The organism is Falsiroseomonas stagni DSM 19981 (assembly GCF_900114315.1).
In the GTDB taxonomy this organism is placed as follows: Bacteria; Pseudomonadota; Alphaproteobacteria; order Acetobacterales; family Acetobacteraceae; genus Falsiroseomonas; species Falsiroseomonas stagni.
The window spans coordinates 641,375-697,756 of sequence record NZ_FOSQ01000001.1 but is presented as its reverse complement, the minus strand read 5'-3'; the positions used below and the strand labels follow the sequence as shown (position 1 = coordinate 697,756).

The window sequence follows — 56,382 nt, the reverse complement described above, 5'->3', positions numbered from 1 at the left end:
GTGCGCGACGCGATGCCCGATGCCGGGCAGGCCGCGATCGCCACCGCCGAGGCCGCCGCGCCGGGATGGGAAGCAAAGCCTGCCGCCACGCGCGCGGCCATGCTGGAACGCGCCGCAGACCTGATGGAGGCGCGCATGCCCGCGCTGCTCGGCCCCATTGTGCGGGAGGCCGGCAAGTCCCTGCCCAACGCCATCGCGGAGGTGCGGGAGGCCGTGGATTTCCTGCGCTACTACGCCGCGGAAGCGCGCGGGCTGGCAGGCAGGCCGCTCGGCCCCGTCGCCTGCATCGCGCCGTGGAATTTTCCGCTCGCCATCTTCACCGGGCAGGTCGCGGCGGCGCTGGCGGCTGGCAACGCGGTGCTGGCGAAGCCGGCGGAGGAGGTGCCGCTGATCGGCGGAACCGCGGTGGCGATCCTGCATGAGGCCGGCGTGCCGCGGGAGGTGCTGCATCTGGTCGTGGGCGACGGCACGGTCGGCGCGGCGCTGGTCGCGGACGCCCGCGTGCAGGGCGTGATGTTCACGGGATCGACGGCGGTCGCGCGCCTCATCAACCGCGAACTCGCGAAACGCCTCGGGCGGGACGGGCTGCCGGTGCCGCTGGTGGCGGAGACGGGGGGCCAGAACGCGCTGGTCGTGGACAGCTCCGCCCAGCCGGAACAGGTGGTGGCGGATGTGCTGGCCTCGGCCTTCGACAGCGCCGGCCAGCGCTGCTCCGCGCTTCGGCTGCTGTGCCTGCAGGATGACGTGGCGGACGGCATCATCGCGATGCTGAAGGGCGCGATGGCGGAGCTGCGCGTCGGGCGGCCGGACCGGCTGGACACCGATGTGGGACCGGTGATCTCCGCGGAAGCGCGCCAGGGGTTGCTGGCGCATGTCGCCGCGATGCGCGACGCGGGCCACGCGGTGCATGCGCTGCCGCTGCCGCCGGAGTGCGACCAGGGGCATTTCGTCGCGCCGACGCTGATCGAGATCGATCGCGTGGCGTCGCTGACGCAGGAGGTCTTCGGCCCCATCCTGCATGTGCTGCGCTTCCGGCGCGACGGCATGGACCAGCTGCTCCGCGACATCGCCGCCACCGGCTATGCGCTGACCTTCGGCGTCCATTCCCGCATCGACGAGACCATCGACCGCCTGGTGGAGGCCGCGCCGGCGGGCAATGTCTATGTCAACCGCAGCATCATCGGCGCGGTGGTGGGCGTGCAGCCCTTCGGCGGGCATGGGCTGTCCGGCACCGGACCGAAGGCGGGCGGGCCGCTCTATCTGCCGCGGCTGGTGCGCGCCGCGCCGCCGCCGCATGGCGGGGCACCGACGCTGGCGGCGGCGCGTTTTCTGGCCTGGCTGCGGGCCGAGGGCCATCATGCGGCGGCCCGCTTCTGCGCTGGCGCCATGGCCGCCTCGCCGCTCGGCATCGACCATCTGCTGCCCGGGCCCGTCGGGGAGAGCAACCGCTACCGCACGGAGCCGCGCGGCCGCATCCTGGCCGTGCCCGTCACGGAGGAAGGCGCCTGGCGCCAGGTCGCGGCGGCGCTCGCCACCGGCAATGCCGTGCGCGTGGTGGCGCCCGCATCCTTCCGCCTGCCGTCCGGCCTGGTCGAGCGGATGGAGACGCTGGACGCAGCGGATTGCGCCGCCGTGGCGGCGAAGGATTGCGCCGCCGTGCTGGCGGAAGCGGAAGGCGCAGCACTGGTCGCGTTGGCGACAGCGGTCGCCGCGCTGGACGGCCCCATCCGCCCCGTCCTGGTGCTGCGCCCTGGCAGCGATGCCGCGGCGTTGGGGATGCTGGTGGCGGAGCGCGCCATCAGCACCAACACCGCCGCGGCCGGCGGCAATGCGAGCCTGATGAGCCTCGGCTAGGGACCCACCTTGCTGATCTGCTCCATGCCGGGCTGATAGGGGAAGGTCGCGCGCCAATGCTCCGCGATCTCGATCCGGCGCGCGACCCAGACACCCTCGAACTTCCCGATATGGTCGAGGAAGCGCATGAGCCCCGCCGCGCGGGCGGGATGACCGATGGAGCGGAGATGCAGGCCGCAGGACATCATCCGTGGCATCGTCCTGCCCTCCGCATACAGCATGTCGAACTGGTCGCGGAGGAACTGGAAGTAGTCCTCCGACGTGCCGAAGACGCCGCGGCCGAACTTGCTGTCGTTGGTCACCAGCGAATAGGGCACGATCAGCTGCGGCTTGCCGTCCTGCAGCACCCAGTAGGGGATCTCGTCATTGTAGCAGTCGCTGTCGTAGCGGAAGCCGCCTTCCTCCACGAGCAGCCCGCGCGTGTGGATGCTGGGTCCATAGCGGCAGTACCAGCCGAGGGGGCGGGAGCCGAGCGTCTTCTGCAGGCTCTCCACCGCCAGGCGGATATGCTCCCGCTCCTGCTCCTTCGTCAGCTTGTAGTGTTCGATCCAGCGCCAGCCATGGCAGCAGATGTCGTGCCCGGCCTCCCGGATCGCGGCCGCCGCGGGCGGGTGGCGTTCCAGCGCCAGCGCGCAGGCGAAGATCGTCATGGGCAGGTTGCGTTCGGCGAAGAGCCGCATGATGCGCCAGAAGCCGACGCGGACGCCGTATTCGAACATGCCCTCCGCCGCCAGGTCCCGGCCGCCGGCGGGCACGACATTGGCCGCGCTTTCCGTCAGCGTGGCCTCGGAGAATCCGTCGCCATCCAGCAGCGAGTATTCGGACCCTTCCTCGTAGTTCATGACGAAGTTGATGGCGATGCGCGCGCCGCCCGGCCATTGCGGGTGGGGCGGGTTGCGGCCGTAGCCGATGAGATCCCGGGCATAGGGACCGGTGAGGGCCGAGGACATGGGCGTGGCTCCGTGGTCGTGGCGCCATCATGCCGTAAGCCGCGCGTGGCGCCAGCCACTGGACGCGCTGCGCCATTCCGCCATGCTGCCCGCCCCCCAAGGAAGGATCCCCGCATGACCCGCCGCCTGCTGCTGGAACCGCTGACGCCGGAGGCCTTCGCGCCCTTCGGCGACGTGATCGACCCGCCCGCGCGGGGCGAACGGCCTTCGCTGGCGGCGACCATCGGCGGCATCGACGGCGCGACGCAGCCGAAGCTGTCCTTCAGCCATGTGGAGCCCTGGGCCCTGCCGATCCAGGCCACGCAGATGGAGCGGCACAACCGCTCCTCCCAATGCTTCGCGCCGATGGATGTGGCGCGCTGGGTGGTGATGGTGGCGCCGGATGCCGGCGGGCGGCCGGATGAGGCCGGGCTGCGTGCCTTCCTCGTCCGCGGCGACCAGGCGGTGAACTACCACATCGGCAGCTGGCACCACCCCGTGCGGGTGCTGGACCGGCCCGGCCGCTTCGCCGTGCTGATGTGGACCACCGGCACCACCACCGATGACGAGGAATGGGCGACGCTGTCAGCACCGGTCTCGATCGAGGCCGGCTGAGGCGCCGTCAGCGCAGCGCCGCGACCAGATTCGTCGAATCGGTGACGGTGCCGAAGACGCCGCCCTGCATCTTCACCATCTTGATCGCAGCCTGGTGGTTGCCGGCATCGGTGGCACCGCAGCAATCCTCCAGCAGCAGGCATTCGAAGCCGCGGTCATTGGCTTCGCGCATCGTGGTGTGGACGCAGACATCGGTGGTGATGCCGGTCAGCACCAGGTTGCGGATGCCGCGCGTGCGCAGGATGAGTTCGAGGTCGGTGGCGCAGAAGCTGCCCTTACCGGGCTTGTCGATGATCGTCTCCCCGGGCAGGGGCGCCAGTTCGGGGATGATCTCCCACCCCGGCTCGCCGCGAACCAGGATCTTCCCGCAGGGGCCGGGATCGCCGATGCCGGCCCCGATCTGCTGCGACCGCCAGCGCTTGTTGGCGGGCAGGTCCGACAGATCGGGGCGATGCCCCTCCCGCGTGTGCAGGATGTGGAAGCCGCCTTCGCGCATGGCGTGGAGGACGGTGCGGATCGGCTCGATCGGCGCGCGGGTGAGGGTGATGTCGTAGCCCATGGCATCGACATAGCCGCCGCGGCCGCAGAAATCCGTCTGCATGTCGATGACGATCAGCGCCGTGTTGTCGGGCCGGAGATCGCCATCGAAGGGCCAGGGATAGGGATCGGCAGGAACGGTTCGCATGGGTTTGCTGGCTACTCCGCCACCATAGCGGGCACAAGCCTCGGGAAGAACTGGCTCTCCGGCCGCTTGAGGCCGACGACATCGCGCAGCGTCGTGCCGGGATAGCTGGTGCGATAGAGGCCGCGGCGCTGCAGTTCCGGCACCACGTAGTCCACGAAATTCGTGAGCCCGTCGGGCTGGTAGCCGACATGGACGTTGAAGCCATCGCAGATGCCGGCGCGGTACCAATCCTCCATCATGTCCGCCACCTGCTTCCCATCGCCCTTCATCACGGGATGGCCGAAGGAAGGGAGGAAGCGTTCATAGGTCTGGCGGATGGTCAGGGATTCGCGCCGTGCGACCTCGCTGATCGCGTAGCGGCGGGAGGAACCGCCGATGCCATCGGGGGTGAGTTCGGGGAAGGGCTCGTCCAGGCCAAAGCCCGTGAGGTCCATGTTGACGTAGTGCGAGAGGTGGCGGACGCCGACGACGGGATCGATCAGCGCCTGCTGTTCCTGGAACATCGCCTCCGCCTCCGCTTCCGTGCGGCCGACATAGACGACGCAGCCCGGCATGATCTTCATCTCATCGGGCGCGCGGCCGTACTTCGGCAGGCGGGACTTCATGTCCTTGTAGAAGGCTTCGGCCTGCTTCTTGGTGGGCGTGGCGCAGAACATGCAATCCGACAGCGCGGCGGCCAATTCGCGCCCGGGCTCCGACTGGCCGGCGCTGAACAGCACGGGATAGCCCTGCGGCGGGCGCGCGGCGTTCAGCGGGCCGCGCACCCGAAAGTGCTTGCCCTTGTGGTTGAGCGTGTGCACGCGGTTGAGGTCGATGTACTTCCCCCGCGCCTTGTCCTGCGGGAAGGCATCCTCCGCCCAGGAATCCCAGAGGCCCTTGCACACCTCCACGAATTCCTTCGCGCGCTCGTAGCGGTCATAGCGCGCCAAATGTTCGTCCTTGCCGAAATTCAGGCTGTCGGAGGCGTTTGAACTGGTGACGACGTTCCAGCAGGCGCGGCCCTTGCTGATATGGTCGAGCGAGGCGAATTTCCGCGCGAGGGTGAAGGGTTCCTCATAGGTCGTCGTCGCTGTCGCCAGCAGGCCGATGCGCTTCGTATGCATGGCGATGGCGGAGAGCACCGTGACGGGTTCGAAGACCGCGGGCTTGCCGGTCAGGGCATTGGCCTCGAACAGTTCGGGCCATTCCATGCCGGCCACGCCATTGCCATCGGAGATGAAGAGCATGTCGAACAGCCCGCGCTCCGCGGTCTGCGCGATCTCGATCATCTGCTCCAGATTCATCATGGTGTTGTCATAGGCTCGGGGATGGCGCCAGCCGGCGGGATGGTTGCCCGCGGGATGCAGGCCGGTGATGAGGCTGAGCATCGCTGTCTCCTTGCGTTAGGCCGGGACGGCCATCGCCTCGCGCTGGCTCAGCAGCCCGCGGGGGATGGGTTCGGCGAAGGGGGAATGGCGCAGCGCGGCCAGGTCCGGCGCCGGCATGGGAAGGGCCTGTTCGATGGCCAGGCAGGCGCGCAGCACCAGCGCATCGGCGTAGAGAGGGCCCACCACCTGCATGCCGACCGGCAGGCCGGAGGCGGTGACACCCACGGGGACGGACGCCGCGGGCTGCTTCGTCAGATTGAAGGCCGCGCCGAAGGGCAATGGATTGGCATAGGCGGCGTAGCGCGGATCGCGCGGCGCATCGGCATCGGCATCGCAGCCGGGAATGGCGCCGACGGGCGTCACCAGCAGGTCGTACTTCTCATGGAAGGCGCGCATGCGGGCGCCGAGTTTCTCCCGCGCCTCCCGCGCCGCGAGATAGGCCATCATCGGCACGGCGGCGCCGCGCGCGGCGGTTTCCACCAGGCGCGGCAGCATCAGCGCCTGCTGTGCCTCCGTGAAGCCGAACACGCGAAACGCATTGGCGAGGCCCGGCGCCATCAAGGTGCCGAGCATGGCGCCGGGATCGTCCATGACATGGTCGACGACCTCGACGATCGCGCCCATCGCCTCCAGCGCCTTGACGCCGGCGGCGACGATGGCGGCGACCTCGGGATCGACCTTGGCGAAGCCGAGGGTCGGGCTGTAGGCGATGCGCAGCCCCTTCACGCCGCCCTCGATGCCATCGAGGAAACTACGGCCGGGTGGCGGCAGCGCGTAGCTGTCCCGCGCATCGGGCTGGCTGATCACGTCCATGCACAGCGCAGCCTCCCGCACCGTGCGGGTGATGGGGCCGATGACGGCCAGCGTACCGAGGTAGGAGGAGGGATAGTCGGGCACGCGGCCGAATGTCGTCTTGAGGCCGAAGACGCCGCTCATGCTGGCCGGCGCGCGGATCGATCCCGCGGCGTCGGAAGCGAGCGCGATGGTGCCCATGCCCGCCGCGGCGGAGGCGGCGGAACCGCCGCTCGACCCGCCTGGTGTCATGGCGGGGTTCCAGGGGTTGCGGGAGATGCCGCAGAGGTCGGATTTCGTGATATAGGCGGCGCCGAATTCCGGCACCGTGGTCTTGCCGATCAGCACGGCGCCGGCCTCCCGCATCCGGGCGACGGAGGGGCTGTCCTCCAGCCACGGGCCCTCGGCCGGGATGGCGTGGCTCGCGCGGCGCGTGGGCCAGCCGCGCGTGACGGAGAGGTCCTTGACCGTCGCCGTCACGCCATCCAATGCGGAGGCCGGCGCGCCCGCCTTCCAGCGCGCCTCGCTGGCGCGGGCGTCGCGCAGCGCGCTTTCCTCATCCAGCCAGCAGAAGGCGTTCAGCACGGGGTTCAGCGCGGCCACCTGCGCCAGCACGGCGCGCAGGTGTTCGACCGGGGATGCCTGGCCGGTGCGATACAGCGCCACCAGGTCGACCGCCGGCATCAGCGCCAGATCCTGCGTCATGCCATCATCTCCCACGATAGGCCCAGCCGGTCAGCCGGCGTTCAAGGAACAGCGAGGCCGCGTAGAGCGTGACGCCCATGGCAGCGAGCACGCTGAGCGCCGCGAAGGCAAGCGCGCCATCCATGCTGTTGGTGGCGACCACCATCACGTAGCCGATGCCCGAATTGGCCGCGATCGTCTCCGCCACGATGGTGCCGATGAAGGCGCCGGTGATGGCGAGCTTGAGGGAGCCGAAGAATTGCGGCAGCGCCCGCGGCAGCGCGACCTTCAGCATCACGTCGCCGCGCGTGGCGCCGAGCGATCGCAGCACGTCGTCGAGTTCCGGCGCGGAGGTCGCGATGGCGGTCGCCATGATGACGGTGACGGGGAAGAAGCAGACGACGACGGCGGTGATGACGGCGATATGCGGCCCCGCGCCGAACCAGATGACGAACAGCGGGATCAACGCGACGGAGGGGATGGTGTGGAAGCCGATCAGCGCGGGATAGACCATCCGGTAGATGACGCGCGACGATCCGATGACGCAGCCCAGCACGACACCGACGCTCACCCCGATGGCGAAGCCCGTCAGCGTGGATCGCGCCGTCTGCGCCGCCATCATCAGGATGGGTTCGTGCCGCGCGATGAGAACAGCGAGGAAGTTGCTCGGCGCCGGCAGGATAAAGGGGGGCAGGGCGGCGATGCGCACCACCGCCTCCCACACCGCCAGGACGGACAGCGCGAAGCCCAGCGGCACCAGCACGGCCGCCAGGGCACGCCGGTGGCGCCCGCGTAGCCTGGCGGGGCGCGGCGCAGCCACGGCAGCCGGCGCGGTTTCCGCCGCGGCACTCATGCGAAGGCGGGCACCGGCGTGCGGGCCTCCGCGATATGCGCGCGCAGCTCCGCCAGCGCCTGGACGAAGCGCGTGTCATAGGTGCTGTCGAGGGTACGCGGGCGCGGCAGGTCGAAGTTCTTGCGCAGTAGGATACGGCCGGGACGCGCGCTCATCACATAGATCGTGTCGGCGAGGTAGAGCGCCTCCCGCAGATCATGCGTCACCAGGATCACGGTGAAGGGTTTCTGCATCCAGAGTGATTGCAGCACGGCCCAGAGTTCCTCCCGCGTGAAGGCATCCAGCGCGCCGAAGGGCTCGTCCAGCAGCAGCAGCGATGGTTCATGCATCAGCGCGCGGCAGAGGCTGGCGCGCTGCTGCATGCCGCCGGAGAGCTGCCAGGGAAGCTTCTGCTCGAATCCCTCCAGCCCGACCGTCCGCAGCAGCTGGCGCGCGCGCTCCACATAGGGCGCCTTGTCGCGGCGGTAGCGGGCGCGGTGGGGCTGCACGATCTCCGCCGGCAGCAGCACGTTGCGGAGCGTGCTGCGCCAGGGCAGCAGGTTCGGGTTCTGGAAGGCCATACCGACGATCTTGATCGGCGCTGTCACCTCCTGCGCCGCCACCACCACATTGCCGCTGCTGGCCTTCAGCAGGCCGGAGACGAGTTTCAGCAGCGACGATTTCCCGCAGCCGCTGGGGCCCACCACCGCGACGAACTCGCCCTCCGCGATGCCGAGGCTGGTAGGATCGAGGGCCGGCGTTGCCTCCTCCCCCTCGCCATAGGTCAGGGTGACGCGGTCGAGTTCGACGAAGGGGCGCGCCATGGATCAGACGCGCCCGACGGCCGGGATCACGCGGGCGGAAGCCGGGGGCAGGAAGGACATATCCATGAAGTCGGATACCGCGATGGCGGCGGGCAGGCCCTCCGCCGCGGTCACGATCTCGATGGAGCGGCGCACGCTCGCCTCGTTGTAGAAGCCGAGGCCGCCTTCGCGCGCATCCGGCTGCTCCACCATGCGGGCGATGCTGTACATCAGGCGCTCGCCTTCAATCGCGCGATTCAGCAGCGGGTCCTTGCGCATCAGCGCATCGAGGCTGGCGGCGGGGTTGGCGACGGAATCGACCAGGCCGCGATTGACCGCGCGGAGCACCCTTCGCACCGTCTCCGGCTTGTCGCGCAGGAAGCTCTCATTCGCCATCATGCCGGCATTGACGATGTTGATGCCGAAATCGGAGTAGCGCAGGAAGACCATGTCCTCCTCCCTCACCCCCGCGGCCTTCAGGTTGAACAGCGCCGTGCCTTCATTCGCCGTGATGGCGTCCACGCGGCCCTGGATCAGCATCGCCTCCCGGATGTTGGGGGCCATGTGTTCCCAGCGGATGGCGCTGGCGGGCACGCCGGTGGCGGCGGTGAAGGCGGGGAACATCTTGAAGGCGGCATCACCGACGGGCGCGCCGACCAGGCGGCCGCGCAAATCATCCGGCCTGCTGATGCCGCGGCCGCGCAGCGACAGCACCACAAGGTCCGCCGGCGTCTGGTTGTAGATCGCCTTCACGCGGCGTTCGGGGTTCTGCGCGTTGAAGCGTACCAGGGATGCGACGTCGCCGAGCCCGATCTGGAAGGCGCCGCCGGCCAGGCGGTTCACGACATTGGCTGAGCCATCGCCCGCGACGATGTCGGGGTTCAGCCCCTCCGCCCGGAAATAGCCGCGCTCCAGCGCCAGGAAGAAGGCGCCGTGCAGGCCCTGGATCTTCCAGTTCAGCGTCAGCGGCAGGCGTTCCAGCGGCTGGGCGATGGCGGGGCTTGCCAGGGCGGCTGCCATCGCGGCGGCGGTGCCGCGGAGCAGTGTCGAACGGGTCAGGCTCATGCGCGTCCGGTCCCTTGATGGAGGAAGGCGTTCAGCCACGGCGATCCGCCCATCCCACCAGGCGCCGTTCCAGCGCGAGGGAGGCGAGGTAGAGCGCGATGCCCATGGCGGCGAGGGTGAGGAGCCCGCTGTAGACAAGCTCCACGTCGAAATCGGAGGCGGCGCGGTTCATCATGAAGCCGAGCCCGCGATTGGCGGCGACGGATTCCGCCAGGATCGATCCGATGAAGGACAGCGTAATCGCGACCTTCAGCGCACCGAAGAAGGCCGGCATGGATTGCGGCACGCCGACCTTGGCGAGTGCGAGAAGCCGCCCTGCACCGAGCGAGCGCAGCACATCCGCGAGTTCCGCATCCATCGTCGCGATGGAGGCGGAGACGACGACGGCGATGGGGAAGATGACGATGACGGCGGAGGTGACGACGGCCGGCACGGTGCCGATCCCCGCCCACAGCACCAGCAGCGGCACGATCGCCACCTTCGGGATGCTGTTCACGCCGATCAGCGTCGGGAAGACCATGGCGTAGAAGCGGCGCGACGCGCCGAGCGCCACGCCCAGCGCGAAGCCCAGCGCCACGCCGACGACGAAGCCCGCCAGCGTGGTGGACAGCGTCTGGATCGCATGCGGCAGGATCTCCGCCCCGCGCTGCGCGAAGATGGGCAGGATCTCGGAGGGTTTGGGCGCGACGAATTTGGAGACATCGAGGGCGCGCGACGCGACCTCCCATGCCAGCAGCAGGGCGGCGACGAACAGCACGGGGCTCAGCCCCTCCCGCAGTCGCCGCCGGGCTGCCGCGCCCATCGCTCAGGCCCCCCGCGCGATGACGCAGACCAGATTCGACCCCGGCGCGCCCTGGTGCTCCGCCCCGGCATTGCCCAGCACCAGGGTTTCCTGCGCGATGCCGGCGATGGCGGCATGGGCCACGGCCTTGGCGACATGGCCGGAGAAGCCGGCAAGCATGTCGGACAGCATGGTGTGGCGCCGGCCCTGCCAGTCGCCCACGGAATCCGCGCCCGCATTGACGAAGGCCGCGGCCAGGCGGGGCCGGTCCTCCGCTGCCACCACGCCATCCTCCAGCCGCAGTCCGGCGGCGGTGAAGGCGGCGCGGGCGCCCGCCAGGTCCAGCTGATGCGCCATGACACCGCGCGCGGCCACATGCGTGCCCGGCGCGCCGGCGACATTGCCGATCACCACGACGCGCACCGCCATTTGTTCATTGCCGGAGGAGGCGGAGCCGCGCTGCGTGTACAGGTCCGGCCGCCCCGCGATGGCGGCCTGGGTGATCGCCTCCGCCGGCACCTCGCCGAGTGCCACGGCGCAGCCCAACGCGGAGGCACCACGGCTCATCGACGATGCGGCGGCGGCGCTGGGATGGACGGTGGCGGCGCCGCGGCTGGCGGCGTCCTGCGCGCGGGCGGCGGTCATCTGCGGGCATTTCATCTCGACGCAGGCGACATCATCGGGCGATGCGATGCCGGCCTGCGCCATGGCGGCGCGCACGGCCTCCGCCACCAGCGCGACATGCACCGGCGTGCCGTATTCCTCCGGCAGCAGGGCGCGGGTGCTGGTGACGCCGATGGCGAGCCGCTTCGGACCGCCGGGCACCGCCATGCCGGGGACATTCACGAACAGGGTGATGTGCGGGCTCATCAGCCCCGCCGTGCCGCCGATCATCAGCATCGGGATGCGGTCGAAGACCTGCGCGCGGGTCAGGCCCAGCCGTTCCGCGAACAGCAATTGCAGGCAGGTGGCGGCGTAGCCGCGGGCATGGCCATCGCCCTCGGTCTGCGCGATCAGCGCGACGACATGGGCGGGATCGACGAGACCATCAGCGAAAAGCCGCGCGACGGCGGAGACATCCTCCGGCGCGCTCATCGGCACGGTCATCACCCGCGCCTCATTCATCATCGGGACAGCAGAGGCGGTCACGGGAAATGGATCATCCTTGCCATGCTGGGCGGGATCATGCGGCGGTGCAGCAAGGCCCGACGACCATCGAATTCAGCCAGGGGCGTGCTGGTTTTCAGCACGCCGCCGCGGTCAATCCGCCCGCAGCGCCGCGGCCAGGTGCTCCGCCAGCCTGGCCGCGGCCGGGGAGAGCGCGCGGCCGCGCCGCGCCACCAGCGCCAGCCGCCCCCGCGCCAGGGCGCGATCCGCCAGCGGGATCGCCACCAGCGTGCCGCGCGCGACCTCCGGCGCCACGCCGATGGCGCTGTGGAAGGACACGCCGCCGCAGCCCGCGGAGAAGCGGGACAGCATCTCGAAGCTGTCGGATTCCAGCACCGGGTCGATCCGCAGCGAGGATCCGGCCAACGCTTCCTCGATCAGCGTGCGGCCGCCGGTATCCTGGCAGGACAGCGCGATGGGATGGGCCAGGCAATCGGCAAGCCGCAGGCTGGCGCGCCCGGCCAGCGGGTGGCCCGGCGCCACCACGGCCTGCAACGGCGCCGCGCGTTCCGCCAGCAATTGGAGGTCCCCGCCCTCCGGCGGGTTGTAGGCCAGCGCCAGTTCCAGCGTTTCCGCCAGCACCTGCTGCACCAGGGGCGCGGTGCCGCCCAGCGTGACGGTGAAGGCGATGCGCGCGTGCTGGCGGTGGAAATCCAGCAGCAATTCGGGCAGCAGGCCGCGCGCCACCGCCTCTATCGCGCCCAGCCGCACCTGGCCGCGCCGGGCGCCGCGCAGTTCCTGCAATTGCTGGCGCAGCGCCTCCCCTTCCCCCCGCTGGCGGCGGATATGGGCCAGCATCAGCTCCCCCGCCGCCGTGGCGCGCATGCCGCGGGGCAGGCGCTCGAACAGCTCCAGCCCCATCTCCTCCTCCAGCTCGATCAGCTGGCGGTTGACGGCGGAGGCCGCGACATTCAGCCGCTCCGCCGCCTTCCGGACGGACCCCGCCCGCGCGATCTCATCCATGTAGTGCAGGGCGCGGGGCAGCATGGGCGGGGCGGTGGCCGGGCGCGGCGCGGGGCGGGGCGGCATCGGGCGGGGCGTCGCCGGGCGGGTGATGAGGCCGGCGGGGAAGCGGCTGGTCGCAGGCATGTGCCGATGCTCCTGGGCTGCGCGCTCGCGGCGCCGGGACAGCGAAGCAATTGCCGGTGTTGCCGCATATTGCCAATCTGGCCCCAGGGCGGCGCCGCAAAGTGGCCGCTTTTGGAACGGAGGTCCCGATGCGCGACGCCGACCGCCTGCCCGACCGCTGGCGCCCGGAACCCGGCGCCTTCGCCATGCGCCACATGCGCGTCTGGACCTATCTTCTCGCCATCGAGCACACCGGCTCCATCCGCCAGGCGGCGGAGCGGCTGAACATCGCCCCCTCCGCCCTGCAGCGCCGGCTGCGGGACGTGGAGCAGGATCTGGGCTTCGACCTGTTCGAACGATCGGCCGCCGGCGTGCGGCCAAGCGCGGCCGGGGAGATCTTCCTGGGCTGGGTGCACCGGCAATGCGCGGACCTCGACCGGTCCCGCCAGCAGATGGAGGCGCTGCGCGGCCTGCGCCGGGGCCATGTGCGCATCGCCGCCAGCCAGGCGGTGGCCTGCGACCTGCTGCCGCGGGAGATCACGGCCTTCCAGGCGCGCTACCCCCTCATCAGCTTCGACTGTCCGCTGGTGGGGCATGATGCGGCGGCGGAACGGCTGATGGACGGCACCGCCGACCTGGTGCTGGCCTTCGGCCTGGCGCCGCGGCCGGAGGTGCTGCCCCTGCTGTCCATCGGCCAGCGGCTTTGCGCCGTGATGGCGCGGGACCACCCGCTGGCGGGGCGGGCGCCTCTGCGGCTGCGGGACTGCACGGCGCATCCGCTGGCGCTGCCCACCACGGATTACGGCGCGCGCCGCATCCTGGATGCCTGGGCGGCACGGCGCGGCACGGCGCTGGACCTGGCGCTGGAATCCGATTCCTTCGAATTGCTGCGCCACTACGTCCGCAACGCCCGCGCCGTGACCTTCCAGATCGAGATCGGCGCCCTGCCCAGCGGCGCGGCGGAGGGGTTGGTCGCCATCCCCGTCGATGACCGGGACCTGGCGCATGGGCCGCTGGTGCTGGCCCAGCTGCGCGGCCGCGCCCTGCCCGTGGCGGCGGCCGCCTTCGCCGAACACCTGGCCCGCGCGCTGGACGGGCGCCGCACCACGCCGATGCTGGATGACACGGGGGCGTGAGACCAACGGCATGATGGAGTGACCTGCGGCCGGCAAAGCCGGCCGACGCGCCGAATGGCGCCCGCCGGAAGTCCGGCGAAGCCAAGTCCGCGGAGCGGGCGCCGGCGATTGAGGCACGAAAAAGGAATACCAACGAGTCGCTGCAAGCGGCTGTTGGTATGATTGCCCCTGTTCTCCCCCCGGCGGCGGCGCGGTAATGATCCCCCCATCATCAGCGAAGGGTCACGCCATGACGGAACAGAACCCGGTCTATCTGCGCTGGCGCGCCGGGCGCCCGCAGCCGGAGGAGGAGCGGTTCGACAACCTCGATGCCGCGCTGGATGCGGTGGAAGCGCGGTGGGAGACCCTGCAGCACCAGGTGCCGCAGATCCTCGACCACCGCCGCATCCTGATGCTCAGCACGGCGGAGCTGCTGACCATGGCGGAGGACGAGGCCCCCGCCGCCAACGACTAGCCTGGCGGCTGGAGCGCGGCATCCACCCAGCGGCCGCAATCCAGCAGCGCCGCGTCCTGCCCCGCCGGCGCCACCAGCTGGATGCCGAGCGGCAGGCCCCGCACCCCGCGCCGCACCGGCAGGCCGAGCGCGGGGCCATGCAGCAGCGTCCAGACACCCTGGAAGCGGGAATCGCCGGTGGATTCCAGGCCCTCCGGCGCCTCGCCCGCCGCACCCGGCACCAGCAGCGCGTCGCAGCCCTGCATCGCCGCCGGGAAGGCCGCGCGTGCCGCCATCGCCGCCGCCTGCGCGGCCGCGTAATCCGCCAGCGTCACGCCGCGCCCGGCCTCGATCGCCGCGCCCAGGCGCGGGCTGAGGCGCGGACGCTCCGCGTGGTATTCCCAGGACAGGGCGCGCGCGATCTCGAAATCATTGATGCGGGCGCGCACCTCCAGCAGGGCGTCGAAGGATGGCGGGAGGGTGACATCCACCACCGCGGCGCCGGCATCGGCCAGGCGCGCGGCTGTCTCCTCCACCACATCGCGCGCTTCCTGCGAGGCCAGCGCCCAGGGATGCACGCGGCAGACCCCGATGCGGGGCGGGCGCGGCGCGGCGGGGGCCAAGGCGGGCAGCCCCGCCAGCACCGGCAGCAGCAGCGCCACATCGGCGACGCGGCGCGCGAAGATGCCGATGGTGTCGAGGCTTTCCGCCATCAGCTTGAGGCCGCCGCGATGGATCAGGCCGAAGCTGGGCTTGAAGCCCACCACGCCGCAGAAGGCCGCCGGGCGCAGCACCGAACCGCCGGTCTGGGTGCCGAGCGCCAGCGGCACCATCCCCGCCGCGACCGCGGCCGCGGAGCCGGAGGAGGACCCGCCGGGGGTATGCGCGGGGTTGTGCGGGTTGGTGGTCGGCCCGGGATGCACGAAGGCGAATTCCGCCGTCACGGTCTTGCCGAGGATCAGCGCCCCCGCCGCCCGCGCCAGCGCGACGCAGGCAGCATCGGCGCGGGGCTGGTGGCCGGCGAAGATGGGCGATCCCATCGCCGTCGGCAGGTCGGCGGTATCCAGCACATCCTTCACCGCGATGGGCACGCCATGCAGGACCCCGCGCCGTGGCCCGGCATCCTGCGCGCGCGCGGCGCGCAGCACGGCATCGGGGTCGATGGCGGCGAAGGCGCGCACCACGGGTTCCCGCACGGCGATGCGGTCCAGCAGCGCGCTGGCGACATCCTCCGCGCGCAGCGATCCCTCGGCGATGCGAGCGGCGATGGTCGCCGCGTCAAGTTCGGTGATGGTCATTCCCCCTCCCGCCCCGGCAGCCGCAGCGCCGATTCCAGCGTGAATTCGAAGCGTTCGCCGTGGAAGCGCACCGCCCCATGCAGCAGCGGCGTGCCGGAGGCGGCGAAGTAGGTGTGCTCCGTCTCCAGCAGCGAGGTGCGGGAGGCGACGCCGAGCAGCCTGGCGACGCGCGCATCCGCCGGCAGGCAGCGCACGGTGTTGACGATGCGCGCCGGCGGTTCGCGCATGGCGGCGCCGAGGAGGGAGATGATGGCCATCTCCTCCAGCATCGCCTGCGTCACATGGCGCGATACCGCGGGCGGGAACCAGCGCTGTTCGAAGGCAAAGACCTCGCCATCCAGGAAGCGCAGGCGTTCGACATACTCCACCTGCTCGCCCGGCGGCAGGTGCAGCTTCTGCCGCACCCGTTCCGGCGCCACTTCCTGCCGCCGCAGCAGGACCTGGAGGCGGATGCTGCGGCGCGCGGCGCGCATCTCATCCTCGAAGGCCATGCTGACATCGTGGTTCAGGCGTTCCGGCGCCACGAAGGTGCCGCGGCCGCGGCCGCGCGTGACAAGGCCGGCGGCCACCAGATGCGCCATGGCCTGGCGGATGGTCGGGCGGCTGACGCCGAAATGCGCCATGCATTGCGCTTCCGTCGGCATGGCGAAGCCGGCCAGCGCGGCCTGCGCGCCCCGCAGCGGCGCCGCCAGCCGATCGGCCAGTTGCTGGTGCAGCGGCACGGCGCTGTGGGGATCGAGCGGCGGCAATTGCTGCAGCACGAGGGCCTGTGGCGCGGCTTCCCGCCCCTCGCCTGCGTCGCGGCGCGGGGGCATCATGCGGCACTCCCGCCGTGAAGGAATGTCCGATGAAGCTGCCCGACCAGAACCGCTACGCCCCCAGCGCCATCGTCAACCGCCCCGACTACAGCTGGCCGGATGGACGCAGGCTGGCCGTGCAGATCTTCACCAATATCGAACATCATGCCTTCCGCACCGGGCTGGGCAGCGACAGCACCGTGCCGGGCTCCCCGCAGACGCAGCGCAATTACGCCTGGCGAGACTACGGCAACAGGGTGGGCATCTGGAATATCCTCTCCCTGCTGGATGAACTCGGCCTGCCCGCCGCGCATAACTGCAATTCCGCCGCGCTGGACCTGATGCCGGAAATCGGCCGCGCCCTGGTCGCCCGCGGCGACGAATTCATCGGCCATGGCCGCACCAATGCCGAGCGGCAGGAAGGGATGTGGGAGGAGGATGAGCGGCGTCTGATCCAGGAATCCCGCGATGGCCTCGCGCGCCATGCCGGCACCGCGCCGCGCGGCTGGCTCGGCCCCTGGCTGTCCCAGGGCGCGCATACGCTCGACCTGCTGAAGGAGGAAGGCTTCGGCTACATGATGGACTGGCCGGCGGATGACCAGCCCTTCTGGATGGCGACGCGGTCCGGGCCCATCCTCTCCATCCCCTACAGCATCGAGCTGAATGACAGCCCGGCGATGGTGTTCCGCCATCACACCGGCCGGGAGTTCGCGCAGATGATCACGGACCAGTTCGATGAGATGCTGGACCAGTCCCGCCACCGCCCGCTGGTGATGAGCATCGTCCTGCATACCTTCGTCGTCGGCCAGCCCTTCCGCCTGCGCCCGCTGCGCGATGCGCTGAAGCACATTCTGGCGCATCGGGACCGGCTGTGGATCACGCGCCCCGCCGAACTGGCCGCGCATATCGCCGGCCTGCCCAAGGGCATCGTGCCGGGGTCCGAGATGCTCAGCTGACGCGGATGCCCGCGCTTCGGATCACCTCGCCGAGGCGCGGGCCTTCCTCTCGCAGGAAGGCCGCGAAAGCATCGGGGGACGAGCCGAGCGGCGGGCTCGACAGGTCATCGAGCCGGCGCGCGACTTCGGGCTGCGCCAGCGCGAAGGCGATGCCGGCATGGATGCGGCGGATCGCGGCATCCGGCGTGCCGGCGGGCGCGAACATCGCGCACCAGTCGGACAGCGCGAAGCCCGGCACACCGGATTCCGCGATGGTCGGCGTTTCAGGGTAGCTGGGCAGGCGTTCGGGCGTGCAGACCGCCAGCATCTGCACGCGGCCGGATTGCAGCAGCGGCAGCGCCGTCGATGTCGTCATGAAGGCGGCATCCAGCACCCCCGCCGCCAGATCCCGCGCCGCATCGGCGCCGCCGCGATAGGGGATGTGTTCCAGCCGCGCGCCGGTGCGCATCCGCAGCATCTCCGCCACCAGGTGCTGCGCGGTGGCATTGCCAGGGGTGCCGTAGCTGACCGGATTCGCCCGCGCATGGGCCAGGAACTCGCCGATATTGCGCGTGGGGAAACCGTTCTTCACGGCCAGCAGCTGCGGCCACAGCACCACCTGGCTGATGGGCGCGAAGGCGGTGGCGTAGTCGAAGGGAAGGCCGCTGAGGAGGAAGGGATTCGTCGCGTGGCTCAGCGTGGTGAACAGCAGCGTCGTGCCATCCGGCGCGGCCTGCGCCACCGCCGAAGCGGCGATGGTACCGCTGGCGCCGGCGCGGTTCTCCACCACGATGGAGGCGCCGAGATGCTCGCCGAGCCGGGGTGCGATCAGCCGCGCGACGGTATCGGCGGCACCGCCCGGCGCGAAGCCCACCAGCAGGCGGATGGGGCGCGCGGATTGCGCGCGCGCGATACCGGGCAGGGCCAGCAGCGCCAGCGCGGCGCGGCGGGGAAGGCGAAGGGTCATGGCAGCGTCCTCAGCCCGCGGTAATACGCTGGGTGGTGATGAGGTTGCGCCACATCTCGTATTCCGATCGCAGCGTGCGTTCCGATTCCGCCGTGGTGGTGAAGCGCACCTCCGCGCCCGCACGCTCGAAGGCTGTCGCCGTCTCCGGCCGGCGCAGCGCGGTCTGCAGCGCGGCATGGAGCGAGGCGATGGTCGCCGCGGGGGTGGCGGAGGGCACGAAGACGCCGAGCCAGAGATCGACGACGAAATCGGCGAAGCCGGATTCCGCCAGCGTCGGCACATCCCGCAGGCTGGATGGCCGCGTGGTGCCGGTGGTGGCGATGGCGCGCAGGCGGCCATCCGCGATCAGGCCGCGCGCGCCGGCGATGCTGCTGAAGGTGAAGGGCACGGCGCCCGACATCACATCCGGCATGGCCGCCGCGATGCCGCGATAGGGCACATGCGTCGCATTGATGCCGGTGCGCAGGTTCAGCAATTCGCCCGCCAGATGCGGCGTGGTGCCGACACCGGCGGAGGCGAAGGTCAGCGCACCGGGCCGCGTGCGCCCGAAGGCCACCAGTTCCTGCATGGTGCGGAAGGGCTGGTTCGGCGCCGCGACGACCACCAGCGGCGAGGAGCTGATGATGGAGACGCAGGTGAGGTCTCGGAACAGGTCGTAGGGGACATTCGCCTGGAGCGACGGGTTGATGACCACTGCCGGGTCCATGACCAGCGCCGTAGTGCCGTCCGGCGCCGATTTGGCGACGTGATCCGTGCCGATCATGCCGCCCGCGCCGGGGCGGTTATCCGCCACCGCGGCGATCCCCGCGGTCTCCGCCAGCGCCATGCCGACGACACGGCCGAGCGTGTCCACCACGCCGCCCGGCGCATAGGGCAGCACCAGGCGCAGGGGCCTCTGCTGTGCGCGCGCCGGTGCCGCCATGGCAAGCGTTGCCAGGCCGGACAGGAAGGCCGCGCGGGTGATGGAATGCGTCATGGTGGAAACCCCCGATGGATGTGTCGCCGAACCCTGCTTTCTTATTGCTTGGAGTACCGCGTGTCGGGGCCGCGTCAGCCGCGGCCGAAGATCGATCTCAGCCAGGACATCAGCGCCCGCCACAACAGGCCGATGCCGCCGATGGGTGCCGCCGGCGCCAGTGGTGGCGGCGGCGGTGGCGGCACTGCCGCATCGTCGACGGTCGCGGGCGGCGCGTCCGCGGCGATCATGGCGCGCAGGCGTTCGGAGAACTGCCCGATCAGCTCCGCCGCCACCGCCTGGATGATGCCCGCGCCGCGGCCATACTGCGCCACGGCGCCGGAGAGCGTGACATCGGTGGTGATGTCGACACGTGTGCCCGCGGGCACCGGCACCAGCGCGAAGCCCACCACGGCATGGGCGCCGCCACGGCCCTTCTGGTCCGTGCCCTGCGCCTTGACCTTCGCGGTCTGCGTCGCCTCGTCCAGCTCCTCGAACCGCGCGGTGCCGGCGAAGGTCAGCGCGACGGGGCCGAGCTTGACGGCGACGCGGCCCTTGAAGCTGCGCGCGTCGATCACCTCCGTCAGTTCCGCGCCCGGCATGCAGGGCGCGATGCGCTGGACATCCTGCAGCAAGGCCCAGGCCTGGGCGGGAGGCAGTGGAACCTCGAAGCTGTTGTCGAACTTCATCGCGCCGCATCCCCCAGCATGGCCGCCACAACGTCATGCGGCGCGATCGGCACGCGGTTCATGCGCGCGTCGAAGGGCGAGAGCGCATCCTCCACCGCGGAGGCGATGGCCGCCGCCACCGGGATCACGCCGGATTCACCGACGCCCTTGATGCCCAGCGGGTTCAGCGGCGTCGGGCTTTCCAGATGGCCGATGGAGATGGCGTGCGGCATCTCCGTCGCGCTCATCAGCAGGTACTCCGCCAGGTTGGTGGTGACGGGCTGCGCCTGGTCGTCGAAGCCCATCCATTCGAACAGCGCATTGCCGATGCCATGCGCGATGCCGCCGAGAACCTGGCCCTCCACGATCCGCGGATGCAGGGCGCGGCCGCAATCATGCATGAAGCTGAGCCGCGTGATAGCGATATTGCCGGTGCCGGCATCGACCTCGACTTCCGCCACGCAGCTGCCATTGGCGTAGGTCATGGGATCGATGACCACCTCCTCCGCCGCCGCGATGCCGGCACGGCCACCCGGCAGGGCGAAGCCTGGCAGGCCGGCCGCGGCGCGCGCGATTTCTGCGAGTGTCACCTGCATACCGGTGCCGGTGACGCGCACGGCGCGCCCGGCGATCTCGAGGTCAGCTTCCGAGGCTTCCAGCAGCGTGGCCGCCACCTGCAGCACGCGGTCGCGCACCTTGATCGAGGCGACATGCGCGGAGGTCCCCGCCATCACCGCCTGCCGGCTGTTGAAGCCGCCGAGGCCGAGCGGCGAGGTCGCGGTATCGCCGGCGGACACCTCCACATTCGCCATGTCGCCGCCGAGCTGTTCCGCGACGAGCTGCGCCAGCATGGTGCGCGTGGACTGGCCCATCGGCGCGGCGCCCGTGGCGACGAAGATCCGGCCGGAGGGTTCGAGGCGCACCGAGACATGCTCGAAGGGCCCGCGCCCGGTGCCCTCGACATAGTTGGCGACGCCGATGCCGAGATACCGGCCCTGCACCCGCGCCGCTTCCTGGCGATCCCTGAACCCGTCCCAATCGGCCCGTTGCAAGGCTTCCGCCATGCACTGAGGAAAGTCGCCGGAATCCAGCACCACCTGCATGCCGCCACGGGTCTTCAGCGGCGTCGCGTAGGGCATGCGGTCGGCGGGCACCAGGTTGCGCCGCCTGATCTCCGCGCGGTCCAGGCCGAGCCGCTGCGCGGCGCGGTCCAGCAGCCTTTCCATCGCGAAGACGCCCTGCGGCTGCCCCGCTCCGCGGATCGGCGTGACCGGCACCTTGTTCGTGACGGCGGAGCGGGAGCGGATGCGATAGGCCGGCACGATATAGGCCAGCGGCATGGCGGAGACCGCGCCATAGGCCACGTTCAGCCCGCGCGCGGTCCAGGCGCCATGGTCATGGATCATCTCCCCCCGCACGCCGAGGATGCGACCTTCCGCATCCATCGCGAGTTCGACATCCCAGACCTGGTCACGTTCCTGGGTCGCGGCGATGAAATGCTCCCGCCGATCCTCGATCCACTTCACCGGCCGGCCGAGTAGCCGCGCCGCGGCGGCGACCGCCGCTTCCTCCGGATAGAAGACCAGTTTCGGCCCGAAGCCGCCGCCGACATCGGGGGTGACGACGCGAACCTGGTCCTCCCGCAGGCCGAGGATATCGCAGAGCATCCGTCGCGCGACATGCGGCGTCTGCGTGCTGGACCAGACCGTGAGGCGATCCTCGATGGGATCGGGGATGGCGACCAGGCCGCGGCATTCCATGGAATGCGCGACGCCGCGATGCTGCGAGAGCGTCTCCCGCACCACGACCGCCGCGCTGGCGAAGGCGGCGTCGGGATCGCCGAAGCCGAGGGTGAAATCGCCGACCAGATTGTGCGGCGCGCCCTGATGCGCGGTCGGCGCGCCATCCGCCAGCGCGGCCACGCAATCCGCCACGGCGTCGAGGGGATCGTAATCGACCTCGATGAGGGAGAGCGCATCCTCCGCGATGTAGCGGTCATCCGCGACGATGATCGCGACCGCTTCTCCCACGTGAACCACCTCGCCCGACGCCAGCACGGGGCGATCGAGCGTCTGGCGGAAGGCGGGGCTCGGCAGCGCCACTTTCAACCGTGTTTCAGTCAGGTGCGGGTTGAGGTCGGCCGCCGTCAGCACCAGGCGCACGCCAGGCAGGGCGCGCGCGGCGCTGGCATCAATGGCGCGGATCGCCGCATGGGCGAAGGGGCTGCGCAGGAAGGCCGCGTGCAGCCCGCCCGCCGCGCGGATGTCATCGACGAAGCGTGCGCGGCCGCGCAGCAGTGGCGGGTCCTCCAGCCGCGGCACGTCGCGGAAGGCAGTGCCGCCGGTCATGCGCCACCCCGCATCACGGCGGCGGCTTCCAGCGTGGCGGCGACGATCGGCTCATACCCCGTGCAGCGGCAGAGATTGCCGGAGATGACGATGCGGATCTCCTCCGCTGTCGGTGCCGGCACCTCCTCCAGGAATTCCAGCAGCGTCGTCAGCATCCCCGGCGTGCAGAAGCCGCATTGCAACGCGTGATGCTTCGCGAAGGCGGTCTGCAGGGGATGCAGCGTGACGACATCGGGCGCGATGCCTTCCACCGTCGTCACCGCGCAGCCTTCCGCCTGCACCGCGAGCATCAGGCAGGACCGCACGGCACGTCCATCCACCAGCACCGTGCAGGCGCCGCAGACGCCATGCTCGCAGCCGAGATGCGTGCCTGTCAGGCCGAGGTCCTGCCGCAGGTAATCCGCCAGCGTGCGGCGGACGGATACCTCCGCCGCCTGTGCCGTGCCGTTCACCACGCAGTTGACGCGGCGGGCCAGGCTGCGATCCTCGCTCATGCCCGTCCCATTCGTGATTGCGCGATCACCAGCGCGCGGCCGAGCAGCACGCCGGCGAGGTGGCGGCGATACCAGGCGGGCACCAGCGCGTCCTCCATCGGTTCCAGGGTCTTCGTGGCCGCCACCGCGCGGCTGACGTCCGGGGCGCCGCGCAGCGCGGCCTCGGCTTCCGGCAGGCGCAACGGCACGGCGCCGACGCCGCCGAGTGCCACGCGCGCCTCCGCGATCCGCCCCACCGCATCAGGCACCAGCATCACGGCGACCGAGGCGATGGCGAAGTCGCCGTGGCGGCGGGCATATTCGAGAAAGCAGTGGCCGGCACCGGCGGGCTGCGCGGGGATGCGCACGGCCACCAGCAACTCCTCCGGCTCCATCTCCGGCGTCATGTAGCCCTGGGCGAAGTCGGCGAAGGCGATGTCGCGCTGGCCGTTCGGGCCCGCGACGCGGACCACCGCCTCCATCGCCGCCGCCACCAGCGGCAGTTCCGCGGCGGGGTCGAGGTGGCAGAGCGACCCGCCGATCGTACCGCGATTGCGCGTCTGCCGATGGCCGACCTGCGCCAGCGCCTCCACCATCAGCGGGCAGCGGCGCGCGACCTCCGGATGCTGTTCCAGCACGCGCTGCCGCGCCATGGCGCCGATGGTCAGCGCGCCATCGGGTTCCACCGTCACGCCATCCAGCCCGGCGATGCGATTGAGATCGACCAGGTGATCGGGCTGCGCGAAACGCATGTTCAGCATCGGCATCATGGATTGCCCGCCGGCCAGCGGCCGCGCATTCGGCAGCGTGGACAGCAGCGAAATCGCCTCCTCCAGCGTCGATGGATCATGGTAGGCGAAGGGCGGCGGCTTCATGCCTCGATCTCCCCCAGCAGGCGCAGCACCTCCCGCGGCGTCACGGGCAGGCGCGTGACAAGGCCCTTGTTGCCCAGCGCATCATCGATGGCGGAAGCGATGGCGGCGCCGACGGCATTCGTGCCGCCCTCGCCGGCGCCCTTCACGCCGAGCGGGTTCAGCGGGCTCGGCGCATCCTCCGTCACCAGCACGTCGAGTGGCGGCATCTCCGCGATGGTCGGCATCAGATAGTCCGCGAGGGTGGTGGAGAGCGGCTGGCCGCGTTCGTCGTAGCGGAATTCCTCGAACAGCGCGCCGCCGAGGCCCTGGGCGAAGCCGCCGATGATCTGGCCTTCCACGAGTTTCGGATTGACGGCGCGGCCGACATCATAGGCGACGAGGTAGTGTTCGACCGCCACTGCCCCCGTCATCCGGTCCAGCGCCACCTGCGCCAGGTGGACGCCATAGGGGTAGGTCATGTGGTCGGAATGGAACCAGCCTTCCGTCGTCAGCCCCGGCACCGCGCGTTCGCGGGAGAGCTTGGTGCCCGCGGCCAGGGCGCGCGCCACCTCCCCGATCGGCAGCGCGGGGCCATCCGCGCGGCACACCATGCCATCGACGATCGTCAGCGACTCCTTCGGTGCCTGCAGCAACGTCGCTGCCGTCCCCAGCGCCAGGTCGCGCAACGCGAGGCCCGCGAGATGCGTGGCGGAACCCGACATGACCGTGACGCGGGAGGCATGGGCACCGGAGCCGAATTCGATCCGGTTGGTCTGCCCACGCACCACGCGCACGCACCGGTAATCCACGCCGAGCGCATCGGCCGCGATCTGCGCCAGCGCCGTCTCCACGCCCTGGCCGACGGAGGCCGCGCCCGTCACCAGCTCCACCACCCCCGTCGGATCAACCGACATCCGCACGCCGTCGGAGGGGCCTAGGCCGCTCTTCTCCACGAAGAAGCCGAGGCCGAGGCCGACAGATTCGCCGGCGGCACGGCGGCGCGCAATGTCGGCCTGCCGCGCTTCCCACCCGAAACGCGCCAGCGCCTTGTCCAGCAGCAGCGCATAATCGCCGGAATCCAGCACCACATCGGTGCCGAGCGCATCGAGCGGCCGCGTGAAGGGCATGGCGGAAACGGGCACGAAGTTGCGGCGCCGTACCTCCACGCGATCGAGGCCGAGCCGCGCGGCGATGGCATCCATCAGCCTTTCGCGCACGAAGGTGCCCTCGTAGCGACCAGGTGCGCGATAGGTGGCGGCGGGGGTCTTGTTGGTCAGGCGGAAATGGCCGGTCGCGCGATAGGCCGGCACGGCATAGGGGCCGAGCAGCAGCCCCGCGGACATGTCGGCGACGCGCGCGCCATGGGTGCGCACATAGGCGCCCTGGTCGTGGAAGAACACATTGTCGATGGCGATCAGCCGGCCTTCCGCATCCACCGCCGCGCGTAGGCGGTGCCGCTGCTGGCGCGAATGATTCGTCGCGACCAGATGCTCCCGCCGATCCTCGATCCACTTCACCGGCCGCCGCAGTCGCAGCGCCGCCAGGCAGACCAGCAGATCTTCCGGGTAGAGTTCGCCACGCACGCCGAAGCCGCCGCCGACATGGCCTTCGAAGAGATGGACGGAGGTGGGGGAACGGCCCAGCAGCCGCGCGATCTCGTCGCGGTTCCAGTGCTGCTTCTTGGCCGTGCCGTGCAGTTCCAGCGTGTCGCTGGCGGCATCATAGCGGGCGATGGCGCCGCGGGTTTCCAGCGGCACGCCGGAATGGCGGCCGATGGACAGGTCCAGGTCGAGTACGGCATGGGCGGCGGCGAAGCCGGCCTCCACATCGCCATAGGATTTGCGGAGGATGGCGGGTTCCGTCGCATGGGTCGCATCGAAATCGCGCGGTGGCGCCGCGGCATCCAGCAGCGCGGGCAGTTCCTCGAGGTCCGCCACGACGAGGTCGGCGGCATCCTCCGCCAACGCGGCGTTCTCCGCGAAGACCACGGCGACGGGTTCGCCGACATAGCGCACGCGGCCGCGCGCCAGGATCGGCTGGCAATAGGGTTCCAGGCCCTTGAGCTTCGTCGCGCGGAAGGGGATGGGCGGGATGGTCGCGACATCCTCGCCGGTCCAGACGGCGACGACGCCGGGGAGCGCCAGCGCCGCCGAGACATCGACGGCCAGGAGGCGCGCATGCGCCATCTCGGCGCGCACCACGCGCATGTGAAGCTGGCGAGGGAAGCTGATATCGGCGGCGAAGGCGCCTTCCCCCCGCAGCAGCGGCGGGTCTTCCAGCCGCGGGACGGATCGGCCGATCACGCTCATCGCCGCATCACCGACCGTACAGCGGCGAGGATGCCGGCATAGCCGGTGCAGCGGCAGAGGTTGGAGGAGAGGCGTTCCACCATCTCCGCCTCCTCCATCGCCGGGTTCTCCTCCAGCATCGCCATCGCCAGCATCAGGAACCCCGGCGTGCAATAGCCGCATTGCAGCGCGTGATGGTCGGCGAAGGCCTGCTGCAGCGGATGCAGCGTGCCATCCGGCGCGGCCAGGCCCTCCACGGTGCGGATGGCGGCGCCTTCCGCCTGTACGGCCAGCACCAGGCAGGCACGCACCGGCGCGCCATCCATCAGCACAGTGCAGGCGCCGCAGACGCCGTGTTCGCAGCCGAGATGCGTGCCCGTCAGGCCGAGATCCTCGCGCAGCGCCTCCGCCAGGGTGCGGCGCGCCTCCACCGCGATGGTCGCGGCGCGGGCATTCACCGTCATGCGGACCCTGTGCAGCACGTCGCTCATGCCGCCAGCGCCTGCGGCATCGCGGCGGAGGCCAGCGCGCGGGAGACGACGGCGCGCACCAGGGCGCGGCGATAGGGCGCATCCTCCATCGGGTCGCAGGCGGCGGCGGCGGCGCGGCCGGCTTCCTCGACCAGCGTGGCGGAGGGCAGGCGACCATTCACCAGCGCCTCCACCGCGGCCAGGCGGCGCGGCACGGCTTCGACGCCGCCGATGCCGATGCGGGCTTCCGCCACGCGGCCGATCGCATCCATGCGCAGCACGACCAGCGCCATGGCCTGGGCGAAATCGCCGGCGCGGCGGGCCACTTCCTCGAACCCCCAGTGCGCATCCGCGGGCAGCAGCGGCAGCGTCACGGCGCGCAGGATCTCGTCCGGTGCCAGCGCCGTTTCCAGCGGGCCGCGCAGGAAGGCGGGGCCATCGATCAACCTGTCGCCGCGCAGCGACACCGCCTGCATCGTCGCGCCGAGCACCACCGCCACCAGCGGCCATTCGGAGGCCGGATCCGCGTGGCAGAGGCTGCCGCCGAAGCTGCCACGGGTGCGGATCGGCCAATGCGCGATGTGGCGCACCACGCCGGCCATCAGCGCGCCGAGCGGCCCGTGCGCGACGGGACGATGGAAGGCCGCGTGGCGCACCAGCGCGCCGATCCGCAGCGCGTTGTCCTCCACGCGCAATTCGCCGAGTTCCGCGATGCCGTTGATGTCGACGAGGTGCGGCGGCCGCGCGACGCGCAGCGCCATGGCGGGCAGCAGGCTCTGGCCACCGGCCAGCACGCGGCCATCCTGCGGCGCCACCGCGGCAAGGCTCGCCACCGCCTCCGCCAGCGTGGCGGGGCGATGCCATTCGAAAGGGGGCGCCTTCACGCCTAGTTGCTCCGCCGCGGCGGCGCCATCGTCATCTCCTGGCATGCCGCCAATTGTCAGGACATTAGAAGGGTGGTTATCGCGGGCGGTCAAGTCGCGAAACGGGCTGTTGACAGCCCCGCCCGCTCCCTCGCTATTGTCCTAACATTCAGGAAACCCAAGCGGCGCACCGGACGGCATGGCCCCTACAATGCTTACATTGCTGGACCCGGATCGGCTGCGCCAGGGGTATGATTCCGGCTTCTGGCGCAGCGAGACGCTGTACGCCCGTGCCGCCAGCCAGGCCGTCCGCGCGCCGGGTGCGATCGCCATCCGCGACCGCCGCCGTGCCATCACCTGGGCGGCCCTGGTCGCGGCCGCCGACGCCCTCGCCGGCGATCTGCGCGCCGCCGGGCTGCGCGCCGGACAGCGCGTGGCCGTCTGGCTGCCAAGCCGGGTGGAGACGCTGGTCGCGCTGCTCGCCTGTTCGCGCGACCGCTATGTCTGCTGCCCGTCGCTGCACCGCGACCATACGGTCGGGGAGGTCGTGGAACTCTGCACGCGCATGCGCGCCGCGGCCCTGATCGCGGAGGACGGCTACGGCGCCGATGCGCAGCGGCACGACATCTTCACGCAGGCGCAGGGCATCGCCACGCTGAAGCGCGTGCATCGCCTGGCACGGCTGGAGGAGACGACGGAAGCCGCCTGGGCCGGGCGAGGGCTAGAGCCTGCGCCCGATGCCCCGCCCATCGCCGCGCCGGATGGCGTGCTCTACCTGGCCTTCACCAGCGGCACGACCGGCGCGCCTAAAGGCGTGATGCACAGCGACAATACGGTGCTGGCCAATGCGCGCGCCATCATCGCGGACTGGTCGCTGACCGATCGCGACGTGATCTGCACGCTGAGCCCGCTGTCGCACAACCTCGGCTTCGGCTGCATCGTCATGGCCTGCGAGACGGGCTGCGAGTTGGTGCTGCCCGATTTGCCGCGCGGGGCGTCGCTGCTCGACCGCGTCATCGCCACCGGCACGACCTTCCTGGTCGGCGTGCCGACCCATGCGATCGACCTGCTGGCGGAAATCCGGAAGCGAGGCGAGGCGCGCGTCGGCGCACTGCGCGGCTTCCGCATCTCCGGCGCCGCCGCGCCGCAGAAGGTCGTGGCGGACCTGCTCGCGCATGGCGTCACGCCGCAGAGCGGCTATGGCATGACGGAGGCCTGTTCCACCCATTACACGCTGCCCGGCGATCCGCCCGCGCTCATCACCGGGTCCTCCGGCCGCTGCGCACCAGGCTACGACGTGCGCGTCTTCTCCCGCGACGATCCGGACCGTGAATTGCCCGCGGGCGAGGTCGGGCAGATCGGCGGGCGCGGCACCAGCCTCATGCTCGGCTACTATGACGACCAGGCCTCGACGGAGGACAGTTTCAACCGCGCCGGCTGGTTCATGACGGGCGACCTCGGCTGGGTGGATGAGCAGGGCTATATCCGCATCACCGGCCGCAAGAAGGATGTGATCATCCGCGGCGGCCACAACATCTTCCCCGCCAAGATCGAGAGCCTCGCCATGCAGCACCCCGCCGTCGCGCGGGCGGCGGCGATGCCGGTGGCGGATGAGCGGCTGGGGGAGCGCGTCTGCCTCGCCGTCATGCTGAAGCCCGGTGCGGCGCTGGAGGCGGAAGCGATGCTCGCGCATCTCGATGCCGCGGGGCTGTCGCGCTACGATATGCCGGAATACTGGCTGCCGGTCGCGGAGATTCCGCTGACGGCCAGCGGCAAGATCCTGAAACGTGCGGTGCAGGCGGAGCTGGAGGCCGGGCGACTGACGCCCGTGCCGGTGCGCTTCAAGGCCACCGCGTGATGCGCGCCGCGATCGTCCGCGACTTCGGCACGCCGTCCGAGGTGACGGCGATCGCGGAACTGCAGCGCCCGACGCCCGGCAAGGGCGAGGTGCTGCTGCGGGTGAAGGCGGTGTCGCTGAACTACGTCGACCTCGTCGTCATCAGCGGCCGCTACCAGTTCAAGCCCCCGCTTCCCTTCACGCCGGGCAAGGGCCCGGCCGGGATCATCGAGGCAGTGGGCGAGGGCGTGACGGCCTGGAAGCCGGGTGACCGCGTGCTGGCGATGGCGGAGATCGGCAGCTATGCCGAGTTCACGCTGGCGCCCGCCGACCAATGCTACGCGCTGCCGGACGCCATGCCCTTCGCCGATGCCGCCGCCATGGCGCTGGCCTATGACACCGCCTGGTTCGCGCTGCATGAACGTGGCCGCTTGCAGGCGGGGGAGACGGTGCTGGTGCTCGGTGCCTCGGGCGCCGTGGGCCATGCGGCGGTGATGCTGGCGAAGGCCGCGGGGGCGAAGGTGCTCGCGGGCATCACCAATCCCGCCAAGGCGCCGATGCTGGTCGATGCCGGGGCGGATGCGATCATCGACCTCGCCGCGCCGGACCTCCGCGACAAACTGCGGGACCAGGTGAAGGCGGCGACCGGCGGCGGCGTCGATGTCGTGATCGACATGCTTGGCGATGTGTATTTCGAGGCCGCGCTGCGCGCGCTGGCCTGGCGCGGACGGCTGGTGGTCGTGGGCTTTGCCGGGGGGCGCATCCCGGAGGTGAAGGCCAACTACCTGCTGGTGAAGAACATCGAGGTCAGCGGCCTGCAGATCAGCGACTACCGCAAGCGGCGCCCCGCCGATGTGGCCGCCTGCTTCGCCGACATCTTCGCGCTGCATGGCGCGGGGAAGGTGCGGCCGATGCCCATGGAGACCATGCCCCTCGATGATGTCGCACAGGCGCTGGGGCGGCTCGCGACGCGCCAGGTGGCCGGGCGCCTCGTGCTGCTGCCGGGATCAAGGACCGAACCGCTATGACGCATGACGAGGCCGTGCAGAAGCTGATCCTGGCGGGCAGGATTCTGGTCCACCAGGGCCAGGGCGACATGACGCGCGGCCATGTCTCGGTCCGCGTGCCGGGGCGGCCCGACCTGTTCCTGATGAAGCCGAACGGCATCGGGATGGAGGAGATGACGCCGGAGAACATCCTGGTCACCGCCATGGACGGCGTCGCCCAGCGCGGCCAGGCGCGGCAGCACAGCGAGGTCTTCATCCATTCGGAGATCTTCAAGGCACGACCCGATGTGAACTGCGTGGTGCACACGCATCCCGTCCATCTGATCGCGCTGTCGGCCACCGGCAAGGAACTGCGCCCGCATTGCCAGGGCGGCGCCATCTTCGCCGATCGGCTGCCGGTCTTCGACGCGACGATGCAGCTGATCCGCGACCCCGCCATGGGTTCCGCCGTCGCCCAGGCACTCGGCCCGCACATGGCCGTGTCGCTCAAGTCGCACGGCCTGGTCATGGCCTGCGCCAGCATCGAGGAAGCGATCGTCTTCACCGTGATGCTGGAGGAAGCCTGCCGCATCCAGCTGCTGATCGAGGCCGCGGGCGGCGCCGCCCCCGAATACCCGTCGGAGGATGTTGCGCTGCTGCGGGAGGCGCAGTCCGCGCCTGGCATGATCCTCGCGAACTTCGCCTATCTCGGGCGCCTCGCGACCGGCAGCGCCCTGCCGCCCAGCCTTGCCGGCCTGCCCGCGTGACCCGTAGCGCCGTATCGGAGACCGTCCATGCGTGAGATGCATCTCCTCGCCTATCTGAAGACAGGCCCGACGGCGAACCACATGGGCGCCTGGCGGCATCCGGATTCGGACCTGCGGGACATGCTGGACCCCGCGCGCTACGAACACATCGCCCGCGTGCTGGAAGCCGGTTTCTTCGACGGCCTGTTCTTCGCCGATGGCCTCGGCCTGCATGACATCTACAAGGGCGGGTTCCATACGCGTCTCGAACTCGGCGGGCAGATCAGCTTCCTCGACCCGATGATGGTGCTGCCGCTGATGGCGCGGGTCACGCGCAACCTCGGCATCGGCACCACCCTCTCCACCACCTTCCACCAGCCCTACAACCTGGCGCGCACCCTGGCCTCGCTGGATATCCTGTCCGGCGGGCGCGTGGCGTGGAACATCGTCACCTCCACCCGCAACGAGGAAGCGCGCAATTTCGGCATGCCGGAACTGCCGTCGCGGGACCTCCGCTACGACATGGCGGATGAGGTGGTGGAAGCCTGCTGCGCGCTGTGGGAGTGCTGGGATGAAGGCGCGATCGTCGCCGACAAGGATCGCGGGATCCTCGTGGATTCGAGCAAGGTCCGCTACGCCGACTACAAGGGGAAGTGGTTCAGCACCCGCGGCCCGCTGACCATCCCGCGCAGCCCGCAGGGCCGGCCCGTGCTGATGCAGGCCGGCTCCTCCCCCCGCGGCCGCGCCTTCGCGGCGCGCTGGGCGGAGATGATCTTCTGCCCGCAGCACACCAAGTCGGACATGCAATCCTTCTACGCCGACATCCATGCCCGCATGGCGGCACTCGGCCGCCAGGCCGAGGATTGCGTCATCATGCCGCAGATCGAGGTCGTGATCGGGGAGACGGAATCGATCGCGGAGGAGAAGGCCTCCTTCCTCGAATCCCTCGTCGATCCGGAACTGGTGCTGGCCGCGCAGTCCAGCGCGCTCGGCGTCGATCTGGCCGCCAAGGTGGATGACGTTTCCGATGCGGCGGAGAAGCGCGGCACGCAGGGCATGCAGGGCTCCATGGACCGGCTGAAGTCGGTGATGGAGAAGGAGGGGCTGACCTTCAAGCAGGCCGTGCAGAAATCGCATCGGGACATGATCTACGGCACGCCGCAATCGGTCGCGGACCAGATGCAGGATCTGTTCGAAAGCCGCGCCTGCGACGGCTTCGTCGTCTCCCAGATGGTGTTCCCGGCCTCGCTGGAGCAGTTCTGCCGCACCGTGGTGCCGGAATTGCAGCGCCGGGGCATCTTCCGGAAGGAATATCGCGGGCGCACGCTGCGGGAGAATATCCGCGCGACACCGAAGGGCTGACGCAACAACGAAGAGGGGGACCGGGACCATGACGATGATCGACAGGCGTGGCGTATTGCTGGGCGGGACATCGCTGCTGGGCGCCGCCGCCCTGCCGGCATCGTCCCGGGCGCAGACGGCGGAGCCACGCCGCGGCGGGACGTTGACCGTGGGCTTCGACGACAATGCCCGCACGATGGACCCGACCTTCTCCATCCAGTTCTCGGAACGGCAGGTCCTGTTCCTGATCTACAACACGCTGACCACCATCGGCACCGACTTCTCCATCCAGCCGGAGCTGGCCCGCAGCTGGACGATCGAGAATGAGGGCAAGCGCTATGTCCTGCGGCTGCAGGCAGGCGTGAAGTTCCATGACGGCACGGATTTCGACGCCGCTGCGGTGAAGTACAATTTTGACCGGCGGCTCGATGAGCGTGTGAACTCGCCGCAGCGCAGCGTGCTGCGGCCCGTGATCGACAATGTGGAGGTCGTGGCGCCGCATGTCGTCGCCATCAACCTGCGCACGCCCTATCCCAGCCTTCTGGCGGACCTCGCGGATCGCGCCGGCCTCATGGTCTCCCCCACCGCGGCGGAGCGGCTGGGCCAGGATTTCGGGCGCAATCCCGTCGGCACCGGCGCCTTCACCTTCCGCCAATGGGTGCAGGGCACGTCCATCACGCTGGAGCGCAACGCGAATTACTGGGAACAGGGCAGGCCCTATCTGGACCGCGTCGTGTTCCGGACAATCCCCAACCAGATCATCGGCATGCAGCGCCTGATCGTGGGGGAGGTCGACTATGTCGACAGCCTGACGCCGGAACACATCCGCCAGGTGGAGGGCCGGGACGGCATCGTCGTGCAGCAGGCGCGCGTCGGGCGCTGGTATTCGCTGCAATGGCAGGTGGACAAGCCGCCCTTCAACAATCCGCTGCTGCGCCGCGCCATCGCCCATGCGCTGGACCGGGACCGCATCAACACGATCACCATGGGCGGCCGCGGCACCATCGCCAATGGCCCGGTGCCGCCGGGGCTCTGGTGGTCCTCCCCCGACAGCGTCGTGCACAATCACGATCCCGCCCGCGCGCGGCAATTACTGGCGGAAGCCGGCATCGCGCCGGGCACGGAGATCACGCTGGCCGCGCCATCCGATCCGCTGCTGCGCCAGATCGTGCAGCTGGTGTCGGAACAGCTGGGCGCGGTCGGGCTGCGTGTGGTCCTCGCCCCCGTCGCGCAGTCCGAATACTACGCCCGCACCGTGCAGCGGGCGATCAACTTCACCCCCATGGCCTGGACGCAGCGCGCCGACCCCGACGGGTTGTTCTTCATCCTGTTCCACAGCCGCGGCTTCGCCAATTCGACGGGCTACAACAGCCCCGACCTCGATGCCGCGCTCGATGCCGCCCGCGCCACGACGGATGTGGAGGCCCGCCGCCGCCTTTACGCCCGCGCCAAGGAGATCGTGGTGACGGACCTGCCCTATGTGCCGCTGTATTTCGCGGCGGAATACGCCGCCGTCAGCCGCCGCATCCAGGGCTGGGTCTGGACGCCGGACCAGATCCCCCGCTTCCGCTACGCCTGGCGGGCGTCCTGACGCCTTGAGGCAGCATCCGGGCCCGCCCGCGCCATGATCGGCTTCGCGCTGCGGCGCCTGGCCTGGGTGCTGCCGAACATCGTCGTCCTGACGTTCCTCCTGTTCGCCACCACCAGCGGGTGGCTCGGCAGCCCGGCCGCGATGATGCTGGGCACCGATGCCTCCCCGGCCGCCATCGCGGAACTCAATGCCCGCTTCGGCTTCGATGATCCGATCGTGGTGCAGTATCTCCGCTGGGCCGGCGGGGCGCTGACGGGCGAGTTCGGCCGTTCCTACAGCACGCAGCAGCCCGTCGCCGCGATGATAGCGCCGGCCTTTCCCGTGACCATCGAGCTCGCGCTCTGGGCCATCCTGCTCGCGGTCGTCACCTCGGTCGGGCTGAACAGCCTGGTGGTGGCGCGCGGCGTGGTCGGCGCCATCAGCACGGGCTTCAGCATCATCGGTGTCACCATCCCGAACTTCATGCTGGGCGCCACGCTCATCACCATCTTCTCGGTCTGGCTGGGCTGGCTGCCGACCACGGGCTGGGTGCCGTGGGACGAAGGCGCGCTGCTGCACCTCAAGCACCTCATCCTGCCCGTCGTCACGCTCTTCGCCTTCTATTTCGGCTCCTTCAGCATGGTCTATCGCGCGGAATACCGCGCGGTGGAGCGGCAGCTCTTCGTCCGCGTCGCCGCCGCCAAGGGGCTGTCCGAAAGCGCCGTCTCCTTCCGCCATGTGCTGCCGAGCGCGGTGCTGCCGGTCATCACCTATGTCGGCCTCACCCTCGGCCAGCTGGTCGGCGGCGCGGTGGTGACGGAGACGGTCTTCTCCATCCCCGGCCTCGGGCGCCTGTTTGTCACCGCCATCGGCAGCTACGACTATCCCGTGATGCTCGCCGTCGGCAGCATCATCCTGGTGGGCGTCATGGTGACGAACCTGTTGGCCGATCTCGCGCTGGCCGCCATGAACCCGCAGATCCGGCTGTGACGGCGCGGCGCTTCCGCCTCGGCCTCGGCGTCGCCCTGGTGGCGATCATCGCGCTGGCCGGGCTGCTCGCGCCCTGGATCGCGCCCTTCGATCCGAATGCCTCCGGCGCCGATGTGCTGTCCGGCGCCACGGCGACGCATTGGATGGGCACGGACGACCTCGGCCGCGATGTCTATTCGCGCGTGCTGCACGGCGCGCGCATCTCGCTCCTCGTCGGGCCGCTGGCGGCGCTGGTGACGGCCATCATCGGCGTGCCCTTCGGCCTGCTGGCGGGCTATGCGCGCGGGCGGCTCAACCAGTTCCTCGTGCAGGTCATGGACCTCTTCATCGCGCTGCCCAACCTGGTGCTGGCGCTCATCATCACCGTCATGGTGGGCGCCACGCTGCTCAACATCGTCCTCGTGCTCGGCATCGTCATGTGGCCGGAGATGGCGCGGCTGGTGCGCGGCCAGGTGATGAGCCTGCGGGAGACACCGTTCATCGAGGCCGCTCGTTCCATCGGCTGCAAGCCCTCCCGCATCCTCGCCTTCCACATCTGGCCGAACATCATGCGGATCGTGGCCGCCCAGATGGCGATTGCCGTCTCCGCCGCGATCTTTACGGCGGCCAGCCTCGGCTTCCTCGGCCTCGGCCTGCCACCGCCGGCGGCGGATTGGGGCAGCATGGTGCAGTCGGGCTTCGACTACCTCTCGCTCAATCCGCTGCTGAGCCTGGCGCCTGGCGCCGCCGTGGCGCTGACCGTGCTCGGCTTCTACCTGGTGGGCCGCAGCGTTGAGTGACTCCGGAGCACCCTTGCTGAAGATCGAGGGCCTGCGCACGGTCTTCGGCGCCGCCGGTCTGCCGGAGATCGCGGCCGTCGATGGCGTGGATTTGACCGTCGCGCGCGGCCGCACGCTCGGCATCGTCGGCGAAAGCGGCTGCGGGAAATCCATCCTCAGCCTGTCCATCATGCGCCTGCTGCCGCCGCCCGGGCGCATCGCCGCGGGGCGCATCCTGTTCGGCGGGCAGGACCTGGCGGCGCTGTCGAACCGGCAGATGCGGCAGGTCCGCGGCAGGCGGATCGCGATGATCTTCCAGGAACCGATGACCAGCCTGAACCCGCTGCGCAGCATCGGTGCCCAGATCGCGGAGGCGATCCGCACGCATGACCGCGGCGCCTCCGCCGCCGATCTCCGCGCCCGGGGGATCGAGGCGCTGAAGCGCGTGCGCATCCCCGCCCCCGAACGGCGGATCGACGACTATCCCCACCAGATGTCGGGCGGCATGCGCCAGCGCGTGATGATCGCCATGGCGCTGTCCTGCGCGCCGGACCTGCTGATCGCGGACGAGCCCACCACGGCGCTGGATGTCACCGTGCAGGCGCAGGTGCTGGACCTGCTGCGCGACCTGCAGGCGGAAACGGGGATGGCGATCATCCTCATCACCCATGACCTCGGCGTGGTGGCGCGCATGGCCGATGAGGTGGCGGTGATGTATGCCGGCCGCGTCGCGGAACAGGCCGGCACCGCCGCCATCTTCAACGACCCGCAGCACCCCTACACGCTGGGGCTGCTGGGCAGCATCCCGCGCATCGAGGCCCGTCCCGGCCGGTTGCTGGCGATCGAGGGCACGGTCCCCCCACCGTTTGCCCTGCCGCCGGGCTGCCGCTTCGCGCCCCGCTGCGTCTTTGCCGATGCGGATTGCAACACGGCGCCGCCACCCCTGCGGGACATCGCGCCAGGCCAGCGCGTGGCCTGCTTCCGTGCGCCGGTGGAAGACATCGCATGACGCCGCTGCTGGAAGCGATCGACCTCGCCCGCCACTACCCCGTGGGCGGCGGTTTGTTCAGCCGCAAACCCGCCGGCCTGGTCCGCGCCGTCGATGGCGTGTCCTTCACGGTGGCGAAGGGGGAGACGCTGGGCCTGGTCGGTGAATCCGGCTGCGGGAAATCGACCCTCGCCCGCCTCACGCTGCGCCTGATCGACCCCACCGCCGGGACGCTGCGCTTCGAGGGCCAGGACATCACGCGGCTGGAGGGGGAGGCGATGCGACGCCTCCGCCCGCGCATGCAGATGGTCTTCCAGGACCCCTTCGCCTCGCTCAATCCGCGCATGACGGTGGCGGAGATCCTGGCGGAGCCGCTGCTGGTGCATGGCATCGGCGATGCCCGGCAGCGCCGGGCCCGGGTGGAGGCGCTGCTGCCGATGGTGGGGCTCGCATCCCACCACGCGGACCGCAAGCCGCATGAATTCAGCGGCGGCCAGCGCCAGCGGATCGGCATCGCCCGCGCGCTCGCGGTGGAGCCATCGCTGATCGTCTGCGACGAACCCGTCAGCGCGCTGGATGTCTCCATCCAGGCGCAGGTGGTGAATCTGCTGAAGGACCTCCAGGCGCGGCTCGGCCTGTCCTACCTCTTCATCGCGCATGACCTGGCGGTGGTGCGGCATGTCGCGGACCGGGTGGCGGTGATGGTGCTGGGCCGGATCATGGAGGTCGCGCCGGCGGAGGACCTCTATGCCCGGCCGAGCCACCCCTATACCCGCATGCTGCTGGCCGCCGTGCCGCGGCCGGACCCGGCCCAGCGGCATCTGCCCAGCGCCGCGCCGGCGACAGCGGACCTGCCCGGCCCGCTCTCCATCCCCCAGGGCTGCCGCTTCCATCCGCGCTGCCCGATGGCGGTGGAGCCATGCCGGCGGGAGGAACCCGGCCTGCAACCCCTGGCCGGCGCCCCGGGCCACCTGACCGCCTGCTGGCGCGCGGCGGAACTGCCGGCATGGATGCCGCCGCCCCAGGCGCCACCCGCCCCCGCGGCGGCGCGGCGCCTGGCGCTTTATGCGGAGCGTCGCGACCAGGCCCGCGACAGCGGCTGATCCCCGCGCGTCAGTCGCGCCAGGGCTTGCGGGCCCACAGCGCGCGCAGCGCCGCATCCTGTTCGAGGAACAGCGATTGCTGTGCCTCCGCCGTCATCGGGCGCAGCGGCAGGTTCAGGCGCTCCGCCGCCGCGATCCAGTCGGGGTCGGCATTCACCGCGGCGAGTGCGGCGCGCAACGGGTCCCGGATGTCCGCCGGCAGGTTCGGCGGCGCGATCAGGCCGCGGGTCGATCCCTGTTCCACCGCGAAGCCCTGTTCATGCATCGTCGGCACATCGGCCGTGCCGGACCAGCGCCGCGGCCCGCCCTGCGCCAGGGCGCGCAGCGACCCGTCCCGCAGCAGGGACTGCCCCTCGCTCATGTTGAAGGAACCGGCATCGATGCTGCGCGACAGCAGGTTGGTGATGATCGGCGGCGTGCCGTTGAACGGCACATGGGAGAATTCGATGCCGGCCACGCCCTGCAGCCCCAGCATGATCAGGTGATCGTCACTGCCGGCCCCGGCGGTGCCGACCGTGACCTGCCCCGGCCGCTGCCGCGCGGCGGCCACCAGATCCGCCACGCTGCGGATGGGGCTGTCCGCCCGCACCCAGAGGCCGCAGGGATCCTCGATGACATTGCCGAGGAAGGTGAAGTCCTGCACGCGGTAGCGCACCGCGCGTTCGATCGGCAGGACGATGGAATTCGGTGCCTGCGCCGCGCCGATGGTGAAGCCGTCCGGCGCCGCCTGCGCCACGCCTTCGAAGGCCAGCTGGCCGCCGGCCGCCGGGCGGTTGACGACGACGAAGCTGGCCCCCGCAAGCCGGCGCGCCATGAAGGGCAGCACGGTGCGCGCCAGCATGTCCATGCCGCCGCCCGGCGGGCCGGAGACCAGCACCTGGATCGGCCGGTCCGCGGGCCAGGCCGCCTGGGCGATGCGGGGCGCCGACAGCGCGAGCACCGTCGCGCCCAGGAAATGCCGCCGGTTCATGCTGAAATTCCTCCACCGGCCGTTTCCCCGGCCTGGTGGCAGGAAGCCTAGGAGCGCCGGCGTGGCGCCGCAACGCCGTGCCGGGTCAGCCCAGTACGCGCGCCAGCCGCGCCACCGCTTCGCGCGCCAGTTCCGGGCTGATGGCGAAGCAGATGCGGATGAAGCCCTCGCCTTCCGGCCCGAAGGCCGTGCCGGGGGCGACGCCGACCTTGGCTTCCCGCAGCAGGCGGAAGGCCAGGTCCAGGCTCTTCTCCCCCGTCTCCACCCGCGCCATCAGGTAGAAGGCGCCTTCCGGCGGGAAGACGGTCACGCCCTTCAGTCGGGACAGGCCCTCCACCATGATGGCGCGGGCTTCCGCGCAGCGGCCGACCATGGTGCGGATGAAGTCGTCGCCTTCCTCCAGCGCCGTCACCGCGGCGTGCTGGATGAAGGTGGGGATGGACGTCGTGTTGTACTGGCCGAGCTTGCCGAAGGTGGCCGCCAGCCCCTGCGGATAGACGATCCAGCCCGCGCGCCAGCCCGTCATCGCCCAGTTCTTGGAGAAGGTGTTGGTGACGATCAGCCGGTCCGACGGCGTGCTGATCTGCAGGAAGGACGGCGCGATGGCATTGCCGTAGGTGAAATGGTTGTAGACCTCGTCGGAGATGATCCAGAGGCCGCGCTCCCGCGCCGCCGCCATCAGCGCCTCCATTTCCGCCATCGGCATCACCCAGCCCGTGGGGTTGGAGGGGGAGTTCACCACGATGATCCGCGTGCGCGGCGTGACGGCGGCCAGGATGTCGGCGAGCGGCAGGGTGAAGCGGCCATCGGCGCTCTGCCGGTAGGGCACCGTCACCGGCACGCCGCCGGTCACGCGCACGGCCTCCCCCAGATTCGGCCAGCCGGGGACGGGGATGATGACCTCCTCGCCCGGCTCCAGCAGCGCCTGGCAGGCCTGCATGATGGCGTTCATGCCGCCGGCGGTGATGGCGAAGCGCTCCGGCGCCACCTCCACCCCCCAGTGCCGGCGGTGGTAGTCGGACAGCGCCTGGTGCAGGGCGGGGATGCCGCGGGAATAGGTGTAGCGCGTCTCCCCCGCCAGCATGGCGCGGTGCGCGGCCTCCACCACGAAGGGCGGGGTGGGCAGGTCGCCCTCCCCGATCCAGAGCTTGACCACCTCCGGGTCGTCCCGCCCGCGGTCGGCGACCATGCCGATCTGGCTGGTGCCGACACCCTGGATGCGGGCGGGCAGGACCTGGGTCAGGTCGATGGCGGTGTGGTCCATGCGAAAAGGCGTCCCCTGGGCGGAGCGGAGCGGATGCCCCGCCGCCGCCGCCGGGGCAAGCCCCCCGCGTTACGCCCCGAGCGCGGCGCGCACCCGATCCCGCGTGAAGGGCATGGCCGACAGCCGCCGCCCCGTCGCTGCCAGCACGGCGTTGGAGATCGCCGGCGCGACGGTGCCGAGCCCGAGTTCCGCCGCCGGCAGCGGCATCTCCCCGCTGCGGATCAGCCGGACCTGGACCTGGGGCGTGTCGCTGGCACGCAGTACCTCGTAGTCCGAGAAGTTCGTCTGTTCCACGGCGCCGTCCCGGAAGGTCAGGCGTTCGGTCAGCGCGCTGGAGACACCCCAGAGCAGCGAGGCCTCGATCTGCCGCATCGCGTTGCGCGGCTGCACGGGCAGGCCGATATCGGCGGCGCACCAGAGGCGCAGCACGCGGATCTGGCCATTGGCGCGGTCCACCGCCACCTCCGCCACCGTGGCGGAGAGCGCTTCGCCGAGTTGCGGCAGGCCGAGCTTGGCGAAGCCGATGCCGAGGCTCGTGCCTTCCCGCCGCCGTCCCCATTCGGCCATGGCGCCGGCGGCTTCGACCACGGCCTTGGCGCGGGCGTCCTTCAGCAGGGCCAGGCGATAGGCCAGCGGATCGGCATTGGCCTGGCGGGCCAGGTCGTCGATCACCGCCTCCACCGCGAAGGCATTGGGGCCCGCGCCGATGCCGCGCCAGGGGGCGGTGCGGACGCCGTGTTCGCGGTAGACATGTTCCGTCAGCGCCGCCGGCACGTCGTAATGCGCGACATTGGCGTGGTAGGTGACGATGTGGTCCACGCCGCGCTGGGCATCCAGCCGCGCCCGGCCATAGAGCATCGGCACGACGAGGTCCGCCGCCAGCCGGTGGCGCCAGCCCGTGATCTTCCCGGCCGCATCCAGCCCGACATCGATGCGATGCGCGGTCATCGGCCGGACATGGGCGTTGGCGATGTCATCCTCCCGCGTCGCCATCACCTTCACCGGGCGGCCGACGGCCTTGGCGATGGTCACGGCCTCGATCGCATAGTCGATGGCGGCGCGGCGGCCGAAGCCGCCACCCATGGTCAGCATGTTGACCGTCACGCGGTCGGCGGGGATGCCGGCGATCTTCGCGGCCTCGTCCCGCACCAGGCTCGGCCATTGCGTGCCGGCCCAGACCTCCACCGCATCGGCGGTGACATGGGCGACGCAGGTCAGCGGCTCCATCTGCGCGTGGTAGACGTAGTCGCTGGTGAATTCGGCGGTGTGGACGCGCGCGGCGCCGGCGATGGCCTGCGCTGCCTCCCCATTCCGCACCACCGCGACGCCCTGCTTCGCCGTGTCCCGCGCATCGGCGAGGTAGCTGGCCAAAGCGGGTTCGGAGGAATGGGTCGCACCCTCCCCGGGCGACCAGGTGACGGCCAGTTCCCGCCGCGCCGCCAGCACCGCCTCCACCTTTTCGCCCACGATGGCGACGCCCTGGTCGAGCGGCAGGACATGGGTGATGCCTGGCCGCGCCAGCAGCGCCGCGCCGTTATGCGTAAGCGGCCGCGCGCCGAGGCCGGGGGACCGCGCCACGGTCGCGTGCAGCATCCCGGGCAGGCGGACATCGATGGCGAAGACCGCCTGGCCGGTCGCCTTGGCCGGCACGTCGAAGCGGGGAACGTCGCGCCCGACCAGGCGGAAGGCGGAAACGGGCTTCAGCGCGGCGGGGGCGATTTCCGGCAGGGTTGCCGGCACGGTGGCGAAGGCAGCGACCTCCCCATAGCCGATCCGGCGGCCGGAGGCGGCGTGGACCACCACGCTCGGCTCCGTCGTCAGCTGGTCCACCGGCACGCCCCAGCGGGCGGCGACGGCATCCAGCAGCACGCGGCGCGCCTGGGCGCCGGCGACGCGCAGCGGCATCCAGTAGCCACGGACCGACAGGCTGGCGACGACGAACTGGCTGCGGAAGACCGGACTGTCATAGGCCGGGCGCACGGGCGCGGTCTCGATCCGGACCTTGCTCCAATCCGCGTCCAGCTCCTCCGCCACGATCAGCGGCAGGGCGGTGTTGGAGGCCTGGCCCATCTCCGGCACCGGGGCCTGGATGGTGATGGTGCCGTCGGGCGCGATGCGGACGTAGGCATTCAGGGTCGCCGGGCCGGCGGGCGCGGACTGGGCCTCCGCCGTGCCGGGGCCGGCGAAGGCGAAGGTGAAGGCGAGGCCGGTGCCGAGCAGGCCCCGGCGGCTGAGCGTCATGCCGTCGGTCATCTCAGACGCTCCCCGCGGCCTGTTCGATCGCCTCGACGATCTGGTTGTAGGTCGCGCAGCGGCAGAGATTGCCGTCCATATGCGCCACGATCTCGTCCCGCGTCGGGCGCGGGGTGCGGGCCAGCAGGGTCGCGGCCTGCATGATCTGGCCGGTCTGGCAGTAGCCGCATTGCGGCGCCTCCACCGCCACCCAGGCGCGCACCAGCGGGTGGTTGGCGCCGCCCGGCAGGCCCTCGATCGTGGTCACCGCCCTGCCCGCGGCCGCGGAAGCCGGGATGGAGCAGGACCGCACGGCCTCACCCTCCAGGTGGACGGTGCAGGCGCCGCAGGCGGCGACGCCGCAGCCATATTTGGTGCCCGTCAGGCCGAGATGCTCCCGCAGCACCCAGAGCAGCGGTGTCTCAGGCTCTGCCGCGACCGTGACGGCGCGGTTGTTGACCGTGAGCGAGATCATGAAGTCCCTCCATCCTGTCCAGCGGCCTTCATCGAGCCGTCCATGGTCCCCGGGCACCCCCGCCCCTTCGGCGCGCGCCAGCAGGGGGCCGCTGCCCGGCAGCTGGCGCACACATGGAGGAGCCGTCATCCGACGTCAATCGAAGGTTGCGCCACTCCGTGGCCAAGTCGCGGTCATTGCGCTGGGAGCAGCCGGCCGGTAAAGCTGGCCGCCCCGCCGGCGCGCCCGAAAGCCCTTGGCGGACGGCACCAGGTGGCGATGGATGGGCTGCTATCACTACAATCTCGGCTCGCTTTTCGCCGGATCTCGACCATCCGGTGCGGGACGATGATGGCACGGCGGCAGGGCGGCCGAGGCATCGCCTCCGCGCGCGTCGCTACCGCCATTCCTGCCGGCCCGCATGATATCAAGCCGCAGCGCGGCCACGCCGCCGGCCCTGCCTATGCCTTCTTCACCATTCCCCGCGCCTGAATGCCGCGGCAGCGACAGGGGATCGCGGCATGACCACACCGCTTGAGGGGGCGCTGGCGACGCTCATGGCACTCGGCGGGGATGCCGCGCGCGAACGCCATGCGGAATTCGCCGCCAGCCTGGTCACGCTGCTGGCGGCGCCGCCCGGCGCGATCCCCGACCGGGCGCGCTACGAGGCCGCGCTGAAGAACGGCTTCGCCTACTACTACTGGAAATGGGATCCGCGCGGCGTTGACCTCTACGACCCCGTCGCCGCCGCCATCGCGCGCTGGGCGGCGGAGCCCGAGCCGCCGATCGGCCTGCTCTGCGACCTCGTGGACTTCATCTACTTCCTCGTCTGGTGCTTCGAGGAGTCGAGTTCCGGCCAGTGCGCCCGCCTGGTCGGCCCGCTGCGCATCGCCGCCGAGGGCTTCGGCCGGACAGCGCCACGGCGCAGCCTGACGCCGCCGCCGGAGGGCAGCCGGAGCCTCCGCGTCGCCTGGCTCGGCATGTTCGCGCAGAGCGACAACCCCATGAGCATCGCCCTCCGCGCCGTGGCGCCGGCGCTGCGCGCCAAGGGGCACCACCTCGACGTCTATGCCTGGCGTTTCCTGGATGATCCCTTCCACGCGCATCTCCGGGATTCCGGCGCCGTGCTGCACGATTTCATCGGCGGCACGCCGATCGACACCATCGGCGCGATCGAGGCGCAGGCCCGGCAGGCACCGCCGGATATCGTCGTCTCCGACATGAACAACGGCGTGCCGACGGCGCTGTTCTCCCGCCGCCTCGCCCCCGTGCAGGTCTTTCTCCAGGCGGGGATGCCGGCCTGGCCGGTGCTGAACCTGGACGGCGTGTTCAACAGCTTCGGCTTCGACCCGAAGGAGGCCGGCTGGGGCGACGTCGCCATGCTGCGCATCGATGCTCCCTGGGACAGCGCGGCGCTCGATCCCGCGGTGCCGGAGGCTGACATCGCCGCCGAACGCGCCCTGCTGCCGCAGGGAACACGGCTGGTCGGCAGCTATGGGCGCTTCTCCAAGGTCACGCCGCCCTACCTCCACGCGGTGGAACGCCTTCTCCTCCGCTGCCCCGACGTGACCTTCGTGCTGGGCGGCACGGGCGACGCCGCCCATGTGAAGGCCTTCATCGACGCCAGCCCTGCGGGCCGCCGCATGGTCGTGCAGGAACGCTGGGTCGCGGGCCATGTCTGGGGCCACATCCTGGAATTGCTGCTGGACACCTGGCCCGTCACCGGCGGCGTCTCCGCGCGGGAGATGCTGGCCAAGTCGAAGCCGGTCGTTACCTGCTACAGTGCGGAGATGCCCGCCATCCACCGGCAGCGGGATCCCGATCTGGTGGCGCGGGACTGGGATGGCTTCGTGGACATCGCGGCGCGCCTGCTGCAGGACCGGGACGCCTATGCTGCGGCCTCGGCCCGCGCCGGCGCGCTGGTGCGACGGCTGAGCGAGGTCGCGACCTTCGAGGATGAGTTGGATGCGGATCTGCGTCTGGCGGTGCGGCATGCCCGGCAGCGGCGCTCGGGCCTCGGCCGGATGCTGACGGGCTTCAAGACACTGCTGGGGCGGGGCAGGAGCTAGGATGGGAGTGTGTCCGGACATGGCCAGCGCGCGGGACAGTTTCGACGCCGCCCTCATCCCCGGCATGCGGGCGCGCCTGGCGGAGGGTTATGCGCGTTTCCGGGCCGCGGAAGCCCGCGCCATCGCGGAAGCGGCGCCGCCGGAGGCGGGCGGATCGCTCGGCCGCTACCGCATCCGTGACTGCCCGGCCTGCGGCACCGCCGCGCCGGCGGCGCCCGTGCTCCGCAACCACGGCATCGACATCGTCGCCTGCCCCGGCTGCGGCCTGACCTATGCACGGCAGGTCATGGAGGAAAGCGCCGACGCGGCACGCTACCAGGCGTCCGAACTCGACATCGAGGCGATGCGGCTGCGCTGCTCCGGCCCCTATCTCGAGCTGGAGAACGCGCGCGCGCGCTACTACCTCGACCGCCTCGCGGCGCATGGGGGGGCAGGCGGCGCGCTGCTCGACATCGGCTGCGGCACCGGGACCACGCTGGTGGAGGCGCAGGGACGGGGGTGGAGAGTGCTCGGGCTGGAACCCGGCCGTGCCGCCGCGGCGGTGGCGCGAGAGCGGCTGGGCGCGGCTGGCCATGACCGTGTGATCGAGGGCTATTTCCCAGACGATCTTCCCGCCGGGGAGCGCAGCTTCGACGCCATCACCATCCTCGACGTGCTGGAGCATTTCGTCGATCCGATCGGCTTCCTGCGCGTGATCCGGCGGCATTTGGCGCCCGAGGGACGGCTTTTCGTCCAGGTGCCCAACTGGGACAGCCTGCTCGTGCAGCTGGAGGGCACGGCGAGTTCGGTGATCTGCACGGGCCATTGGAGCCATTTCACCCCGGCGACGCTGCCGGCGGTGCTGGCGCGGGCAGGCTACCGCTGCCTGCATGTCGAGACGGTGGTGAGCGAGGTGGATCGCATCGGGGCCTTCCCGCCGGAGGCGCAGCGAGAGGTGGTGGCGCGCCTGCGGCCCGATGCGGGGGGGATCGCCTGGCCGGACGCCGATGGCCCCGCGAAGGCGGCCCTGCTGCATGAGTTGGGGCTGAGCTACAAGCTGATCGGCGTCTTCGCGGCGGAGTGAGGCCGCGGCGGGGTGCATTCGCCCCGCCTGGTGTTGCGTGCGTTGGTCTGGACGCGAAAAAGCCGCCGGCCTTTGCGGGACGGGCGGGTCCGGTCACCCTCGTGTCGCTGCGGTCCTTCCACGACGATACGCTGCGCGTGTTCACGACATGCACGGCTTGCGACCGATCGAGGCGAAGCATCTTCCCGGCCGGACCGCGCCCCACTCCAGGCCCTATGGGCTCGTCCCATGCACCCGGCGGGCGCTGCCACTCCTCGTGATCCGGACGGGGAGAGCGCCGCACGAGCAGCCCCCTCCCCGCCGGTCCGGCATCAGCCCAGCGCGTCAGCGATCGGCAGCTTGCGGATGCGCCGCCCGACCAGGGCCGAGACCGCATTGGCCAGCGCCGGTGTGATCGGCGGCACCGGCGGTTCTCCGACGCCACCCATCCGCTCGCCGCTCTCGATCACATGCGTCTCGATCAGCGTCGGCGCCTCGTCCGTGCGCAGGACGTGGTAGCCGTCGAAGTTCGCGTTCTGCACGCGGCCCTCGGCGATCTCGAGCTTCTCCCCCATCGCGGTGGAGATGCCCTGGATCACGCCGCCCTCGACCTGGCTGCGGACGCCGTCGGGCAGTACCTGGCTGCCGCAGTCCAGCGCGACAACGACGCGATGCACGCGCGGGCGCCCGTTCTCCATCGACACCTCGGCCACCTGCGCGCAGAGCGAGCCGTAGCTCTCCACGAAGGCGAAGCCACGGGCCCGTCCGGCCGGCAGCGGCGTGCCCCAGCCAGCCTTCTCCGCCGCCGTGTTCACCACGCGGAGGGCGCGCGGATCATGCGCCAGCAATTCCCGGCGCAGCGCGACCGGATCCTTGCCTGCCGCCTGGGCGACCTCGTCCAGGAAGCTCTCCATGAAGAAGCCGTTCTGGGTCGCGCCAACGGAACGCCAGGGCATGCTGGGCACCGGCGCCTGGCGGCGGACATAATCCACCCGATAGGCGCCGGTGCGGTAGCGCGTGTCGTTCAGCGTCTGCACCGAGCTGGCGTCGAGGTCGCCCTGGAAGTTGTTGAAGTCCCGGTTCATCGAGGTGCCCGCCGTGCGGACCCAGAGACCCGTGACCTTCCCCTGCGCGTCAAGTGCGGCGCGCAGCCGCGCCATCTGCGCCGGACGACCCCAGCCCTGGCCGATCTCGTCCTCCCGCGTCCAGAACATCTTCACCGGCCTGCCGACCGCGCGCGCCACGATGACCGCCGCCGAGGGAATGTCCTCGTAGAGCCGCCGGCCGAAGCCGCCACCCTGCAACATGGTGTGCAGGCGGATCTTCTCCCGGTCCCAGCCGGTCTCGCGCACGACGCGGTTGAGCAGCCGGTCCTGGTTCTGCGTCGGCGCCCAGATCTCCAGCCGGTCGCCATCGATCCGGACGTTGATGTTCCAGGGCTCAAGCGGCGTGTGGCTGAGGAAGGGGACCTCGTAGTCGGCCTCCACCACGCGGGAGGCAGCGCGCAGCGCGGCGTCCACATCACCATCGTTGCGCGAAACAGCACCCTGCGGCTGCGCAAGCCCATCCTTCATCGCGGCCGTGATGTCGGCGGAGGTGGTGGTGTCGTGCGGCGTCGGCTTCCACGCGATGTCGAGCGCACGCCCGCCGCGCATCGCCGCCCACATGGAGGTCGCGACCACCGCGGCGCCGCCGGGAATGGCCACCACGTCGAGCACGCCCGGCACCGCCTTGGCGCTGGCCGCGTCGAAGCGGTCGAGCTCGGCGCGGAAGACAGGCGACACCCGCGCATACGCATAGACCATGCCAGGCAGCTTGAGGTCGATCGAGTAGATCGTCCCGCCATGCGTCTTCGCGGGGATATCGATGCGCGGCAGGCCGCGGCCGATCAGCTTCAGCTCCGCGGCGGGGCGCAGCGCGGCGCTCTCCGGCAGCGGGCGCTGGGCCGCCGCCGCGGCGAGATCCCCGAAGGCCAGGCGGCGGCCCGAGGCCGCGTGCACGACATGGTGGTCCTCTGCCCGCAGCTCCGCCGCCGGCACGCCGAGGCGCTCCGCCGCGACACCGACCAGCGCGACACGGGCGCGGGCCGCGGCCTCGCGCAAGGGCTGGTACCAGTAGCGCACGCCCCAGGACCCGCCGGAGCCCATGGCCGGGCCGGCGCCGACGTCACGCCGGTAGGGCGCGGCCGGGTGCGGGTTCTCCACCGCGATGCGGCCGGGATCGGCGCCGAGTTCGTCGGCCACGATCGCGACATGGCCCGTCCAGGTGCCCTGCCCCATCTCCGTGGTGGGCGAGTAGAGCGTGATCGCGCCGTCGGGGGCGATGGCGAGATAGGCTGTCAGCGTGCCCGCGCCGCCGGTCATCGGCGGGCGGACGGGCGGGTTGGCCTGGGCGGCGGCGTGGCGCGGCGCGGGCAGTGGCACGGCAAAGCCGAGCACGAGCGCGCCGGCGGCGCGCAGGAGCGAACGGCGCTCGAGGGCGATGGTCATGGTCTGATCCCCCTTCCGCTCAGGCGCCGGTGCCGGCCGCGCGCTTGATCGCGGCCCGGATGCGCGGATAGGTCCCACAGCGGCACAGATTGCCGACCATCGCGCTGTCGATGTCGGCGTCGGTCGGCTTCGGAATGGCGGTCAGCAGCGCCGCCGCGGCCAGTATCTGGCCGGACTGGCAGTAGCCGCATTGCGGCACCTGCTCCTCGATCCATGCCTGCTGCAGCACATGGCGGTTCTCGGGGTGAAGCCCCTCGATCGTCGTCACCTCCTGCCCGTCCAGGGCCGAGACCGGCGTCACGCAGGAGCGGATGGCGGTCCCGTCCACAAGGACGGTGCAGGCGCCGCACTGGGCGATGCCGCAGCCATACTTCGTCCCCGTCAGGTCGAGCGCCTCGCGCAGCGCCCACAGCAGGGGCATCTCGGGGTCAATGTCGAGCGTGTGCCGCCGCCCGTTCACGGTGAGGTTGACTGGCATGTGCGATCCTGGACGTTGCGTGGATCGGGCGGATCGGCTTCGCGACCTTACCCAAATGTCATGCTAGCCAGGAATGGAGCGGCACGGAAGTCCGCCTGCGCCATCCGAGGCAGGGCACCTTCCGTTCTGGTTCAACTCTGCAGGACACAGGCGAAGAGGTTCTGCACGATCGCCGCCCCCTGCCGGTCGGTCGCGCCGGGATCGAGGGATGGCAGTGGCTCAGGCCTGCCGCGACCTCGAGATCGCGAAGAGCGTGCGGCGGCGCTGGATACGCGGGCCCGAGGCGGAATCTCGGCATGCCTTTCACGGCCATGGCCAGGTGAATCCCTGCCGACAGCGCCACCGCATCGAACTCGCCTTCGGCCGCCTCAAGGACTGGCGCCGCATCGCAACCCGCTACGACCGCTGCGCCACCATCTTCTTCGGCGCCGTCACACTCGCCACCATCGTCATCTTCTGGCTCGGCAATGACTCCTGAGCCTCGGCCGGAGGAAACACCTGTTTATCGGATCGCGGGAGGGCGGCAGGCGGGCCTCCATCATCGACCCCCTGGTCGGCACCGCGACGCTCAACACCTGGGATCAGCAGGCCTGCTTGCGCGCGCTGCTCGACCGCACCGCCGGTCTCGCGCCCGGAAGCTCCGGCGCGACGCAGCCCGAACCGAGGCAAGAGGCAAAACGCCGCGGCCGTCAGCGCACGCTCGCAGTTGACGGAGCGTTAACCCGCGCGATCGCTACCGCGAGGCTCCGGCACCTGATCGACAGAGATGATTCGCACCTCTTTTGTCGAACTCGATCCATACGAATATAACGCCGTTCAATACTGAATCATCATTGCATTGATCGCATGCCTTGCTTTGTCCCTCATATTGGGGACGGCGGCTGTTTTGTCAGGCAGCAGCGCAGGTTCCAATGTGGTCTTTGCGCGGAGTGCTTTGAATGATGACCATGACAACCACGGCCACTCCGTTCACCACCACCTCCACCAGCATAGGCGCCGGCACCCGGCCAGCCTTCCTGAGCGCGCGGCTGGTCTGCAGCCGTGCGCAACATGATCCCGTCGCGAAAGCCCATCAGGCCTGGCAGCCGAAGTTCTCGGCGGACAATGTCGGTGTCTTCGATGTCACCAGAGGCCTGAACGATGGACCAATCCGCCTGGCCTCACCCGACGAGCCGATCCCGCCAGGCATGAAGTTCTTCTTCGAGGTGCAGCTCCGCCACGAAGGCGAATTCCGCGGAGACTTCCAGCGCATCCTCGAAGTCGGCGACAATTTCGTGAACCCCAGCAAGGCCAACGCCATCGCGTTCGGCCAGTTCTTCGCTGGCAGCGAGGTGGCTTTCGAGATCTTCGTCGGCGGCCAAAGCTACCAGATTTTCGGCGCGAACACCCTGATCCAGGGTGAAACCGCAACCCGGCGTATCCAGGTGACGGACGCCAACATCGTACAGCTCTACAAGAGCGACGTCCTGATCGGACAGCGCGAAGTGCCCGACATCAGAGTCATTCCACGCGACTCGGTTTTCATCGGCCGCGACAGCAGCGGCGAGTTCACGCCGCTCCGGGGCGAGTTCCTCTCGATCCGCTCCGATATCGATGGCAACCAGGTCGAGGACGCCCTGCCCTTGCCGCCCCCGAACCTGCCGCGCCCCATCTTCGTCGAGCCGCGCGACCATGAACCAAACCCGGTGCCAGGCGGTGTCGACACGCTTGCCGGCGGAGCAGGCAACGACCTGCTCGACGGCGGTGCGGGCGCGGATCTGCTGACCGGCGGCGGGATGAACGATGTATTCCGCTTTGCACGAGGGCAGGCACAGGGCGATGTGGTGGCGGACTTCATCGGGAACGGATCAGCAACGGGAGACCGGCTGGAGTTCAGGGGCTATGGCTCGGCGGCGCAGGGCGCGAGCTTTGCGCAGATCGACGCCCTGACATGGCGCGTCACGTCGGCTGACGGCCTTACCGCCGAGGACATCACATTCGCCAATGCCGCCATCCTGCACGGCTCGGACTGGAGCTTCCTCTGAGCATCGGCGCCGCGCCGATGATTGGCACAATGCAGGCGCGCTTCATGCCCTTCTGCTTACAAGGTCAGGTGCGTCATTCCCCGATGTCCGCTCCGCCATAGGCACTGAGCCCCCCATCGACAGGCAGGATGCTGCCAGTCACGAAGCCTGCCGCAGGTGAGAGGAGGAAATCGGCCACCGCCGCGACGTCCGCCGCCTCGGCCAGGCGCTGCAGAGGAATGCGCGGCAACAACATGGCATCCCCGCCGGCGAGTGGCCCGGCCGCGAGACAGTTCACGCGAATGCCACTGCCGCCCCATTCGCAGGCCATGGTGCGAGTCAGCATGCCGATCGCGGCTGCCTCCGGCCCCCGCCCATCCATCTCCGGCAGGCCCAGCTGCCCGAGTACCGAGGTGAGGTTCACGATCGCACCGTGGCCCTGGCGCAGCATGATGCGCCCCGCCGCCTGCGCGCCGATGAAGATGCGGTCGAGGTGCCCCGGCCTTCCGGCCTCCGCATCGATGTTGAACAGGCCGTCCAGGCGGCCATGCCGGTCCATGCCTTCTCCGGCCGGCACCGTCAGCACGCCACGCGCCGCGAGCCGGGTGGCGAGAGCCTCTCCGACCGGGCCCGGACCAATGGCGATCACCGGCGCGCCGACGGGCTGCGCGACCGGGCCGACCCCGCGAATCACGTTCGCATCCTCGCTGCCGCCATAGGCATGCGACGCACCATCGGCAACGAGCAGCGCACCGGTGACATAGGCCGCATCCGGGGAGGCGAGGTGGAGGATGGCGGCCGCGATCTCCGCGGGCGTGCCCATCCGGCCGAGTGGAATGCGGCGCACGGCCTTGGCAGGGTCCACACGCCCCTCGGCGATGAGGCGCTCCACCAGCTCGGTGCGCGTGTAGCCCGGCGCCACGGCGTTCACCCGGATGCCGTCGCGCGCCCAGGCGCAGGCGTGGTTGCGCGTCAGCGCGACAAGGCCGGCCTTCGACGCGCTGTAGCCGTTGCGAAGCGGAATGGCGCGCAGTGCCGCGCCCGATGCGACATTGACGATGGCGCCACCGCCCTGGCGACGCATCACCACCGCCGCCGCGCGCGCGGCCGTGGCGGCGCCATCCAGGTTCAATGCCAGCAGGCTGCGGAAGCCTTCCGGCGTCTGGTCGACCACCGCGGTCCCGCCATCGATCCGCCCGGCATTGTTGACCAGCACGTCGAGCCGCCCATGCCTGGCCGCGATGCCGTTGATCATCGCGGCAATGGCGGCGGGATCGGCCATGTCCACGCCGATCGCATCGTGCCCCGGGCCCAGTTCCTGAGCCTTGATCCGCGCGCGGTCGCCGTCGATGTCGGCCAGCAGCACGCGGTCGCCGACGGCGGCGAAGGCGCGCGCCGTCGCCAAGCCGATGCCGGCCGCGGCGCCGGTCACCAGGATGATGCGGGTCATGCCGGTGCGCTCAGGCCGATGTCTCGATATGCGCCCTGACCCGGCCGGCCTGGTCCACCCAGCCGCGGGTCTCCGCGAAGGCGACCATGCGTGCGACGCCCTGCCGCCACTCCACATCCTCGCCGCAGGGGGACAGGCGCCGGAGCGCCTCTGGGCAGACCCAGGCGGCCTCGCCGTCCGGCCGCGCCAGGCGGGCCAGCGCCGCTTCCGCCGGCTCGCTGCCGCGGGCGCCGGCATCGAAGCGGATGGAGAAGCGCCGGAAATCCTCGGGATCCACCAGCATCGCTTCCCCTGCCCCGGTGATGCGGATCAGCACCGCCTCACTCCGCGGCGAGCGTTGCCGATGTGGCATCCACGCCCAGTTCCTTGCGGATCGCCGGGATGATCCGCGCTCCCCACAATTCGATCTGCTTCATCATGGTCCGATGGTCGAAGTCGCCGAGCTGCGTCTGGATGGCGACATGCTTCGGCTTGAGGATGCGGATCTCCTCCACCATGCGCTCCACCACCTGGTCGACACTGCCGACCGGCAGGTTGGCGCGCATCTGCTCCAGCGGGATGTCGTTCGGGCTTTCTTCCTCATTCACCATGAAGCCGTCATCGGATTGCGCGCGGCGGTACTTCAGCGCCTCGGAGATGCGCCGCTGGTAGCGGGCATTCTCCAGGTAGCTTGCCACCTCCGCCTCACTGCCGGCATAGGCGCAGCGCAGCAGCGCGATCTTCGCGTCGTCGATGCTCCTGCCCTCGCGCACCGCGATCGCGGTCAGTCCCTCGCGCATCTGGCGCAGCTTGTCCGTGCCCTGCAGCAGCGCGGTGACGAACAGGTTGTGGCCCTCGCGGATCGCTCTCGCCTGCGTCTCCGGATGGCCCGTGGCGATCCAGATCGGCGGCATGGGCTTCTGCACGGCGCGCATGCTGATGGAGGTCAGCGGCAGCTGGATGTGCTTGCCGTCGTAGCTGAAACCCTTCTCCTTCAGGCCGAGCTGAATCACGTCGAGGAATTCGTGGAAGATCGCGGGCGCATCCTCGATCCGGACGCCGAAGCGGTCGAACTCGAACTTCTGGTAGCCCGAGCCGACGCCGAGTTCGAGGCGGCCGTTGGAGACAACGTCGCAGAAGCCGGCCTCTGCCAGCAGCCGCGCGGGATGGTACATCGGCAGCACGCAGACCGCGCTGCCCAGGCGGATGCGCTTCGTCAGCGCCGCCATATGCGCGACCATCATCAACGGCGAGGGACAGAGACCGTAATTGGAGAAGTGGTGCTCGGCATACCAGGCCGTGTCGAAGCCGGCCTGGTCGGCGGCCACGGTCTGCTCCACAGCGTAGTTCAGCACCTGCTGCGAGGTCTGGTGGTAGCCGCGCTGCTGCATGAGGATGAAGATGCCGAATTCCATGGAAACGCTTCCCTTCCCGTTCTTGGCCCCTTGCTGCAAGCATCCTAGGCGCTAGCCATTCGCCGCAACAATACGCTATCCACAAGCAGTATCTGTGCGTTTTCCGTAAAGGAAGCCCGATGAGCCGCCTGCAGGCCATGGAGCTCTTCGTGAGTGCGGTGCGAGAGGGCAGCTTCTCCGCCGCCGGGCGCCGGGCTGGGCTCTCGCCGGCCTCCGTCTCGCGCCAGGTGGCGGCGCTGGAGGCGGCGCTGAACATCCAGCTGCTGAACCGCACCAGCCGCACGCTGGTGCTGACGGAGGCGGGCCGCGAATACCTGGCGCGGCTGGAGCCGATCCTTCAGAACATCGCGGAGGCCGAGGCCGCCGCTTCCGCCTTGCAGACCACGCCGCGCGGGACGCTGCGGGTGCATTCCCGCTTGATGTTCGGCATGCGCGTGGTCGCGCCGCTGATCCCGGCCTTCCAGGACCGCTACCCCGAGCTGCGCGTGGAACTCCGCCTGGCGGAGCACCCGGCGCGCCTGGCGGAGGAGGAGATCGACATCGACCTGCGCATCGGCGCGCCGCCCGATGCCCAGCTGATGCAGCGCCGCCTGCTGCGCAGCGAACGCGTGCTGGTGGCAAGCCCCGCCTACCTCGCCCGCATGCCGCCGGTGACCACGCCGCGCGACCTGCTGGCGCAGCGCTGCCTTGCCTACTGGCTGGGGCCTGAAGACGTGGTGTGGCGCTTCCTCGTCGGCGGCGGGATGGAGGAACTGCGCATCGCCGCCCATTTCGCCAGCAACAATGGCGAGGTGCTGCGCCAGATGGCGATCGCCGGCCACGGCATCGCGCTGCTTGACGACTACACGGTGCGGGAGGAGTTGGAGAGCGGGCGCCTGGAGCGGCTGCTGCCGTCGCTTCGCGTTACCAACACGGGATTCGACCTCGGCATCTATGCCGTGTTCCGCCAGACCAGCCTGCTGCCGGCCAAGACGCGCGTCTTCCTGGACTTCCTGGTGGAGGCCCTGCCCGGCCTGATGAGCCAAGGCTCCGCGCGTTGACCGACCGGTCAGTCTGCGTCACGCTTTGCGCCGGGACAGGAGGAAACGCCATGCAGGCAGGGCGGCGCACCATTCTCACGGGGCTGGCGACGGCGGCGATCACAGGGCGTGCCCTGGCGCAGGGCAGGCCGGTGCGGCTGGTGGTGCCCTACAGCGCCGGCAGCGGGCCGGACATCTTCGCCAGGCGGCTGGCGCAGGGCATGGCGCCGCGGCTCGGCAGCGCTGTCGTGGTGGACAACCGCTCCGGCGCGACGACGATGCTGGGGGCGGAGCATGTCGCGGCCTCGGCGCCGGACGGGCTCACGCTGTTCATGGGCACCTCGACAACCTTCGCCGCCAACCCGCATCTGTTCAACCGGATCAACTACAGGATCGACCAGTTCCAGCCGATCTCGCTGCTGATCCGCACGCGCCTCGCGCTCTACGCCAGCCCAAACCTGGCGGCGACCGACATGCCCGGCGTGATCGCGCTGGCCAAGGCGGCGCGCCAGCCGCTGCACTACGGCATCACCGGCCGCGGCAACTCCACCCATCTGACGGGGGAGGCGCTGAAGATCGCCGCGGGGATCGACCTGATCGACGTGCCCTACCGCGGCACGCCGATGATGCAGCAGGGCATCATGCGGGGCGACCTGGCGCTGGCGATCGATGGCATCCCCGCCTGGCTGAGCCTGGTGCAGGAGCGTCGTGCCAAGGTGATTGCCGTGACCGGTGACGCCCGCGTCCCCGCCCTGCCGGACACGCCCACCTTCGCCGAGGGCGGCGTGCGTGACATCGGGCACCAGCACTGGTACGGGCTGCTCGCGCCGGCCGGCCTGCCGGCACCCGTGCTTGCCCATCTGCACGCCGCCACCATCGGCACGATGGGCGATGCCGAACTCTGGCAGAACCTGACGCATGAGGGCGCTACGATCGAGACCAACACGCCCGAGGCCTTCACCGCCCTGATCGCCGAGGAGACGGAAACCTGGGGCCGCATCATCCGCCGCATCGGCCTGACGCTGGAGTGATCAGAGACCATTTTAAGCTGCCAGCGGCTCCGCGATGCCGGTGACGCCGAGACCCGTGATGGCGAAGAGACCCCCGGCCTCGGGCTCCGGCGCCGTCAGGCGGTGGCTGCGCGAGATCGAGGTGAGGTAGAGCACGTCGAGCGCCGGGCCGCCGAAAGCCAGGCTCGTCGGGTAGCGCACGGGCATGCGGATGCGCTGCACCAGGCGGCCGGCGGGATCGAAGCGGCCAATCTCACCACTGCGGACCAGCGCGAACCACAGATGGCCATCGACATCGACCGTGCCGCCATCCGGCGCGGTGCCGAGCGGGGCGAGGTCCACCAGCACGCGACGGTTGCCCGGCAGTCCTTCCCCGGTGTCGTAGTCGAAGGCCCAGATCACCTGGCGCGGGCTGTCGGCCAGATACAGCGTGCGACCATCCGGGCTGAAGCAGGGTCCGTTCGCCGTGACGATGTCCCCCGCCAGCTTCGTCACGCGCCCGCCGGCCAGGCGGTAGAGCCCGCCAAGCGGCGTGGCACCCGCGGCGAGGTTCATGTGCATCGTGCCCGCCACGAAGCGTCCCTGCCGATCCACCTTGCCGTCATTCAGGCGGATGTCGGGATGGGCGATGTCCAGCGGCACCACGGGCGCCAGGGTACCACGGGCCGGATCGAAGCGGCGAAAGCCGTCGGCCAGCGCCAGCAGCATGCCGCCATCGCGGCACAGCGCGAAGGAACCGACCGGCGCCGGGACCGTGAAAGCCTGGTGCACGCCCGTCGAGGGATCGAGCCGGTGCAGCACGCCTTCGAGGGAATCGATCCAATAAAGCCGCTGCTCGCTGGCGCTCCAGACCGGGCTTTCGCCAAGCCGGTCCCGCGTGCTGCCGATCCGGGCGATCTCCATGCCGGTCCTCCCCCGCCAGGGTGGCGGCCGCTGACCGATCGGTCAATACTTGCGGGCGGGCGGGCGGGAGGCCACATTCCGGCCTCCTGGAGGTGACTCATGGCGCGTGCGGCATCGACGGTCGAAGCGGGTGATTCCGCCGAGCGCATCCTTCAGATC

The 56,382-nt window shown here is 70.5% G+C and carries 51 protein-coding genes and 1 pseudogene (2 of these 52 only partly in view); 21 read left to right on the top strand and 31 right to left on the bottom strand.

All coding sequences use genetic code 11. The features are described from left to right. Positions 1–1,854, top strand: the 3' portion of a protein-coding gene (gene putA, locus BM041_RS03260; RefSeq protein WP_092955387.1) for a bifunctional proline dehydrogenase/L-glutamate gamma-semialdehyde dehydrogenase PutA. Its footprint begins 1,716 nt before the window's first position; 1,854 of the gene's 3,570 nt are visible here — the last part of the coding sequence; its start codon lies off the left edge, out of view; its stop codon occupies positions 1,852–1,854. On the opposite strand, the gene BM041_RS03255 is transcribed toward putA, so the two are convergent. Then, positions 1,851–2,804: an allantoinase PuuE gene (locus tag BM041_RS03255; protein WP_217648598.1), complete on the bottom strand. Its 954-nt coding sequence runs from the start codon at positions 2,802–2,804 to the stop codon at positions 1,851–1,853. The two genes, putA and BM041_RS03255, sit on opposite strands and share 4 nt — an antisense overlap. A 114-nt stretch (positions 2,805–2,918) precedes the next feature. Between BM041_RS03255 and BM041_RS03250 the strand changes: the two genes are divergently transcribed. Next, complete coding sequence (locus tag BM041_RS03250; RefSeq protein WP_092955384.1) at positions 2,919–3,398, top strand: ureidoglycolate lyase; 480 nt, start codon at positions 2,919–2,921, stop codon at positions 3,396–3,398. Between the two features lie 7 nt (positions 3,399–3,405). Here the strand turns inward: BM041_RS03250 and biuH are convergent, their stop codons facing one another. From biuH to BM041_RS03205, 9 genes are all read right to left on the bottom strand, one after another. Continuing rightward, positions 3,406–4,083 carry a biuret amidohydrolase gene (gene biuH, locus BM041_RS03245; RefSeq protein WP_092955381.1) on the bottom strand — a complete coding sequence of 226 codons (678 nt, stop codon included), beginning with the start codon at positions 4,081–4,083 and terminating at the stop codon, positions 3,406–3,408. Between the two features lie 11 nt (positions 4,084–4,094). Beyond that, positions 4,095–5,450: an LLM class flavin-dependent oxidoreductase gene (locus BM041_RS03240; RefSeq protein ID WP_092955379.1), complete on the bottom strand. Its 1,356-nt coding sequence runs from the start codon at positions 5,448–5,450 to the stop codon at positions 4,095–4,097. 15 nt (positions 5,451–5,465) lie between these two features. Continuing rightward, a complete protein-coding gene (locus BM041_RS03235) occupies positions 5,466–6,947 on the bottom strand; it encodes an amidase (RefSeq protein WP_092955376.1) in 1,482 nt (493 codons plus the stop codon). A gap of 4 nt (positions 6,948–6,951) precedes the next feature. Continuing rightward, positions 6,952–7,779, bottom strand: coding sequence for an ABC transporter permease (locus BM041_RS03230; protein ID WP_092955373.1), 828 nt, complete (start codon positions 7,777–7,779; stop codon positions 6,952–6,954). Continuing rightward, positions 7,776–8,582 (bottom strand): ABC transporter ATP-binding protein, encoded by an 807-nt coding sequence (locus BM041_RS03225; protein WP_092955370.1) that lies wholly within the window; start codon positions 8,580–8,582, stop codon positions 7,776–7,778. The genes BM041_RS03230 and BM041_RS03225 overlap by 4 nt, the downstream gene beginning before the upstream one ends. Positions 8,583–8,585: 3 nt before the next feature. Beyond that, a complete protein-coding gene (locus BM041_RS03220) occupies positions 8,586–9,626 on the bottom strand; it encodes an ABC transporter substrate-binding protein (RefSeq protein ID WP_092955367.1) in 1,041 nt (346 codons plus the stop codon). Between the two features lie 31 nt (positions 9,627–9,657). After that, positions 9,658–10,428, bottom strand: a complete 771-nt coding sequence (locus tag BM041_RS03215; RefSeq protein ID WP_092955364.1) for an ABC transporter permease — start codon at positions 10,426–10,428, stop codon at positions 9,658–9,660. Between the two features lie 3 nt (positions 10,429–10,431). Then, the gene (locus BM041_RS03210) at positions 10,432–11,556 is read right to left on the bottom strand and encodes a ring-opening amidohydrolase (RefSeq protein WP_217648597.1); all 1,125 of its coding nucleotides are present in this window, start codon (positions 11,554–11,556) and stop codon (positions 10,432–10,434) included. Between the two features lie 111 nt (positions 11,557–11,667). After that, positions 11,668–12,663: a LysR family transcriptional regulator gene (locus tag BM041_RS03205; protein WP_092955358.1), complete on the bottom strand. Its 996-nt coding sequence runs from the start codon at positions 12,661–12,663 to the stop codon at positions 11,668–11,670. Between the two features lie 128 nt (positions 12,664–12,791). On the opposite strand from BM041_RS03205, the gene BM041_RS03200 reads away from it, so the two are divergent. After that, on the top strand, positions 12,792–13,778 hold the full coding sequence (locus BM041_RS03200; protein ID WP_092955355.1) for a LysR substrate-binding domain-containing protein: 987 nt from the start codon (positions 12,792–12,794) through the stop codon (positions 13,776–13,778). A 229-nt stretch (positions 13,779–14,007) separates the two neighbouring features. After that, positions 14,008–14,232 carry a hypothetical protein gene (locus BM041_RS03195; protein WP_092955352.1) on the top strand — a complete coding sequence of 75 codons (225 nt, stop codon included), beginning with the start codon at positions 14,008–14,010 and terminating at the stop codon, positions 14,230–14,232. Here the strand turns inward: BM041_RS03195 and BM041_RS03190 are convergent. Together BM041_RS03190 and BM041_RS03185 are read right to left on the bottom strand one after the other, a co-directional pair. Continuing rightward, entirely contained in the window at positions 14,229–15,509 is a 1,281-nt protein-coding gene (locus BM041_RS03190; RefSeq protein WP_092955350.1) for an amidase, read from the bottom strand. The two genes, BM041_RS03195 and BM041_RS03190, sit on opposite strands and share 4 nt — an antisense overlap. Beyond that, complete coding sequence (locus BM041_RS03185; protein ID WP_092955347.1) at positions 15,506–16,327, bottom strand: GntR family transcriptional regulator; 822 nt, start codon at positions 16,325–16,327, stop codon at positions 15,506–15,508. The genes BM041_RS03190 and BM041_RS03185 overlap by 4 nt, the downstream gene beginning before the upstream one ends. Before the next feature lie 29 nt (positions 16,328–16,356). On the opposite strand from BM041_RS03185, the gene BM041_RS03180 reads away from it, so the two are divergent. Then, on the top strand, positions 16,357–17,262 hold the full coding sequence (locus BM041_RS03180; protein ID WP_092955345.1) for a polysaccharide deacetylase family protein: 906 nt from the start codon (positions 16,357–16,359) through the stop codon (positions 17,260–17,262). On the opposite strand, the gene BM041_RS03175 is transcribed toward BM041_RS03180, so the two are convergent. The 9 genes from BM041_RS03175 to BM041_RS03135 form a co-directional block, all read right to left on the bottom strand. Beyond that, positions 17,255–18,208, bottom strand: a complete 954-nt coding sequence (locus BM041_RS03175) for a Bug family tripartite tricarboxylate transporter substrate binding protein (RefSeq protein ID WP_092955342.1) — start codon at positions 18,206–18,208, stop codon at positions 17,255–17,257. The genes BM041_RS03180 and BM041_RS03175 overlap by 8 nt on opposite strands. Before the next feature lie 10 nt (positions 18,209–18,218). Beyond that, on the bottom strand, positions 18,219–19,184 hold the full coding sequence (locus BM041_RS03170) for a tripartite tricarboxylate transporter substrate-binding protein (RefSeq protein ID WP_092955339.1): 966 nt from the start codon (positions 19,182–19,184) through the stop codon (positions 18,219–18,221). Between the two features lie 74 nt (positions 19,185–19,258). Next, positions 19,259–19,852: an SRPBCC family protein gene (locus BM041_RS03165; protein WP_092955336.1), complete on the bottom strand. Its 594-nt coding sequence runs from the start codon at positions 19,850–19,852 to the stop codon at positions 19,259–19,261. Beyond that, a complete protein-coding gene (locus tag BM041_RS03160; RefSeq protein WP_092955333.1) occupies positions 19,849–22,179 on the bottom strand; it encodes a xanthine dehydrogenase family protein molybdopterin-binding subunit in 2,331 nt (776 codons plus the stop codon). The genes BM041_RS03165 and BM041_RS03160 overlap by 4 nt, the downstream gene beginning before the upstream one ends. Then, entirely contained in the window at positions 22,176–22,673 is a 498-nt protein-coding gene (locus BM041_RS03155; protein WP_092955330.1) for a (2Fe-2S)-binding protein, read from the bottom strand. Before BM041_RS03155 ends, BM041_RS03160 begins: the two co-directional genes overlap by 4 nt. Beyond that, on the bottom strand, positions 22,670–23,527 hold the full coding sequence (locus BM041_RS03150) for an FAD binding domain-containing protein (protein ID WP_092955327.1): 858 nt from the start codon (positions 23,525–23,527) through the stop codon (positions 22,670–22,672). Before BM041_RS03150 ends, BM041_RS03155 begins: the two co-directional genes overlap by 4 nt. Then, entirely contained in the window at positions 23,524–25,815 is a 2,292-nt protein-coding gene (locus tag BM041_RS03145) for a xanthine dehydrogenase family protein molybdopterin-binding subunit (protein WP_092955324.1), read from the bottom strand. The genes BM041_RS03150 and BM041_RS03145 overlap by 4 nt, the downstream gene beginning before the upstream one ends. Further along, positions 25,812–26,285 (bottom strand): (2Fe-2S)-binding protein, encoded by a 474-nt coding sequence (locus BM041_RS03140; protein WP_092955321.1) that lies wholly within the window; start codon positions 26,283–26,285, stop codon positions 25,812–25,814. The genes BM041_RS03145 and BM041_RS03140 overlap by 4 nt, the downstream gene beginning before the upstream one ends. Continuing rightward, complete coding sequence (locus BM041_RS03135) at positions 26,282–27,193, bottom strand: FAD binding domain-containing protein (RefSeq protein ID WP_092955318.1); 912 nt, start codon at positions 27,191–27,193, stop codon at positions 26,282–26,284. Before BM041_RS03135 ends, BM041_RS03140 begins: the two co-directional genes overlap by 4 nt. A gap of 133 nt (positions 27,194–27,326) precedes the next feature. Here BM041_RS03135 and BM041_RS03130 point away from each other — a divergent pair, with 133 nt between their 5' ends. From BM041_RS03130 to BM041_RS03090, 9 genes are read left to right on the top strand one after another with little or no spacing between them, the layout of a single operon-like run. Next, complete coding sequence (locus tag BM041_RS03130; protein WP_175533693.1) at positions 27,327–28,985, top strand: class I adenylate-forming enzyme family protein; 1,659 nt, start codon at positions 27,327–27,329, stop codon at positions 28,983–28,985. Beyond that, positions 28,985–29,992 carry an NADPH:quinone oxidoreductase family protein gene (locus BM041_RS03125; protein WP_092955312.1) on the top strand — a complete coding sequence of 336 codons (1,008 nt, stop codon included), beginning with the start codon at positions 28,985–28,987 and terminating at the stop codon, positions 29,990–29,992. Before BM041_RS03130 ends, BM041_RS03125 begins: the two co-directional genes overlap by 1 nt. After that, the gene (locus BM041_RS03120; RefSeq protein WP_092955309.1) at positions 29,989–30,717 is read left to right on the top strand and encodes a class II aldolase/adducin family protein; all 729 of its coding nucleotides are present in this window, start codon (positions 29,989–29,991) and stop codon (positions 30,715–30,717) included. Before BM041_RS03125 ends, BM041_RS03120 begins: the two co-directional genes overlap by 4 nt. Positions 30,718–30,744: 27 nt before the next feature. After that, complete coding sequence (locus BM041_RS03115; protein ID WP_092955307.1) at positions 30,745–32,058, top strand: LLM class flavin-dependent oxidoreductase; 1,314 nt, start codon at positions 30,745–30,747, stop codon at positions 32,056–32,058. Between the two features lie 28 nt (positions 32,059–32,086). After that, on the top strand, positions 32,087–33,628 hold the full coding sequence (locus BM041_RS03110; protein ID WP_092955305.1) for an ABC transporter substrate-binding protein: 1,542 nt from the start codon (positions 32,087–32,089) through the stop codon (positions 33,626–33,628). 33 nt (positions 33,629–33,661) lie between these two features. Further along, entirely contained in the window at positions 33,662–34,597 is a 936-nt protein-coding gene (locus tag BM041_RS03105) for an ABC transporter permease (protein ID WP_092955302.1), read from the top strand. Further along, positions 34,594–35,376 (top strand): ABC transporter permease, encoded by a 783-nt coding sequence (locus BM041_RS03100; protein WP_092955299.1) that lies wholly within the window; start codon positions 34,594–34,596, stop codon positions 35,374–35,376. The genes BM041_RS03105 and BM041_RS03100 overlap by 4 nt, the downstream gene beginning before the upstream one ends. A 13-nt stretch (positions 35,377–35,389) precedes the next feature. Beyond that, on the top strand, positions 35,390–36,364 hold the full coding sequence (locus tag BM041_RS03095) for an ABC transporter ATP-binding protein (protein ID WP_245761905.1): 975 nt from the start codon (positions 35,390–35,392) through the stop codon (positions 36,362–36,364). Then, positions 36,361–37,446: an ABC transporter ATP-binding protein gene (locus BM041_RS03090; protein WP_092955292.1), complete on the top strand. Its 1,086-nt coding sequence runs from the start codon at positions 36,361–36,363 to the stop codon at positions 37,444–37,446. Before BM041_RS03095 ends, BM041_RS03090 begins: the two co-directional genes overlap by 4 nt. A 10-nt stretch (positions 37,447–37,456) precedes the next feature. Here the strand turns inward: BM041_RS03090 and BM041_RS03085 are convergent, their stop codons facing one another. The 4 genes from BM041_RS03085 to BM041_RS03070 form a co-directional block, all read right to left on the bottom strand. Then, the gene (locus BM041_RS03085) at positions 37,457–38,416 is read right to left on the bottom strand and encodes a Bug family tripartite tricarboxylate transporter substrate binding protein (protein WP_092955289.1); all 960 of its coding nucleotides are present in this window, start codon (positions 38,414–38,416) and stop codon (positions 37,457–37,459) included. Positions 38,417–38,501: 85 nt separating this feature from the next. Then, positions 38,502–39,680, bottom strand: a complete 1,179-nt coding sequence (locus BM041_RS03080; RefSeq protein ID WP_092955287.1) for a pyridoxal phosphate-dependent aminotransferase — start codon at positions 39,678–39,680, stop codon at positions 38,502–38,504. 69 nt (positions 39,681–39,749) lie between these two features. Continuing rightward, positions 39,750–41,933: a xanthine dehydrogenase family protein molybdopterin-binding subunit gene (locus BM041_RS03075; protein ID WP_092955284.1), complete on the bottom strand. Its 2,184-nt coding sequence runs from the start codon at positions 41,931–41,933 to the stop codon at positions 39,750–39,752. A gap of 1 nt (position 41,934) precedes the next feature. Beyond that, positions 41,935–42,387 carry a (2Fe-2S)-binding protein gene (locus BM041_RS03070; RefSeq protein ID WP_092957411.1) on the bottom strand — a complete coding sequence of 151 codons (453 nt, stop codon included), beginning with the start codon at positions 42,385–42,387 and terminating at the stop codon, positions 41,935–41,937. Positions 42,388–42,887: 500 nt separating this feature from the next. On the opposite strand from BM041_RS03070, the gene BM041_RS03065 reads away from it, so the two are divergent. Then, positions 42,888–44,435: a tetratricopeptide repeat protein gene (locus BM041_RS03065; protein WP_092955281.1), complete on the top strand. Its 1,548-nt coding sequence runs from the start codon at positions 42,888–42,890 to the stop codon at positions 44,433–44,435. 1 nt (position 44,436) lies between these two features. After that, on the top strand, positions 44,437–45,498 hold the full coding sequence (locus BM041_RS03060; RefSeq protein WP_092955278.1) for a class I SAM-dependent methyltransferase: 1,062 nt from the start codon (positions 44,437–44,439) through the stop codon (positions 45,496–45,498). A 311-nt stretch (positions 45,499–45,809) separates the two neighbouring features. Here BM041_RS03060 and BM041_RS03055 read toward each other — a convergent pair whose 3' ends face one another. Beyond that, positions 45,810–47,966 (bottom strand): xanthine dehydrogenase family protein molybdopterin-binding subunit, encoded by a 2,157-nt coding sequence (locus tag BM041_RS03055; RefSeq protein ID WP_092955275.1) that lies wholly within the window; start codon positions 47,964–47,966, stop codon positions 45,810–45,812. A gap of 19 nt (positions 47,967–47,985) precedes the next feature. After that, complete coding sequence (locus tag BM041_RS03050) at positions 47,986–48,444, bottom strand: (2Fe-2S)-binding protein (protein WP_092955272.1); 459 nt, start codon at positions 48,442–48,444, stop codon at positions 47,986–47,988. A gap of 331 nt (positions 48,445–48,775) precedes the next feature. Here BM041_RS03050 and BM041_RS03045 point away from each other — a divergent pair. Both BM041_RS03045 and BM041_RS03040 read left to right on the top strand, forming a co-directional pair. Then, a pseudogene (locus BM041_RS03045) lies at positions 48,776–48,922 on the top strand (IS5/IS1182 family transposase); the annotation flags it as partial. 460 nt (positions 48,923–49,382) lie between these two features. Beyond that, positions 49,383–50,468: a calcium-binding protein gene (locus BM041_RS03040; protein WP_092955269.1), complete on the top strand. Its 1,086-nt coding sequence runs from the start codon at positions 49,383–49,385 to the stop codon at positions 50,466–50,468. A 73-nt stretch (positions 50,469–50,541) separates the two neighbouring features. On the opposite strand, the gene BM041_RS03035 is transcribed toward BM041_RS03040, so the two are convergent. From BM041_RS03035 to BM041_RS03025, 3 genes are read right to left on the bottom strand one after another with little or no spacing between them, the layout of a single operon-like run. Next, positions 50,542–51,897 (bottom strand): SDR family oxidoreductase, encoded by a 1,356-nt coding sequence (locus tag BM041_RS03035; protein ID WP_175533691.1) that lies wholly within the window; start codon positions 51,895–51,897, stop codon positions 50,542–50,544. A 10-nt stretch (positions 51,898–51,907) separates the two neighbouring features. Continuing rightward, complete coding sequence (locus tag BM041_RS03030) at positions 51,908–52,213, bottom strand: hypothetical protein (protein WP_092955263.1); 306 nt, start codon at positions 52,211–52,213, stop codon at positions 51,908–51,910. A gap of 4 nt (positions 52,214–52,217) precedes the next feature. Further along, positions 52,218–53,291, bottom strand: a complete 1,074-nt coding sequence (locus BM041_RS03025) for an LLM class flavin-dependent oxidoreductase (protein ID WP_092955259.1) — start codon at positions 53,289–53,291, stop codon at positions 52,218–52,220. A gap of 119 nt (positions 53,292–53,410) precedes the next feature. On the opposite strand from BM041_RS03025, the gene BM041_RS03020 reads away from it, so the two are divergent. After that, positions 53,411–54,331, top strand: a complete 921-nt coding sequence (locus BM041_RS03020) for a LysR family transcriptional regulator (protein WP_092955256.1) — start codon at positions 53,411–53,413, stop codon at positions 54,329–54,331. Between the two features lie 50 nt (positions 54,332–54,381). Next, positions 54,382–55,341, top strand: a complete 960-nt coding sequence (locus BM041_RS03015) for a Bug family tripartite tricarboxylate transporter substrate binding protein (RefSeq protein WP_092955253.1) — start codon at positions 54,382–54,384, stop codon at positions 55,339–55,341. A 12-nt stretch (positions 55,342–55,353) separates the two neighbouring features. Here the strand turns inward: BM041_RS03015 and BM041_RS03010 are convergent, their stop codons facing one another. After that, complete coding sequence (locus BM041_RS03010; protein ID WP_092955250.1) at positions 55,354–56,223, bottom strand: SMP-30/gluconolactonase/LRE family protein; 870 nt, start codon at positions 56,221–56,223, stop codon at positions 55,354–55,356. 99 nt (positions 56,224–56,322) lie between these two features. On the opposite strand from BM041_RS03010, the gene BM041_RS03005 reads away from it, so the two are divergent. After that, positions 56,323–56,382: the start of a TetR/AcrR family transcriptional regulator gene (locus BM041_RS03005; RefSeq protein ID WP_092955247.1), read on the top strand. Its footprint extends 549 nt past the window's final position; 60 of the gene's 609 nt are visible here — the first part of the coding sequence; its start codon is at positions 56,323–56,325; its stop codon lies off the right edge, out of view.

Bases quoted from the DNA above. Each gene is read 5' to 3' on its own strand.
- BM041_RS03010 (WP_092955250.1), bottom strand. From the start codon at position 56,223: ATGGAGATCGCCCGGATCGGCAGCACGCGGGACCGGCTTGGCGAAAGC.
- BM041_RS03115 (WP_092955307.1), top strand. From the start codon at position 30,745: ATGCGTGAGATGCATCTCCTCGCCTATCTGAAGACAGGCCCGACGGCG.
- BM041_RS03170 (WP_092955339.1), bottom strand. From the start codon at position 19,184: ATGACGCATTCCATCACCCGCGCGGCCTTCCTGTCCGGCCTGGCAACG.
- BM041_RS03195 (WP_092955352.1), top strand. From the start codon at position 14,008: ATGACGGAACAGAACCCGGTCTATCTGCGCTGGCGCGCCGGGCGCCCG.
- BM041_RS03105 (WP_092955302.1), top strand. From the start codon at position 33,662: ATGATCGGCTTCGCGCTGCGGCGCCTGGCCTGGGTGCTGCCGAACATC.
- BM041_RS03145 (WP_092955324.1), bottom strand. From the start codon at position 25,815: ATGAGCGTGATCGGCCGATCCGTCCCGCGGCTGGAAGACCCGCCGCTG.
- BM041_RS03085 (WP_092955289.1), bottom strand. From the start codon at position 38,416: ATGAACCGGCGGCATTTCCTGGGCGCGACGGTGCTCGCGCTGTCGGCG.
- BM041_RS03090 (WP_092955292.1), top strand. From the start codon at position 36,361: ATGACGCCGCTGCTGGAAGCGATCGACCTCGCCCGCCACTACCCCGTG.
- BM041_RS03165 (WP_092955336.1), bottom strand. From the start codon at position 19,852: ATGAAGTTCGACAACAGCTTCGAGGTTCCACTGCCTCCCGCCCAGGCC.
- BM041_RS03020 (WP_092955256.1), top strand. From the start codon at position 53,411: ATGAGCCGCCTGCAGGCCATGGAGCTCTTCGTGAGTGCGGTGCGAGAG.
- BM041_RS03015 (WP_092955253.1), top strand. From the start codon at position 54,382: ATGCAGGCAGGGCGGCGCACCATTCTCACGGGGCTGGCGACGGCGGCG.
- BM041_RS03155 (WP_092955330.1), bottom strand. From the start codon at position 22,673: ATGAGCGAGGATCGCAGCCTGGCCCGCCGCGTCAACTGCGTGGTGAAC.
- BM041_RS03230 (WP_092955373.1), bottom strand. From the start codon at position 7,779: ATGAGTGCCGCGGCGGAAACCGCGCCGGCTGCCGTGGCTGCGCCGCGC.
- BM041_RS03035 (WP_175533691.1), bottom strand. From the start codon at position 51,897: ATGACCCGCATCATCCTGGTGACCGGCGCCGCGGCCGGCATCGGCTTG.
- BM041_RS03205 (WP_092955358.1), bottom strand. From the start codon at position 12,663: ATGCCTGCGACCAGCCGCTTCCCCGCCGGCCTCATCACCCGCCCGGCG.
- BM041_RS03215 (WP_092955364.1), bottom strand. From the start codon at position 10,428: ATGGGCGCGGCAGCCCGGCGGCGACTGCGGGAGGGGCTGAGCCCCGTG.
- BM041_RS03140 (WP_092955321.1), bottom strand. From the start codon at position 26,285: ATGAGCGACGTGCTGCACAGGGTCCGCATGACGGTGAATGCCCGCGCC.
- BM041_RS03225 (WP_092955370.1), bottom strand. From the start codon at position 8,582: ATGGCGCGCCCCTTCGTCGAACTCGACCGCGTCACCCTGACCTATGGC.
- BM041_RS03185 (WP_092955347.1), bottom strand. From the start codon at position 16,327: ATGATGCCCCCGCGCCGCGACGCAGGCGAGGGGCGGGAAGCCGCGCCA.
- BM041_RS03180 (WP_092955345.1), top strand. From the start codon at position 16,357: ATGAAGCTGCCCGACCAGAACCGCTACGCCCCCAGCGCCATCGTCAAC.
- BM041_RS03050 (WP_092955272.1), bottom strand. From the start codon at position 48,444: ATGCCAGTCAACCTCACCGTGAACGGGCGGCGGCACACGCTCGACATT.
- BM041_RS03235 (WP_092955376.1), bottom strand. From the start codon at position 6,947: ATGACGCAGGATCTGGCGCTGATGCCGGCGGTCGACCTGGTGGCGCTG.
- BM041_RS03110 (WP_092955305.1), top strand. From the start codon at position 32,087: ATGACGATGATCGACAGGCGTGGCGTATTGCTGGGCGGGACATCGCTG.
- BM041_RS03200 (WP_092955355.1), top strand. From the start codon at position 12,792: ATGCGCGACGCCGACCGCCTGCCCGACCGCTGGCGCCCGGAACCCGGC.
- BM041_RS03125 (WP_092955312.1), top strand. From the start codon at position 28,985: ATGCGCGCCGCGATCGTCCGCGACTTCGGCACGCCGTCCGAGGTGACG.
- BM041_RS03135 (WP_092955318.1), bottom strand. From the start codon at position 27,193: ATGCCAGGAGATGACGATGGCGCCGCCGCGGCGGAGCAACTAGGCGTG.
- BM041_RS03025 (WP_092955259.1), bottom strand. From the start codon at position 53,291: ATGGAATTCGGCATCTTCATCCTCATGCAGCAGCGCGGCTACCACCAG.
- BM041_RS03250 (WP_092955384.1), top strand. From the start codon at position 2,919: ATGACCCGCCGCCTGCTGCTGGAACCGCTGACGCCGGAGGCCTTCGCG.
- BM041_RS03075 (WP_092955284.1), bottom strand. From the start codon at position 41,933: ATGACCGACGGCATGACGCTCAGCCGCCGGGGCCTGCTCGGCACCGGC.
- BM041_RS03220 (WP_092955367.1), bottom strand. From the start codon at position 9,626: ATGAGCCTGACCCGTTCGACACTGCTCCGCGGCACCGCCGCCGCGATG.
- BM041_RS03065 (WP_092955281.1), top strand. From the start codon at position 42,888: ATGACCACACCGCTTGAGGGGGCGCTGGCGACGCTCATGGCACTCGGC.
- BM041_RS03130 (WP_175533693.1), top strand. From the start codon at position 27,327: ATGGCCCCTACAATGCTTACATTGCTGGACCCGGATCGGCTGCGCCAG.
- BM041_RS03190 (WP_092955350.1), bottom strand. From the start codon at position 15,509: ATGACCATCACCGAACTTGACGCGGCGACCATCGCCGCTCGCATCGCC.
- BM041_RS03160 (WP_092955333.1), bottom strand. From the start codon at position 22,179: ATGACCGGCGGCACTGCCTTCCGCGACGTGCCGCGGCTGGAGGACCCG.
- BM041_RS03240 (WP_092955379.1), bottom strand. From the start codon at position 5,450: ATGCTCAGCCTCATCACCGGCCTGCATCCCGCGGGCAACCATCCCGCC.
- BM041_RS03175 (WP_092955342.1), bottom strand. From the start codon at position 18,208: ATGACCCTTCGCCTTCCCCGCCGCGCCGCGCTGGCGCTGCTGGCCCTG.
- BM041_RS03255 (WP_217648598.1), bottom strand. From the start codon at position 2,804: ATGTCCTCGGCCCTCACCGGTCCCTATGCCCGGGATCTCATCGGCTAC.
- BM041_RS03080 (WP_092955287.1), bottom strand. From the start codon at position 39,680: ATGGACCACACCGCCATCGACCTGACCCAGGTCCTGCCCGCCCGCATC.
- BM041_RS03060 (WP_092955278.1), top strand. From the start codon at position 44,437: ATGGGAGTGTGTCCGGACATGGCCAGCGCGCGGGACAGTTTCGACGCC.
- biuH (WP_092955381.1), bottom strand. From the start codon at position 4,083: ATGCGAACCGTTCCTGCCGATCCCTATCCCTGGCCCTTCGATGGCGAT.
- BM041_RS03040 (WP_092955269.1), top strand. From the start codon at position 49,383: ATGATGACCATGACAACCACGGCCACTCCGTTCACCACCACCTCCACC.
- BM041_RS03120 (WP_092955309.1), top strand. From the start codon at position 29,989: ATGACGCATGACGAGGCCGTGCAGAAGCTGATCCTGGCGGGCAGGATT.
- BM041_RS03070 (WP_092957411.1), bottom strand. From the start codon at position 42,387: ATGATCTCGCTCACGGTCAACAACCGCGCCGTCACGGTCGCGGCAGAG.
- BM041_RS03055 (WP_092955275.1), bottom strand. From the start codon at position 47,966: ATGACCATCGCCCTCGAGCGCCGTTCGCTCCTGCGCGCCGCCGGCGCG.
- BM041_RS03150 (WP_092955327.1), bottom strand. From the start codon at position 23,527: ATGAAGCCGCCGCCCTTCGCCTACCATGATCCATCGACGCTGGAGGAG.